Below are 51892 nucleotides of genomic sequence, written 5' to 3' on the forward strand. Positions count from 1 at the left end.
GTGAAGTCGATATCCTCGACGAGCTCGTGGCCGCGGAGCTCTTCCAGGAGTTCGCGACGAGCGTCGACGGCGGTGCTCATCGGCTACCACCACCAACAGACTCGATACCGTCCTGAATCGCCTGCTCGAGAAGGCCATCCAACGTTTCGGGCTCGTTTCCGAACGAATCGAGCGTCGCTTGGTCGGGCTCTTTCAGGTCATGCCGCTCGCGGAAAGACTCCGGATGGTTGACCCGACCCGGCTTCGCGCCGAGGTGCAGCTGAGGGTTGCCTTCTTCGGGAACACCCATGACGTCGACGCGCTTCCCTGTGATAATGACGCGCTCGCGATGCTGTGGGACGCCGTAATCAGCGGCGTCGACGACTTCCCAAGTTACGTTGTAGCCGGCGTCCGCAAAGGTCTCACAGACCTCCATAATCGCCTGACCGTCCTTCATCGTCGCCAGGCCAGGCACGTTCTCCATCACGAAGGAGACGGGCTTCGCTTGGTGAACGATGCGGGCCATCTCGAGGTAGAGCTCGTTCCGCGGATCGTCCTCGTCGCGAGTCCCGATATGCGAAAAGCCCTGGCAGGGCGGGCCGCCGGAAATGGCGGTGATTTCACCGACGCCGACGCCAGCCGCCTCGAGGATCTCCCACGTCGACACCTTCCGGATATCGCGTTCCATGAGGACCGGCGGTTCATCCTGGTCGAGATGGTCTCCCTCGATGAGGTTCCGCCGATACGTAGCAGCGGCGTGTTCGTTCTGCTCGACCGCGACGAGATTCTTGAATCCCGCCTGGCCGAAACCGAGGTCGAACCCACCGATTCCGCTAAACAGCGAGACGTGAGTGGGCGGCGACGAGTAGCCGATGCGTTCCTGAAGACTCTCTGGTTCCTCGTACTGGTGCGTCCCGAGGAAGGCGCTGCTCTTTAACATCCGTCGATCACCCCGGCGCCGTCGCAGCGCTGTTCCCAGCGGTCGATAACCTCGTCAGGGTCGCCGTCGGGCTCGTCGTAGGTGTCGACGAGGCTGTACAGCGGGCGGTTGGCTGTCGGGACCTCGTCGAGGTCGGCGGTCCGCGGCGCGGCCTTCGCGACGAATGACTCGGGCGTGACGTGGTTGCCGTCGCGGTCGGCGTCGAAGGACCGTTCGTGGGCGAGGGCGCCGTCGTCCGTGACGTACAGCACGCGAATGACGGAGCGTTCGCGATGCGGGCCGTCGACGAGGTCACCATCGTCCGCGCGGACGCCGGCGAGTTCGACGCCGGCGCGCACCAGAATCGGGTAGGTGCGGGTGCAGCCCTCGGTGACGGGTTCTTCGTCGCCGGCCCCGAGCCATTGCTGCGGGATGGAGCGCGGCGGGCTCGCGAGCCCGTCGACGAAGCGCCACTCCTGGTCCTGGGCGAACGCTGACATCAGGCGTCACCTCCCTGAATCTGCTTGAGGAGGATTCGCGGGCCGAACACGGCGAGGAGTCCGCCAAGAACCATGAGAAGGCCCGCTGCCACGTATCCGCCGGCTGGGGTGAAGATGCTGACCTGGCTTAGCTTCAGGCCGACACCCAGCCCCAACCCGAAAGAGGCGATGGAGAGGCCGATGGTTTCCGTGTGGTGGATGAGGCTGTGGAATTCCAGCATGGCGAGGGCGTCCTCCTGCGTGAGGTCGTCGCTCATCGGACGGCCCTCCCGTCGATGAAGGCGCTTTCGTCGGCCTGGAGCCATCGCTCGCCGGTGATGTCCTCCGGGTCGAACAGGACGGCCGTGCCCTCCTCGGGGTCGCGAACGTAGTCCAGCGGCGCCGGCGGCTCGAAATCCTCACCGTGCGGGCAGACGCTGTCGACCTCGGCGTCGACGGTGACCTGCTCGCTCTCGCCGGCGCTCATCGGTTGAACACCTCCTTCAGCGCGGCGACGACGCGGTCCGAGAACGTCGTCTCAGCCGGTTCGTCCTCGGACTCGGGTTTGGGCTCGAGGATGTCTTCGGCGACGCCGATTTCTCGGTAGTACTTCCGAATCGATGACGGATTCGATCCGGAGGCCTTGGCGACGTCCTCCTGCGTCCGCTTCTCGTTCTCCATGAGTGCCGCGAAGTAGACGGCGCCGGCGGCGATGTGGTGAGCGGGCCCGTTGATGGGGTGTTCCATCCAGGCGCGGCACGCGTAGGCGGTCGCGCGCTCGGTCGCGTCTTGGCTAAGCTCGAGGACCTCGCAGATATCGTGAACGAGCTCGATATTGACCGAGGACAGCGCGTCGAGTTCCTCAGCGCTCGCGACGGATGGCTCGGCTCCCGGCGTACAGGTGTCGACACCGCCGTCGGTCAGGACCTCGACGTCGTCAGGGTCGAGGTCTTCCAGCTTCCCGGCGAGTTCCGGGCCGCCGGGGTTGTTCTCGACTTCGACGCTGGGGTCGCACCACTTGCACAGCGTCTTGTTCTGGAGGCGCGGGCTGTCGGCGTCGACTTGCGTCCAGGACTCGGCGTCGATCGCGCGGCCACTGCGGGTGCCGTGGTGGCACCGCGGCTTCGAGGGGTCGTCCTCAGCCGGCAGGTGGTACTTCTTCGTGCGCGACGCGAGCTTCGCGAGAACGACGTGGTCCCAGGCGGTCGGTCCGCAGGTGTTATTTGCCTCTCGCTCCGACCCACTCGGTAGGCGGGCTCCCTGGCCTGTCTGATCCTTACTCTTCGAACTGGCCGCCGCGTCGCTGGTATCCGCTCGGGCGGACGCCCGAGACTGTTCCTCAGTCGTGGTAGGGCCGTCATAATTACGGGCCCTGGATTCTTGATTTCGCATGGTTTCTGAAATTTCCCTCTGCAGGGGGTTTTGGAAACCAGGCCCGGCGTGGTGCAACACGCCGGGCGTCTTCTGGCCGCGCCCGATGGGCCTGGCTCCCTACCGAATACGTTTATGCGGTTCCTAATAATCCTACTGGTGGTAGTACCCCAATTGGAGTCCACCAACAGTATCATATATCATGTTACCAATAGTATCATGTATGCCCCTTTCGACGGATACGGTGATGCTGCTGCAGCACCCGACGGACCAAATGATTCTCAGGGAGCTGCAGGAAGGCCGAAACCTCGGTGCGAATATCGCCGACGAAATCGACCGACATCAGAAGACGGTCACGAAACGTCTGAATCAACTCGAGGACTACGGCCTCGTCGAAAACATCGGCCGAGGCGTCTACGAACTCACCGCTCGCGGCGCTGCGACCTACGAGCTCATCGACGAGCGCGACCGAGAGGACTTCGAGGACCTCGTCGACGAACGGGCTGAGGACCTCACCGTCGAGGGGCAACGAATCGTCGATGCGGCTGAGAACTGACATTCTGTTTTAGTTCCGCGGCTCGATTTCGTAGGTGTCGCCGTCGACGTGCTCGACGCCGGTGCCGGCCTCACCGGCCATCTGCTCGAGGATGGCTCGGACGGCTGGCTCTCGCGGCAAGGTGTTCTTCGCGACCTCGTCGACGGTGACCTCGGTGACTATCTGGACGTCGTCGTCCTCAAGGTCGGCGTCGTCGTCCAGGTCCTCGATCTCGAGGTTGAGGAGCATCGAAATGTAGCCGCGGACGGATTCCAGCTGCTTCGCGCTTACGTCGACGTCCGGTTCAGGGGTTGCTGCTGCCATACACGAGGAGCGACGGCCTATAGAACGGTAAAAGGGGGATGCATTTCCGGTATAAAAGAGGAGGGGTGACTTCCGGCAATCGCGGTTGTTTCAGTATCAGAAATAGTGAATAAGACCTATTAACTGTGAGTGGTACGAATGGGACACTATGAGCGATGACAAATCAGAGCGTGAGGAAGACCTTGAGGAGATGCTTGAGGCAGCTGAAGACGAAACGTCACCCGTCGCGCTCGCCGAACGCGCGTATAACCGGAACGAGGACGCGGAACCCAAAGCACGACTTTCTAACTCGTCTGCTCCGGCGCGGGCGAAGCACGACTAACTTCTAACATATGCCTACTTGGGGGGAGATTCTCGACCAGATAGAAGAGGGCCGTGAACGGATCGGTCTCGAGGCATACGACGTCGTTCGTAAGAAGTACATTGACGACTTGGCGGACTACACCGGAAACGACGTCATCCTGTATTCCTCATCCTGGACGGCGCCGTCGGACAACACGGCGAACCAATCCATCGATGATAGTGACATCCAAGGGTTCATGGAGGCGCTCAGCGGCCTCGATGGCGATACGCTGGACCTTGTGATTCACAGCCCGGGCGGAAAACCGGAGGCAGCAGAACAAATCGTCGAATACCTTCGAGACAACTTCGATGAGATACGAGCGTTCGTTCCGCAATCAGCCCGATCGGCGGCCACGCTCGTCTGCTGTGCAGCCGATGTCGTCTATATGGGTTCGCACTCCAGTCTCGGCCCGATCGACCCGCAGCTGAGACTCCGAACAGACCTCGGCCCTCGAATGGTGCCCGCTCACTCTATCCTCGAGCAATTCGACATGGCCCGAAACGAATTCAAAGAGACAGGAGAAGTCGGGCATTGGGCACCGATTCTGCGCCAGTACGGGCCGAGCCTTATCAGGGAGTGCGAGGACGCCATCGACTACTCCGAGCAACTTGCAAAGCGGTGGGCAGAGGAGTTCCAGGTTGACACCGAGGATGCCGCGAGCGAACTTGCCGAAAACCTCTCGGAACGGAAAGAACACAAAAGCCACAACCGGCCCATAATGCGGGATGAAGCCGAAGAGATCGGTTTCAACGTCGAGCCGCTGGAACAGGACGATGATCTACAAGACCACGTCCTTTCCGTCTTCCACGCCGCCGGCCACACTCACTCGGGGACAGGGGCTGCTAAAATCATAGAGAACCACGCCGGGAATAGTTTCGTCCGAATAGCAGGTCAACCGGAATCCGAAGACGACGAATAACGTCAGCACTCCTAATTCTCGCGATTTCTGGGTTCGCTAATTTAGAGCGTTTTCTTCGAGAGGCGAATCTCGACCGAGGGCTCGATCGACGAGTCGCACGCTTCGTGGACGTTGTTCTGGGTCTCGATGAGGTCGTACTCCCGGAGCTTCGCTAACTGGTTTCGGCGCGTTCGGTTCGTCGACGGCGGCCGCGACGGCCGCTCGTTCCAGACGTCGTCCTGGTGGGCGTCGGCGAGGTCGTAGAGCCGCGACGAGGACACGGGGCCGTACACGCGGATGAGTTCGTAAAGGAACTGGTAGGCGAAAGGGAGACTCCGGATATTCGCCTTCCGGATGTCGCGCTTCGCGAGCTCGTAGCCGCGCTCGATGTCGGCGTCGTGAATCTCGTCGTGGCCGCGCTCGTCGGCGACCTCGGCGGCGGCCCGCAGCGACTGGATGGCATCGCGAGCGACGCCGGCCTGGTGGTCGGCAATCGCCTCCAGTTGGGCGCGACTCCAGGCGTCGCGACGCAGCCCGGCTTCGGCGCGGCGCTGGAGGATATCGGCGAGTTCTGAGACGCTGAAGCGGTCCAGCGGGATGTGCGTCCCGGCGGTAAAGCGGTCGCGAACCCCGGGGTCGAGCCGGCTAAACCACCGTTCCGGCTCGTGACAAATCACGACCACGGAGAGCCCGGCCATGCTGCTGAGGGTGTCGACCGCGTCGCGGGCGATGTCGTCGGCTTCGTCGAGGATCACGACGCCAGCAGGGTCGGCGTCGGCGACGATCTCCTCGAGCATCGCGAGGACGTCGGCGACTGGTTCGGTGCGTGGGACGTCGTCGGGCCCGCGCTGGAAGCTCTCGATGGTGCGGCGATAGATGGACCCGGGGGCGACATCGAGACACCGGACGTGGGCGTCGATCGTGCCGCGGCGCTCTCGGAGTCGCTCGACGCATTGCTTCGAGAGGACGGTTTTGCCGACGCCGCTGGAGCCGGAGAGGACGGCGTGGCCGCGATGGGACCCGTCTGTGCCGGGGTCGAGTGCCTCCAGGAGGAGGTCCGTTTCGCTCTCGCGGTGGAGGAGTCTCGTCGGCCGATGGTCCTCGTCGAAGACGTCCCGACGAACGATCATGTCTGAGACCGACGCAAGATGGGTATAAAAATCAGGGTCTCATTTCCGGCAGGAAAGAAATCGTGGAGTGAAAATAAAGTCAGCCGCAGAAAACCTGCGTCACCCAGAGCTCATCGCCACGGATCTCGACGCCAATACCTTCCGAATTCCAAGCGTCGCTGAGAAGGTTTCGTCGGTGGCCAGAAGAAGCCAACCAGGACTCGACAACGCGTTCAGCGGTCGTATTCGGGCTGGTGCCGTACCCCTCGCTGTAATAGAGATTTTCACCGACAGCGTTGCAGGTGATGCCTACAGACGTGACTCGATCGTACGAGTCCTCACCGTCAGGGTTTTCATGAGCGTAGAAGTCCCGTGCGACCATGTCTTGACTATGATTCTTCGCGACGCCGTGGAGCGCCGGGTTGTTCTCGAGCGTCGCGAGGCCGCGCTCGGAGCGAATCTCATTCACTTCGCTATGAATCGCCGTTTCGATGGCTTCTTCCTCGCTTTCGGTGTCCGTATCGAGCATTCCAGCGACGGCGCCGGCGCCCGCTTCGGCGTTCTCATCGATAGCCGGTACGCCAGTCCCTAAGAACCCGGCGAGAAACAGCGCACCGACCGCGAGAAGTAGAATCGGCGTCACCGTTTTGACCAGGCTGAATATCGAGCCGAGGAGTCGGCTCAACCAACGATTGAACCGTCGAAGATACGAGGGTAATCGCTTCACGACTTGAAACGGAGCGAGGATCGCTATGATCGCCAAGCCAGCGATCGTCGCGGCAACGCGACGCCCCTGCGTTGTGATCGAGCGCTGACTATCGTTCTCGGCGTCCTCGTCGTCCGGCCTGGCAATGGAGCCGTCGGGGTTGACATCCGGGCTTGAAGAGGTCGTGTAGTCCTTCGCGGCGCCCGGGAGCTCCGCGCCAGGGTCCGCCGTGTCGGTGTCGGAATCAGCAGTTTCCTCGTTTTGCTTTGGCGGGTCTGTCTCTGACCCAAATGCTTCTCCGAGCAATCCGCCGCTACCGCTGCTTCTGAATTCAGGCCCGTGCGTGTCGGCCTGCTTCAGGCCGGGGCAGTTGTGGTTTTCTGGGAGTCGATGGCTCTTACAGTATTTTCCCGTACAGTAATTACAATCGTACAGGAGCGAACTGCTGTCCCCGCATATCGAACACCCCGACACATCTACTCACAACAACGCGGATTTTATAAAACGCTAGGACGGGTTTTATTTCAGAAGTACGCTGGTGGACCAGCGTTGCTGTGCATTCTCAAGATTGCTCGGCGTGCAAGCCCCGGTACTCCGAAATAATCGTGTTAAGATGATTTTCCCATGTAAATTTGTTAGCTTGCTTTTCTCCCTTCTTAACCAATTCCGACCGAACCATTTCATCTGAGACAATTTTATCAAGCGCATCTGCAAATTTCGGGACATCGGTCGGATCGTTTATTAAAAGCGCGGCGCCGTTTGAAATCTCTGGAATCGCACACAAGTCTGATGCGACGACTGGCGTTTTCCTTGTCATGGCTTCGACAATCGGTCGACCAAAGGTTTCGTGAAACGAGGGATGGATGAGGCACGCTGCATTATCGTACCAAGTCACGAGTTCGCTGGGTTTGAGGAACCCAAGCGTATGGACATTACCGCTGGTTGATGCTGGAAGGTCCTCTCGCGTCACGCCAGCGATATAGAGTGGGAGGTCTGCTGCACACGATTGGGCCGCTTTGATAGCAGTTTCCGTATTTTTGATTCCTGGATCAGTTGCGACGTGGAGCATATACTGCTCTGGGGCTCCCTCCGGTCGGTTTTGCTTTGGGAGGGTGTAATACACATCATCAATAGCTTCGTACGTTGCCCTCAACCGTGAGTTGCCAAATGGAATCTGAGACCGAAGCGTCTCTGCAACGTACTCACTAACACAAAAGACCCGGTCCAAGGTGAGTGCTCGCAATACGTCCTGTATGCGTAGCCGCCATTTTAACCGCCCAGAAACGTTCACTTCATCTGGCAGTTCAGTATTCCAATGCTCCACACCGTGGCTGGTGGCGACAACGGGCACGTCGGTCCGATAAGCAGGATATTCACCAAACAACTCGTTACACCCGAGATGAAGAAGATCCAACTCATCGGCGTTGATTTTGGTATGCCAGCGAGGTGGAATCGATTTGTCCGGTAGTTGTCGGCCATCGGTATCAGGACCGAACACGTCTTTAGGATCGCCTCGACAGTAGACAATGGCTTCTATACGGTCGTCGTTTTGCAAATGTCGTACTAAATTATGGAAATATCGGGTTGGCGCCCCACCAACGTTCCCAGACCCAACCATCAGCCCTACACGGAGTGCTTCCATTTTCGGTATCGTTCAATCGCCTCTATAAAAAGCATGTAGTTTACTTTTATTTGGTAGGTGGTGCTAGTCATAATATGCACAATAAGTTAATCTGTAGCCGATGTGGAGAATCGTATAAAACCGATGACCGGGAGACGGTTATGTACCACAAGTACGGCCATTGCACAGCGAATGAATAAATAATACTCTGCATTAGACTGCTTCGTCGACGTGCCAATCCGCCCGACCGGACCGTGTAAAATCAAAATCCACCGGAGAACTCGTGTATCACTTCCCACGACCCACCGGGGCCGTAGGCGACGAGTGCCGCGTTCCCGGTCCCGGCAGGGTCCCAGTTCGCCCCGTCTGCGACCGCAAAGTTGGCGTCGTATGTGCTTGCTGCGGCCGACTGAGGGAACAGTTGTTGGCTCTTTTCTTTAACCACCTCATTTTCATTGTGGTTAACCCGGGTTTCGATACTGACCTCATTTTGATTGACCAACAGGTCATCGCCACCTGAGCCAGCAATCGTTAGCAGAAGCTCTTTGATTTTTCCAGCCGGGTCTGCTGCCAGTTGGAGCTGGTTATTCGACTCGTCGACTCTCATTCGGGCGATGTCAGACATGTCGTCGAAATATATCGATTTACCCAGCGGAAGCTGGAGATCGTGGGGGACACGCCCGCCGAACATCTGTGTCTGACCGCCCAAATTCCACTCGGTCGGGAACGTGCTGCTATCATAGGCGGCCTGAATCCGGCCAGTAACGCGGCTGTAACTCCCTGTCAACTCGATTTTCATCCAGGGATGTTTCGAGGTATCATAGTCGAGATGGTGTGGATGCGGGACGTGCCACCAGCCCGGATGTTCTTTTCCAGGTCCGATCGACTGTTTTATCGAGTCCCACGACCCGAGCCCGCTCGAGGAATCGGTCGCGTGATGGACGTGTCCGTAAATCACGGCATGGACGGATGGGTCCTCGTTGAGAAGGTCTCGAACCTCGTCCATATTGACCGTCTCGTCGTAGGCCAGCCCAGTGGTGTACGTTAGGGGCTGATGCGTAAACACAATCTTCGGGCGGCGGGAGGAGTTGAGATGCGATCGGAGGAAGTCGATACAGCCCTGCGGTATCTCGTGATCGTTGGCGTCATCGGTGGTTGAATACGCGGTATTGAGAACGATGAGGTCGACGTTTTTGTACTCCTCGACGTACCACGTATCAGAATCGCCAGAATAGCCGTATGGCTCGTACGACCAGTCAGCGCCATAACTACCTGCCTGCTTGTATTCGTGGTTTCCTTGGGAGTAGTGGACTGGGGCGTTTAACCCCGCCCCGTCGCTGCCGCCGCTATTTTCGATGTAGTCGATCGCCGTCGAGACGTAATATTGGAGGGTGGATTTTGATTCCTTATTGCCTTTGATGAGGTCGCCATTATGGATTACAACATCGGGATTCCAGGCATTGATCTCGTCGATGACGATGTCGAGATTAGACTTCCAGCCACTCGATCCGGGAATGTCGTCGTTGGCTGTGCCGCCTTCCTCGTTGTAGTGCGTGTCACTAAGGACAGCGATCTTCACCGATCCGATAGATTGTTTGTCTGTATAGTGCGATTCGACGTGCTGCTCTGGAATCTTGCTCTCGGGGGAGCCGTGGCCCAGCTTCGTCCAGGTGTCACCGTCGGCATACCACTCGGTCTGGGTGTCGACAGCGACATAGTACCGTTCAACATTCGGCTCGACATCGTACGGCGTGCTGTTTACCGCGCCTTCCGGCCCTTTGAACAAGCCGTCGGTGATCTGGTGCGGTTCCTCGAGCATGCTACCAGCCTCCAGCGAGCCGCTGGCGTCGCTGTTGGCGGCGATCACCATTCCGATGACGCTGCCGCCCGCGAGCCCCGCGAGGACGCCGCGCCGCGTGTGCTTGCTTCCGAGTACGCTTCGTCCGTCGTCGTCTGATGTGTCGGTCATTGGTGGTCATCGTGGTGTTAATCCAGTTGCGAGAACACAGCCCCGGCCAGCACGCCGAAGATGAACAGCGCAAACCCAAGCCGGACGAACCATGCCGAGCCCGACTCGACGTCGTAGGTCACGAAGATCACGTCACCGTGGCCGGTCAGCACACCGCCGTCCAGGGCGACGATTTCGTGGTCCGTCATGAACTGCGTGATGGGGCCGGCGAGCTCGTAGTCCTCGCCTTCCTCAAGCGGCGGCCCGCTGCTGCCGTTCACGAAACTCGCGTTCTGCAGCGACGCCTCGCCACCGCCGAAGTAGACGGGGACGCTCGCCGCTGAGCGGTCGCGCGTATCGTACATGATGCGTGCGTCGGGCGCGGTGCCTTCGACGCTCAGCACGGGCTCGGCGACCCACTCGCTTCGCTGGCTGTTGGTCAGCACCGCCGGGTACAGCCGCGTCTCCTCGAGGGTGCCGTGCCAGTTCTGCGCGCTGGGCCGATCGGCGACGGTCTGACTGCTGGTGTTGGTCGCCGTGCCGACGGTCGTGTTCCGACTGACGGTGAACGTCTCGCTGGTGGCGTTCCGGTTCGCACAGACGAGCGTCCGGTTCGTCGGGTCTGGCGCCGCGACCGCGGCGGTGTGCGAGGCGCGACTGGCGGCGTCGTAGTAGTAGCCCTCGTACGTGCTCGCCGAGTCGTTGTACGTGAGCACGATCTCGTAGCGGTCGGTCTCGACGGCCAGCAGTGCGCGCGTCGAGCCGTTGTCGACGACGGTGCTGTCGGCAGTACTGTAGGTGCAGGCGCTCCAGTTGTCGCCGAGGGTGACGTCGAGGTCGGCGCTGACTTGCGAGTCGCTCGCGCCGGTCAGGTAGACGGCGTCGCCGAGCGTGCTGTTCGCCGAGATGTTCGTGATATCGCCCGTCCGCGTGTTTTCTAGGGTGCCGCCGCCGTCGAGCATCTCGACGTCCTGCTGTTGGTCTTCGAGCGCGGCGCTGGCGAAGAGTCCGCCGCCAAGGACGGCCCCAAGGACGGACATGATGATGACGGCGACGATAAGCGTCGTGAGTAGGTCCTCGGACACGCGGACTCGCCTCTACCCGTTGAAGCGCGCTCGATGAGCATATGGCTCAACTGAAGTAGCAACTCATGTTGTAAGGATAGTTCCTACCCGAGGTGTGTGAGCCCGCTTACGCCGTGCCAGCGCTGTCCGTCCCCTGCTCGGTCTCGGCGTTGGCGTCGAGGCCAAAGGCAGATCTGAGGGCGGGTTTCACCAGGCCGAGGCTGACAGCAGCGCCGACGATGAAGCCGAGTCCGACGTCGACGACGTAGGGTTGGGTGAGGAAAACGGTGCTGAGGCGCGTCGCAACGCCGATGCAGGCGACAATGCTGGCGTTGGTGGCCATCTCGACGACGATCTCTTTGTCCATGCCGACGTGGACGGCGAGCCCGGATAACAGCAAGCCCATCGCGAGCGTCGCGACAGTGCAGGCGACGTATAGCCATCGCGGCGGGTCATAAAGCACGTTGGCGAGCCACGGCGGCCCTTGGACGGTCTCGACCAGCCCGCTGGAGAGGGCGACTTCGAGCATCATCGTAACACCCCGATGATGACGGATGTGAGGACGAGCCCGAGCCCGAACAGTGAGACGCCCATCAGCCAGACGGGTGCGAGCCCGACGGCGGTGACGCCGGCGAGGGCGACCAGCCCAATCACGGCGCCACCCACGGGGCCAGGGCCGGCACGGATGAACGTCGAGCCGATGGTGCCGGCAACGATGAGGCCGACGATAATGGCGCCGCCGGGACCGTTATCGTCCGGCGGCTCGCCGATAACGAACGTCCCGAGGCGAGAGAGCATCGTCACGAAGCTCTCGAGCGTCGCGTTCTCGTTGCCGGCCATCCACGACTCGTTGTCCACCTGGGTGGTGTTGTCGGCGTAGTACGGCGCTTTTTCGTCGAGGCTCTCGGTCGCCGTCTCGTTGGTCTGCGCGCTCGCGACGCCTGCGAATGCGATGCTGCCGATGCCCCCGACGACCAGCAGCATGGCGATCACAAGTGCGTGAACGCGGCGGTCGGTAGCCAGCGCAGCCGTCGTCGGTGTCGTGGTCGTGGTCGTGGACATGGGTTATGCGGACCCCCTGATGACGCGGATGAGCGAGACGTAGAACGCGCAGGTCAGACTCCCACCGAACAGGAGCGAGATTTCCAGTGGCGCGCCGAGCCCGATCAGCGTGGTGAGCGGCCAGAAGAGATAGCCGAAGAGGCTGGTCAACAGTCCCAGGACGGCCAGCAGGCCGGCGCCGCCGATCGTCGAGGCGGCTTGCTTGATCGGCCCGGAGATCTCCTCGAGGGCTTGTGCGGTTTCGCTGTTAGCCGATGCCTCGTCTCCGTCAGGATTGTCGACGAACAGTTCGGCGACGCCGGCGTCGGTCCAGGCGATGGCGCCACCGCCCCACATGACCGCGCCGATGACGAAGTATGCCATGATGACGTTGCTGAAGCGCATAGTTAGAGTCCCCTCCGTGTGGCCGCGATTGCGACGAACGCGATGACTGTGATGAACATGAGGCTTTCAGACACCCAGCCGATGACGTAGAACCCGCCGATGAAGCCGACCGCCGTGAGGCCGACGACTTCGGTTGAAGCGGTCGTCGAAGCGACAGCGGCGCTCCCAAAGACGGTGACGAGCATCGCGAGGAACGTCAGTGCGCCACCGCCACCGCTCGGAAGGTGGGCTGGGACGTCCGCGAGGACGGGCAAGAGCGCGTACTCGTTGTCGTAGGTCGTCCGCACGGCGAACGTGATCGATTCCTCGATCGTCTCGCCGTTCGACAGCGACGCGGTCGCCTCGACGGTGACGTTCCCGCCGCCCCAGCCGGTGAGGTTCAACTCCGGCTGCACCGTTGCCGACCCCGTGCCGCTCGTCTGGTAGAGCGTCGACGAGTTCGTCTCGTTCTGGGCGCGAATGGTGAGGTCCCACGACTCAATCTCGACGGTTTCGCTGTCGAAGTCGACAGTGACGCCGGCGGTGTCGCTCTCCAGGAGCGTTCTGGTGCTCGGCGCGACCGTGATCAGCGCGGCTTGCTCGTCGAGTGTGATCGTGCCGTCCGGCCGAACGGTGACTTCCTGGGCGCTGTCATCGGTCGGCGTGTACTGGCCTTTCACCGTCCGGGCGCCGGTTTCCGTGTTGATGAGGACGAGGCGATGCCGGACGTTGTACCGTAGTTGCGCTGGGAATTCGCCGTTCGCGCCGAAGTAGTCGCCCTGGACGGTTCGCCAGTCGATATCGCCGGACTCGTTCGCGAGACCGCGCTGAATCAGCATGACGGTGTCCTCATCGGCGAACCGACCAGAGTAGTCGATGAGTTCGAACGTTGGCGAGACGGCTTGCTCGGTGTCGTTCAGCAGGTAGACGATATCGCTCTCGACGAGGCTTTGCTTGTAGATACGGCGTGGATAGTAGCCGTCGGCCTCGGCGACCACGACGAAGGGGCGATCTGCCGGGAGCCCGGTCATATTGACGGTGCCGTCCGTCGCAGTTCGGGAGACGATCAGGCTCTCGCCATCTGAGAAATAGAACCGGAGCTCGACGTCGATCCCGTCGATGAGCGTCGTCGGGTCAGACTCTTCGCGGATATAGAGCGTGCCTGGCGTGGCGAACGTGTGGGGGTTCGAATCGCTTCCTGATTGTGCGGTGTCGCCGGTCGAGTCGGTCGCGACGACGTACCACTCGTGTTCGCCACCCTCGCTGACGGTCGCGGTGTAGGTTGCTGTTCCGTTGCTCGTGACGGTGGTCGTGCCGTTCAGTTCCCCGTCGACGTACCATTCGAGCGTGACCTCCTCGTTCGTGGTGTCGAAGTCCGGGTCGGTGACGTTGACGCTGAGGTTCACCTCGACGTCGGAGAACTCTTCGCCGTTGGTCGGTGAGGGATCGGATAGCGTCGGGCCGCCCTTCGGCTCGACGAGCGTGAGTTGCGCGCCCGACGAGATGGAGATCGTCGCGACGCCCGACCCACCGGCCTGAACGAGTTCGTCATCGCCGTTCGCTCGGTTGACGCGAATCCACTGGCCCGCGCTGAACCCGTGGACATAGAGCGTGCCCGTGCCGCCGACGTCGAACTCGGTGGTCGTCGTGTCCTGCAGGTCGACGTCCCGATAGGTGATCGAGGAGACGCCTGACACCCCGACGGTCTGGATGCCGGTGGTGTTCGCCTCCATCGTGCCGCCGTTCGAATCGATCGCTGACAGCGTCGGGGCGTCGCTACTTGGCCCGGCCAGTCTCGTCGATGATCCAGCAGGGCCATCGACGGTCGTGTTCTGGATGGTGACGGAGCCGTCAGTGCCGAAGGGGTTGTCGCCGGCGATGCCGGTGTCTTCGTCGAGCGTGACGCTGATGCCATCCGGGTGGTCGAACATCACGCCGGTGCCAGCCGTCAGGAGCGTGGCGGCGCCGGCAGTACCGACCACGACAAGCACGGCTACCAGGAGCGCGAGCTGTACCTGGCTGAGCCGAGTGGTTACGTCCATAGCTGTTGGGTGTAGTCGTCGTCGATCTCGGTGGTTGTCGCCGCAGCATCGTTGAGCACGACGTTATCGACGATGGCGTTGATGTAGCCGCCGTAGTCGGAGTGTTCGGCGAACAGATACAGCGCTCGGGCGAAGTCGTTCATCGTCCCGAGCGTCCCGCTTTCCTGGACGTTCGTGCTCGTAGTCGTGTTCACGTAGAACGTCCAGTCGGCGGTGCTGTCACTGCTCTTCGTGAAGACGATGCGATACCGACTCCCGTCGTCGACGGCTGTGTCCGTCTCAGCGATGTATCGGTTTCCGGATGCATCGATGAAGATCACGCCAAGGTGGCCTGACCGGAGCAACAGCCCGTCGCCGATTCGAATCGTGAATCGCTCGCCACTCGAGGGGTTTTCCCGAACCCCGAGGATGTGGTCTCCCCATTCGTTGCTCGACACGTTCTCGATTGTGAATGCGAACGAGGCTTCGCCGTTCAGCGTGGAGCCGTACGTCGAGAGGTTCCCCTGGAAGGTGACGTAGTCGCCGCTCCCATCGCCCTCAAGCGCGTAGTCAGCTTGATACGTGCCGAACGTCCACGCCGGCCCCTGGATGTCGCCGTCAGCGCTCCCGATATAGTCCGGTAACACCGTGCCGTCGCCGTCATGCATCGGGTAATGGTGGATTGCGTTCGCGAACGCCGGGCTCTGGACCGGACGTCGTCCGAGCGCCTTCACGCCGTTGTGCTGGATTCGCACGCCCGGCGCCTGGGCGTTCTCGGTGGGGAGGACCGGGACGACGCCGATTTCGCCGCCGACGAACACTCGATAGACGGCGGCTTCGTCGGGACGGACGCCACTCGTCGCGAACACTCGGAGGGACGTGATGCCGCTGGATGTCTGGAATCGGAGGGTGGCGATCTGGTCGTCGCCACTGGCGCCGTTGAGGTCGGTTCGAAGCCATGCCTCGCCCGGCTGCGTGTCGGTCGGGTCGCTCGTTAACGCGGCGAGGCCAAGGCGCTCGGTGCGAAATCGCTCGGCTTCGATGATGCCGCGCCCCATCGTCAGGCCTCCGAGTTATACCAGAGTTCACCCGCGTCCGGGCTGGATGGATCAGTGGTTCGGGGGACGAGTCGGATGCGGTCGGCGCGAAGCTTTTCGAGCGGGTCGTCACTCTCGACTGGGAACACGCCCTGCGGGGCGGCCTCGACGGTTTCCGCGCCGGCGTAGAATCCGGCGGCGCCGGCGGCGGCGATGCCGGCGGCGCCGGCGAGCACGCGGCGTCGCGAGAGTTCGTCGGGATCGTCGTTGGTTGGTGAGTCGTCGGTCATGGATGGGTGGGTGCCGGCGTGTCCCGGCCGGCGCGGGTGATCGGTGGCGATTCATCGCGCGAGAACGGGTTGGGCGGCGGCATCGTCAGCCACCTCCTGCGGTTGCTTTCACGAAGATCACGCCCAGCAGGACGAGCACCGCCAGCGGCAGGATCAACTGAAAGAGATACGCGGTGCCGGTTGACATGACACCTACGTTCGCCTGGAGGCGCTCCCAGAAGACGGGATAGAGCGCGGCGACGATCGCGATCGAGAAGGTGAGGAACGCGATATCCGGCACGGTGAGGCGGCCGCGGGTGTCACTCGGCATCGTTAGGTCCCCCTCCGTGCAGACACGCCGACGCTGAGGATGAGCCCGATGAACAGCGCCGGGACGACCAGCTGGAGCAGCAGGCTGCTGAAGGGGTCGGCCTCGGCGCTGACCATCCCGATGAAGTGATAGATCGTCGGTGCCAGCGAGATCGTTGCGACGAGCACGAACAGCGTGAGGACGACGTCGGTGAGTTGGACGGCGCCGCGAGTATCGTCTCTTGGGTTTGTTGTCATGTCTGTTAGCCTCCTTGCAGCCAGCTGACGACGAAGAGCGCGACCGTCGCCGGCAGGACCAGCTGGGCGAGGAACTGCGCCTCGGTCGGCAGATTCTCCATCGGTGCGTAGCTCGTGATGAAGAACATCCACGCTGGCATGACTGCGACGAGGCCGAAGAACCCCAACAGGGCGAACGGGAAATCGAACGGGTTCATAGCAACCCCCCGTCGTCGAACTCGAGGCCGAAGCCGTCGCCGAACCCGAAGTCGGCATCGAACCCAGCGAAGACGCCATCCCAAGCCCCGTCGGCACGACGCTGACGGTCTTGCTGCCGGGCGTCACCCGTGTCAGAGCGGTCTCCGGCGACACCGGCGCCGGGGTCGAAAAACGACTGGACGTCCGCGAACGCACCGGCAAAGCCGTCATCGAGCGCTTGGGCGACGGGTAACTCGCCCGTCCGACGCAGGCTCACCGGCTGGGCTTCGAGCGTCTCCTGGGACGGCGCCCGGGGCGTCTGCGTGCCGGTCGTCGCCACGGTAAAGACGGTTTCCTGCAGCCAGCCCGGCGCCAGCACCGACTCAGTCGCCGGCATCGGCGCCGTCTCCGTCGTCGGCGATCCGAACGCCAGCGCCCACGGCGACGCCTCCGGGACCGTCGTGCTTTCAGCCCGCGACTCCCAGCGAGTCTCGAAGAACGGCTCGGCGCGACGCTCCTGTCGAAGCTCCTGGCGCGTCTCCTGCCGCGTTTCCTGCCGGGTCTCCTGTCGGGTTTCTTGCCGAGTGTCGAGACGCGGCTCCTGACGCGTTTCGGAGCGCTGCTCTTGGCGCGTCTCCGGCCGTGCGTCCTGCCGGGTGTCGCCACGCGGCTCCGTCTCGACGAACGGCTCGGTCTCCGTCCCGACCTCCTGGTCAGTCGCGACGCCCGTCTCCGTCTGGACGACGTTGCCCTCGAAGTCGCTGATGCTCTCCGAAGCGGTATCGAGCAGTCCCAGCGTGCCGGCGCCCGTCACGGTGATCGCGCCGAGCCCGACGCGTTCGGGACGCCCGCGAAGCACGTCCGTCTCGGTAACCGTCGGGGTCTGTGCCGCGAAGAGGCGTTCGCGAGCGCCGTACGTGACGGCGGCGGCCAACCCACCGCTGGCGGCGGCCGTCTGCTGGGTTGTCAGCAGGCGGCCGCTCGCTGCGGCTTCGGCCGCCGCGCTTCGCCGCGGCCGAACGGGGTCGAGCCCGATGACGTCGCCGTCCTCGGTGAAGAGCGGGCCGCGACTGGCGCGGCTACCGGTCGGGGCCAGCGGGTCGGTCGCGCCCTCGTAGTCGCCCGTGGCTTGTGCGCGCTGTTGTTGGGCGCGGCGAGTGATGTCGCCGCTCATCTGGTCGCGCGGGCTACCCTCGAGGACTTCCGAGCGACTCGGGTCGTAGTCGGTGAACGGCGCGTCACCGGCGTTAGTCTCCGTGTCGGCTCGCCCCTCGGTTTCGACGCGCGGCGGGACGAGGCCGGCGCCGGCGCGCCACTCGACGCTCGTCCCGCCGACGCGTTCCCGAGCACCCTCGAAGAGATCTCGGGCTCGCCGTCGAGCGCGCGCCCGCCGGGAGGGGCCAGTGACGCCCTGTGCCTCGTCGACCATTTCGCTGGTCAGTGTTTCCGGCCGTTCGTCGGGTAAGTCGGTTCGAGGAGCTTCGGATTCCGACGGCAACCGCTGGGGTTGCGGGTCGATATGTCCCTCGCGAACGCCTGGAACAGCGCGGGCGAGTCGGGACGGGATAGCGCCCGACCGTGCAGCGGTGATGGCGATTTCCTCGCCAGGCTGGATTCCGAACGCGGCGGCCCGACCAGCTCGAGCGCCGCCGATGCGTCGAGCGCCACCGATGACGCCGCCGCTTGCGACGACGCTCCCTCCGACCTGCCCGAGCGTTCGCCGCGGCTCTTCCATCGCCTGTTGTGTGAAGCCGGCGCCGGCGAGCGCAGCAGCGCCAGCGGCTTCGGTAGCGAACTCCCTGCCATCGCCGCGAGCCGTCTCGGCGGCCGCCGCCCCACCGAACTCGGCGGCTTCCTTCACGGTAAGGGTGAGGCCGGCCGGATCGGCAATCGTTCCAACGCCCTGGACGGCGCCCTCGACGAGAGCTTCCCGCTCGCCAGGTGTCGATGCGGTCATCCCAACCGGGTCGGTCACGCGGTACGCCGCGGCACCACCCGGCGTCCGAGCGAGGTCGCCGGCAGTCTCTGCGATCGGCTCCCAGAACTGCTGTTGGGTGGTCTGGGACGCCGAAACGAGGACGTCCTCGACGCGCGGCCCGCGACCGGGCTGGGTCGTTGCTGCCGGCGACGTCGGGAGCAACTCGCCGACGTAAATCGTCGAGTCACCGAACTGCTCTTCGTCGTTCGCTTGCGCGAACTCGCGGCGAACGCGCGCCCGGTTGACAACGCTGCCCTCGACCGGGCTCTCGAGGCCGGTTGCGTCTTCGACGGTTTCGACGGCGCCGCTGAAAATGTCCTCCTGCTGTGATGCCTGCTGGAGGCGCTGTTCGCGACTGCCGTAGCCGGGGAGCAATCGGGCTTGCCAGCGGCCATCGTCGGTCTGCTCGACAACGAAGTCCTCGCCGGGCTCCAGGTCGACTCCGGTCTCGGCTTCCAGTTGCGCTTCGAGTTGCGCGGTTGCGCGGTCGCGAGCGCTTGCCCGCTCCTGTGAGAACCGTTCCTCCCACGCCTGCTGGCGCTGCTCTCGAATCTGGCTCTCGATCTGCTGGGTCGCGGCGCCGATCCGTGCCGATCGGGACGGAACGGCGACGAGGTCGTCCCCGCGGCGCCTAATCGCTATATCGCTTGGATCGTCGGCCCAGGCGAACTCATCGATCGCTCGCTGCTCCAGCTGGGCCGCCTGTTCCTGGTAGGGTGAACTGTCGACGCCCTCGAGGCCTTCTTGGAGCGTTTCGTCGACCTCTTCACGCGCAAGCCGCTGGGCTTCGGCCTCGGTTCGCGTTGTCTGCTCGGCCTGTTCCTGTCGAGCGGCTTCGGCGACGCGTTCGGTACGCGTTTCCTCCGTCTCCCCTGAGTTATCGCGAAGCCGCGGATCGACATCCGATTGGAAGTCGCCGCGACCGGTCTCGGGCGGCGTCCCACCGGGGTCGGTGTCCTCGACGGGTTGCGTCGTCGAGTCCTGCTGGCGCTCGCGGGCCTCGCGAGCACCTTGCTCAGTGCGCGTGTCACCCTCACCGCCGGCGTCACCGTCCGTTTCTTCGTTGCCGTCGTCGAGACGCGGGTCGACGGCGTCCTGGTAGTCACCGCGTGAGGTGTCAGTCTCGCCACCGGTGTCGGCGTTTGACGTGTCAGTCTCCTGTTGGCGGTCGCGGGCTTCGCCGGCGCCGAACTCCGTTCGGGTCTGCTCGTCGGTTGCATCGGTGCTGGTGCCGGTGCTCTCACTCGAGGAGTCGTCTGTGTCGTCGGTGCCGCTACCACCGGACGGATCTGCGATTACCATCGAGCCTCACCTCCGGTGTGTTTGATGCAACTCATGGTCAGAACCTCAGGAGATCATCGTCGTCGTTGTTCCCTGTGACGAGGTCGTCCACGTGTGGCCCGTCCCGATTGCCTTCCTCACCGCCGAAGAATCCGCCGTCGGCGAAGTCGAAGAATCCAGACTCCTCCGTATCGTCGGTGGAGTCCGTTCCCGTAGACCCGACGCCGAGCCACCCCTCATCCATCCAAGCCGCCGACCCTGCGCCAGCGGCGATTTCGAGACCGTGCGGGTTCTGCTGCATCCAGGCTTGCATCGCGTCCTTCGCGGCGCTTTTGCTCTCGAAGACGCCAATACGGACCTGTCCGTTCCCCCTCTCCGAGGCGAGGGCTCGCCAGTCACCGTTCGGGAGCCTGTTCGCGACGACAACAGTCTCGACACCGCCGTTGTGTTCTTGCCGATACTGTAGCTGATCTGAGTCGTTGACTACCTCTGTGTACTCATGCATAGTCGAGCCTCCATGAGGACCGCCACCGCCAAGGACGAAGGCCTCCATTCCAGCCGAGTTCCGATTCGGAAGGACCAACTGATCGACTGCTGGCCCCGGCTGGCGGCCAGGCGCGCGAGCCGATCGCCCCGTCACGAAGGCGGCGAGGTCCTGCGGCGACGTCACGGGATCGAGCGTCGCATCGACCGGCGCCGCCGCCTGCGCGGATCGCTCAGCGTTCCGAAGCACCTGCTCGCGCTCGTCATCGCCGCCAGCAGTCGAGGCTGGCGCATCGATACTCGATACGGCCGACCGGCCAGCGCTGGCCGCCGCACTGCCAGCGACGGCCGCGACGTCCCGCGGGCTCTGCGCGGCGAGTTGCTTCGCCTCCTGGACGGCGCCGCGCGCCTCGATGCGAGCCGGTTTCGCCGCCTCCTGAGCAGCGGATTTCAGGCGGGTGAGACGGCCGCCGTCGGCTTCGCGTTGGGCGCGCTCGAGCTCGGTTTCGAATCGCTCCCGTTCGCGCTGCTTCGCGCGTCGTTCGGCGCGTTGTCGAAGGGTCTGCAACTGGTCAGCTATCGCCATCGTCAACACCTCCATCCGTCGCGAAACGACCCCCGCCGCCTTTCTCGGCGATGAACTTCGCGATCTCTTCGAGTGAGTCGGCTTGGTAGAGTTCCTTGCTCCGGCCGCCGTAGCGTTCGTCTTCTTCCCGGAGGACGAACCGACGCTGACCGCTCATAGGCCACCTCCAATGACGGATTGGAAGATAGCGAACCCAATCAGTCCGATAACGATCCATCGGAGCGCGCTTTTGGCGTCGATATCGAACTTGTCGAGAAGCCCCGGCTTGCTGGAGGTCACCATCAGCGTGGCGACCTCTTCGAGCGTATCGGCCGGAATCGCGTTCTTCGACGGGTCGCGAAGGTTGATCGGGTCGGCCTCGTTCGCCTTGTGCGCGATGGTCCAGATACCCTGTTCTTCCGAGGCGACCATCGCCTCTTTCGGGAAGAGATAGCGCTTGCCCTTGTGAACGACGTAGGGGATGCCGGACCCGTCGGTCTGGGGCTTCACGAACTTCGGCTTCGGGAACGTGTCATCAATCAGGAACCACTGGACATAGCCCTTGTTCGCGAAGCGGCGACGCTTCTTCATCTTCCGTCGCATCCGCCAGAGCTTCTGGAACAGCCCCCAGCGAGCCGTCTTTATATCCGGCTCGTCGAACGAGACGAGTTGGGCTTCGCCATCCTCGGTCGACACCCGCTGTTCGACGTCAGCGCCATCCGGAAGCGTGTCGACGTCCGCGCCATCGCTGCTGGTTCCCCGAACATGGGCTACAGCGGCGATCCCGACCACCACGATAGTGACCGCCGCCAGCGACCCGAGAAGCGTCGTCGACGAAACCCCCGCGAGCTGGGCGATCATCGCTGCCCACCTCCAGTGAGGCCGCGAAGCCGCTCGCGAGCGCCGCCGCCATCACCGTTGTCGTCATTGCTGATGAGTTTCTTGACGCGGCCGAAGAGGTTGTCCTGCGTGCGCGCCTCCTTCGATTTCGAGGCTTCGTTCCGCATCAACAGCATCCGATAGTGCGGCGCCATCCAGTCCGGCCGGCCAGTGAATTCGACGATCGCCTCGAACTGCTGTTCCTCAGGCAGACTGTCCCAGATCTCCTCGCCGCGCCGTTCCAGATACCGCCGTCGGTCCTCGCTTTCCTTCCAGGAGTCGCCTTTACCGTTCCAGCCGCTGACGTCCTTCTTCTTGCCGTTGTCGTTGATATACGTCCAGCCTTCTTCGGCGAGGGCACGCTTCGTCTCCTCGAGGCGACGATTGTCGATGCGGTCGGAAAGCGCCGCATCGGCGAACATCCCCGCCCGATAGGACTCGATTTGCTGGTAAACCTCGGCTTCTGTCAAGTTCCCGAGGCCGAGATTGTTGTTGTTCAGGAACTCCTCGGTCAGACTCGGGTTTACCGCCTCCTGATAGAGATCGAGGTCTTTGTGCGGGCGCTGCGGCTGGTCGGTCTGCTGTTGGGTCTGTTGGATCTGGTTGCTCATGACTCACTCACTCCTGAAAGACTGCGGAGGGTTAGGATGCCGCCAAAAATGAGCCACAGCTCACCGACGGGCCAGCGATCCATCGGTTGGAAATCGCTGTATGTGTACTCGATTTCGGTCTCGTCAGCCGAGACGTTGCGCTCGATCTGGCCGTCACGCACCTGGAGGCCGTCGGACATCACCATGCCGCCGACGCCGACGACGAGGATGGCGCCGAGCATGGCGACGCCCGGCATCTCCAGTAGCATGCCGACGAGCCAGCCGATAAATCCGAGAGCTGTGAACGTTGCGGCAAGTATCAAAATCATCGTTGGTCTGAAAGTATGGGTGAATGGGGGATGGGGTGGGGTGACTACGCTACCTCACATCTCGTCGATAACGCGTGCGGCGAGCGTTCCGAGGATCAACAGCCCGACGAACATCGGGACCATCGTGATGACGGTCGTTGTCGTGCCGTCGGTCGCCTGGTAGTCGTACGAGACGCGGATTTCCTCGCCGTCATCGATACTGCCGCTCGACAGCGTCTGTATCGATCCGGGTGGATAATCCATCTCGTAGTCGGTACCGGGCGTCGCTTCTTCCCACTCGCCTGAGGTATCGTTGGTGTAATAGACGGTTTCGCTATCCGTCTGGATGTCGTAGCCACGAAGGTCGACGTACTCGCCGTGGGAGGCGGTCACCGTCTCGTTGTCAACGGCTTGCGTCCCGGTGTTGTCACCGATAGTCGTCGCGATCGGCGAGAAGAGTACGGCTGCGATGGTCACTGCGACCATCACTCCAGCCAGTTTCTTTGCGTCTGCCATCGTTCACCCCTCAGATCCGCCGCATGAGCGGCGATGCGAGTGCGATCAACAGGAGCAGTCCGGCGAACATCGGGAGCAGCTCGAGGATCGTCAGCGTGGTGCCGCTGGCGTTCGAGCTGTTGACGGACTCGAGGACAACCGGGATGAAGACCTCGACGGCGATGATCGCCGCAATCAGGAGCCCGATGAAGAGTCCTGCGAGGTTCGTCCCCTGCCCACGCGTGCCCGCGGAGAAGGCACGCGCCTCCTCTTTGAGTCGCTTAATTGGATTCATCTGAGTTCACCACCTACTCGGTTGCAAGAGAGATTCCATTATCAAATTCTGAAGATGTTCCTACTCGAATTGCAACCCTGTTGCATGTTTAATTGCAACTAGAAACTAGACAGGAGTATGGGAACACGGGGTAGTGAACTGACACAGACCGAACGGCGGGCCCGGGAGGCGATGGACGCAATGCAAGAAGACCAGCTCTGGAAACTCGGCGAATACAAGATGAACTACGCCGGCAGCAGCACCCGAGTCACCGCAGCCAGCGAGTTCTGCGATCGGAACGGCCTCGAGGTCGGCGACGACGTCGACCAGTATCTGCACGCCGAATCGGGCGCGCTCGTGATTGTACCCTCTCAGAGTGAGGAATAACCATGTCGACAGACGAGAGTCCCGAAGCCCGACGGTCTCGCGAGCGTACCGCTGAACCCGTCGACCCCGAGAACTTCAATCTCCGACGTCGCCTCCGGCAGATTCACAACGCGAAAGAGCAGGTCCCAGAGACGATCAGTGAAGAAGCAAAGCGAGTCGTTGACGACCCTCGCGACCCCGGTATCTCGGAAGAACGATATTACGAACTGGTTGCCGATGCCGTGTTGAACTTCATTATCGAAGTTGAGCCGCTAATGCAGAACGACGATCTCGACGGGACCGACGCTTGGGACGAGGACCCCGTGTTCCAGGTGAACGATATCGAATACACGCTCAAGGATATCGTCGAGAATGACGGCGTCATTGAAACCGAGGACGGCAGGCAGCCGATTCCGATTTCAGCGAGCCGAAAGGCGTACCGCGCGACGAACCGCTTTCTTTCCACGGCCGGCTTCGGCGTCGAGTTCGACCAGAAGATGCCGGCCGAGGAAGGATTTGACTCCACCTCTCTCTAACGATGGCTAAAGCAGAATCGCCCGGTATCCCTGAATCGTCCTGGACGAACCCTTTCCAGGAAGGAACGTTCCTTCACCAGCTGTATGGCACAGTTGTTCGGCAGGAACGCGACCTCATCATAATTATCGACGATATGAATGCCCGGCGTGGGACCGGGAAGACCGTCGCCTCGATGCAGTTAGCGAACGCGATGGACCAGACGCCTGAGGGGCTTACGTGGGACAAGGTGTCCCTCGAGCCGGAGGAGATCCGGAACGCCTACGCCGAGCAGCCGAAGCGCTCGGGCCTGGTGTTCGACGAGGCTGAAGTCGGCGCCTCGAATCGGCAAGCGATGTCGAAGGCGAATCAGGCGCTGCGGGAAATCATGTCGATGGGGCGAGTCGAGCAGAAGTACGTCGTCATCAACGCCCCGCTGAAGGACTTTATCGACCAGGACCTGCAGAAGCTCGCCGACGTCTGGATCAGCCTCACCAGGAAGGGCGCCGGCGTCGTCCATCACTTCAAATGGGAACGGTACTCGAAGACGCTGATGACGCCGAAAAAGCAGTTCATCGAGTTTGACGATATCCCCGGCGACCACGATCTCAGGAACGTCTACAACAAACTCACCCAGGCAAAGCGGGCGAAAATTGGCGGTGAGGACGGCGATGGGTTCGTACCCATGGACGAGCACGAGGAGAAGTTGAAGCAGGCGCGGAAGCAAGCGCGCCAAGAAGCGCGGGACGAGATTGTCCAGGGGATATTCGCCCATCCAGAAATAGAGGAAACAGCGGTGAGTCAGCGTATGGTCGGTGAGGCGATCGGCGTCTCACAGACCACCATTAGCAATATTTTACAGGAGAATTGAAATGCCGATTTACCCATTCATTACCACCACAAGCATACCAACATACCATTACGCGCATAGCGGATTTTCCGGGTGTACTTGTGGAAATAGCGGGGGGGGGGGCTCGGGCGGCGTCCCGCCTCCTGGTCGGCTGAGTCGAGTCCGAACCCTGGCTGCGTACCTAAGATAGCCCGCTAACCAGTCCTGAACCTGAGAACCATGACCGAACAACTGCACATCCTCGAAGGCGATCTCGAGACCGACACCGATTCCACGACCACCGCGGACACCGATCCCTCGCAGGAGCTTGGCGATCTCGAGGAGCGAACGGCCAGCTTCTACGAGGGCGCAACCGACCCGCCCTGGGAAGACATCGAGCGGCAGACAGCAGCGTTCATCAAGGCGCTCCTGCCTGCGGTTGGGAAAGACGAGTTCCTCGATGACCGACGTCGGATTCATCACTACCAACAACTGGACAATCTCCGGCTCGTCGACGACCTCGATTCGGAGGCTACCGACGACGTCGACCTCGGTTTGCTGTTCGCGCTCCCGGACGAGTCGCTGCTCTTCGTCGGTAGCGACCCGACCGCGAAGGACACCCGGCCGCTCTTCGGGTTTGTCGTCGAACCGTTTGCTCCCTTCCCGGCACCGACGTCCGCTCGGGACGCTCTGGACCTGCTTCGGCCCGGCGCCGTTCGCGAAGCCTTCGCGCGCGATGGTGATGAACCCGACCGGCAGGGCGAGTGGTGGCTCCTCCCGACGGACAAGGTCCCGACGAGCCAGGTGTACAAACCCGGTGTCGACAGTCGCCCGTACGGGCCGTCGCCGCTGGGGAACCATGTCCCTCGCGAGTACGGCTTCACGACGCGCGAACCTGACTTTCTGGACGCCGTCCGAGAGCGGGTTCCGGCGCTTCCGGACTCCGTTCAGTCGGCCCCGGAAGTGATGGAGTGGGTGCATCGACAGCACCAGAAACGGCCGATGCCGGAGTACGCTCCGGAGTGGGACACGATTCAGGACGCTGCTGGAGAGATTCTGGTTCGCGGCACGCTTCGCCACCGCGAGAACGACCATTTCGTCGAGAACGTCGGCGACGACTGGCACAGCGCCCAGACTCACGACATGAACGTCTACACAGCTGACGAGTTCGACCGGGTGGTGCTCGACTGATGTCCGCGCTATCCATCATTCGCGACTTGGGGCTCCGGTCGCTCGCAGCTGCCTGGGTCGAGATGGGGTTCAACGCCGTGCTGCTGTTCGGCATCCCGTACGTAGTGTATCGCTTCGTGACCGACGCGCCGATCATCCATCGTCGAACGGCGGTCGTCGTCTTCGGCATCGCGACGATCGCGGCGACAGTGATGACGATCGTGACGATCTACGGCGCGGCGACGGATGCTGGCTGGTACACGCAGGCCGACTCGATGCGAGCCAGCATCGAGGCCGATCCGGAGGATACCGAGCAAGGATGAGTAGTGATTTGTCAACACCCACGCTGGCCACCCCATCGTTAGATGGCATCGAACCACGCGTCGCCATCGTCAGCCCTGGCGACCGCACCGACCGTCTCACCGTACCGCTAGCTGCTGCCGGCATTGACTACTCGGTTAACCCCGTCGACCCCACAACGTTCGACGTTGTCATCTGCGATACGCCAGATCGGGAGATGCTTCGGACGGTCGTCGAGTGCCGGCTCGACGGCACGCCCGTCCTGTTCCGGCAGCGTGGCGATCCATTCTGGGGCATCGGCGAATGGATTGATTCGCGTGTGAAGAAGGCCGTCCTGTTTCGGATGCTGCGGGCCGTCGACGGGTGTCTCGCGATCGCCCCCCACCAGGCGAGCAAGTATTCGCGGAAGACGGGTGTGCAGTCCGACATCGTGACGCTGCCGAAGGACGTCGCCGAGTGGCCGGATAGCGATCACACCGACGAGGAGTTACGCATCATCTCGCTGACGAACGCGACGTATCCCGACAAGTACCGGCCGCTACTGGAACTCGCGCCCGCCGTCGACGAGGTTCTGGAGTCGGGGACGTGGCGCATCGGGTCGTGGTGTGACAAGCACGGCGAGGAAATCCGGGGGGTGCTCGGCTCGTACGACAACATCGAGTACGGCATCCAGTTGGACGCCGAAGCTGAGTTAGAATGGGCGAACGTGATGATTCACCATTCCGGCCTCGACGTCCTCCCGAACGCGATATTGGAAGGGATGGCCGCTCGCCTGCCCGTGTTGACGAATCCACACGTCGCGTTTAGTCAGTCGCCAGCCCCGACCGTGATCTCCAGTGGCGACCGCGTCCCCGAGTTGCTTGCCCAGCTGCGCGACCCCGAGGGTCGACAGGTCGTCGGCGACCGCGGCCACGACTACGTCGCTCGCGCGCACGACCCCGAAGCCGTCGGCCACGAGCTGGTGCGCGCGGTGACACGGCTCACTGACATCGGAGGTGACGGGAAACGATGAGCGCAGACTCGCCGACGGTCTCGGTGGTCATCCAACCCGGCAAAAAGGATAACGGGCCGATGACCCACCAGACCGAATCGCTCTGTGACATCCTCTCGGCCGTCGCGACGGTTCAGATCGTCGCGTTGAACGCCGCAGTCGTCGCCCCGCTGGCCGACGACTACGACATCCTCGAGGTCGGCGACGGGCAGTTTCCCGACGGGATCGCCGCGGCGGCCGTCCAGTTCCTCGTTAATCAGATCCGGCTGGGCGTCGCGCTGGCCCGCGCCGACACTGACGTCGTGTTATTCTACGGCGCGACGACCTACGCCATCCCGATGGCGATCGCGCGCCTCGGCGGCGCCGACGTAATTGCCCAACCGAAGGGCGATGTCGCGGCGGCCTGCTATGCCGACTGGCGCCGCTCAACACCGACGGCCGTCGCGCGGGTGCTCGCAACAGGCGTGAAACTCCTGGAACGAACCGGCTTTGCGGTTGCTCACGGCACCGCCGTCTACACCCCGACGATGGCCCGGTCGTTGGGACTCGACCCCGAGTCGGCGAGCGTGTATGCCGATGCCGCCCGGTTCGTCGACACGGAGGCCTTTTCCGTTGACACGCCCCCGGCCGAACGTCCCGACCACGTCGTGTTTGTCGGTCGGCTGGATGCCGACAAACGCATCGACATCATCCTCGAGGCCGCGCGACAGCTTGGCCCCGAGATCGACGTGACGCTCGTCGGTAACGGCCCGCAGGCCGACCGGCTGGCCGACGCCCCGCCGAACGTTACCCACGAAGGCTGGGTGCCCCACGACGAGGTACCGGCGTATCTCGCCGACGCGCAGGCCGTGATACTCGCCTCGGAACAGGAGGGGCTGCCGACGGTGCTGCTGGAAGCCTACGCCTGCGGGACGCCCGTCGTCGCCCCGCGGGTCGGCGGCATCGAAGACGCCATTACGGACGCCCTGACGGGTGAAGTGTATTCGACGCCCGATGCCGACCAACTCGCGGCGAGCGCCCGCCGTGTTGTGGAAGAATACGACAGCGACGTGCTGGCACAGAATTGCCGCGCCATCGCCGAAGGCCGGTTTTCACGAGCGGCAGCGGTCGACCGCTATCGAACGATGCTCGAACAACTCTCCACGCAGTACGCTGCATCGACAACAACCACACCCGAGATTGCGGAGGTACCGACATGACGGCGAATCGCTGGTGGGTCAAGATGGCCGCCCGCTGGCAAGCGCGTATCGACGCCATTCAGGGTCAGATTCAGGCGATAAGTCTTCTTGCCACCGGGTTTTCGACGTTCTCGATTATGCTGCAGGGCTTTGGAAAAGGTGAGTGGGTACCGTATCTCGGCGCGCTCGTCGCTATCTCGCTGCCCATCTATGCCTTCCTTTACTTTGAAGGAGGTGTCTGGAATCAGGTCGGGCGCGATCGGGCCGATAAGAGTTCGAACTTCTCGGCGCCCGCGGGCCGCATCATCGTCGAGATGTATGCGCGCTCGCGCGAAGCTGCCCGCCGAGGGCGGCCACTTTCCGAGGAGGAACGAGACGCCATTAAGGCCGAAGCCGATGCAGCGTTCCTCGAGTTTCGCGACGGCTACGATATAGATCAACACGACACTGACCAGCAGGAGGCCACCCGATGACGCTACGTGAACGGGTATCGCCGGAATGGGTCGACTGGACAGGGTGGGTGAGCTTCGACATCGAGACATCGAGAGGGTGTGGCCGCTTGGACACCATCGCCGAAGCTATCCCGGATGCCGTGTTTGACCACTGGACAGCCGGTGCCGATACTGTCGTCGGGTTACTCGTTATCTCGTGGGTAACGGTGTTGTTCGTGCTGTTCGGCTACGGATTTGCTAATACTGTTGACACGCTTCTCACGTCCGACTGGGCGACGTTTTTTGGCCAGCCGCCCGAGCGAGAGCCGGCGCCGCTACCCAGCTTATCGCAAGCTGCGATCGGGCTCGCTCAGCTTTACCTCGGCGTCATCGGTGCGATTGGATTGCTGGTTCCGGGGATGATTCTCCACGAAGGGAGCCACGCGATCGTCCTCGAGAAGTACGGCAACGGCATCGACACCTACGGCCTGTCGTTTACTGCGGGCATCCCAAAAGGCGCATTCGTAAAACCGACCGAGGGAATCCTCTCGAATCAGGAGTTTCGAGCTGTGTTCGCTGTCGGCCCGATGGCCAACGTGACGTGGGCGGTCGCCCTCGCCTCGATCGCCAGCCTCGTGTCTGGCTCGGTTGGCTTCGGACTCAAGGTGCTCGCCGGCGCCGAGGTGTTGATTGTCCTAACGAATACGGCGCCGTTCCCCGGGAGCGACGGTCAATTGTTCCTGAAGATGTGGTACGATGAATGGCTCGGCATCGAGGCGGCGATGGAAGCCGCCTTCGAGGGGTTCCATCCTGGAGGTGCGTCGACGTGAGCGACGGCCCCAGTCTATTCGACCATCTGTACAACGAGTGTCACCCGTTGCGGTCGCCAATACTCGGTCGGTTCCTCAGCGCCACGGTGTGCGCATTAGGTCACGAGGTCGTGGTGATGAAACTGGACACCTGGGACGAACCGTGGCTGGCGTGCAGCGTCTGCGGCGCCCGCTTCGCTCCAGAGAGCATCATGGCAGACGATTACGATGTGGTCAAGATATGAATCCGATTCAAACCCACCTCGAAAGCGAAGGCGCCGACCTGTCGGTCGATGATGCGCTTGAGGTCAGAATCCGCCAGCACGTCCCCGGCGATTCGGTGATTAGGGAATTCGAGCGGCGGTACTATAAGGCAGTTCTCGATGCGTGTTTCGAGACAGCACAGAAAACGACGGACATCCCTGAGCCCGAAGGTGATTCATGATGCGACGATTCACCACCACTTCCAACGAATCGGATTCCAAATTCGGCATCGGCCTGCTCACCGGCGTCTTTGTGACACTTTCCTGTCTCGCCGTAATTCGTGTGGCCCGATGGGCGATGCAGAACCCTGTTTTCGATACGGTTCATACTTGGGCGACCACGCCGAGCATCGCGCCAATCGACTTGTTGAATGTCGTGCCAATCGCGATGCTCGTGCTGATGATAGCAATGGTGAACCGGCTCTGACTATCATGATCACGAACACTGCCCGGACCGACGACGAATCGATGCCCGTACGCCGAAGTATCGCATTCATCATCTTTTGCATCGTCTTCGGGTGGATGGTCCTCGCCCGCCCTTGCGACCGGGGAGGGTGTATCGATCGGCGGACTGCGGCGACCGGGCTAACGTCGGCGTTGCTCTGGGTGTGGATGTTCTACATCACCTACCTCTTCCTCCTTTAACCGCTTCCGAGAATAGCCGTGTTTCGGAAGTCCGTCTATAGGGTCGCCTTCGACATCTGGTCGATGATGTTGTCCTCGGTCGGCGCCGCGAGGTACGGCTCGATCGCGTCGTAGGACGACCACCCGCCGAGCGCCATCACGATCCGCGGCGAGACTCCTTCCTCGACGAGCAGATGGTTCGCCCAACAGCGCCGAAGGTCGTGACTCGAGACTCGTCGATAGTCGTCGTCGCCGGTCTCGTCGGCAGCCGCCTCCGCTGCTCGTGATACCCAGTTCTGGACGCTTCGCTTCTTCCGGTCGATGAGAAGATCCCCCTCGCCAAGGTCGTTCTCCTGGACGTAGCGATTGATGAGGACCTCGACGTCGCGAGGGAGCCAGGTCTCTCGGTACTTCCCGCCCTCGTATTCGCCGGTGGTGTCCTTCCCGGAGGTGACGGCGAGCTCGTAGTGGCGACCGTCCTTTGTTCGCGAGATGTGTCGCGGCTGGACGTCGAGGGTTTCGGCGACCCGGAGGCCGCAGTCGCCCATAAGACGGATGGCGACCTCGGCCTGGAGGCTGTGGGCGGCTCGCGGGAGTTCCTGGTATTCGTCGCGACTCATCCAGACGTTCCACGAGCCGTCTTTGTTCCGTTCGGTTCGCATTACACGCTTCTCTTGGGATTCGTGCAACTAGAAACTATGCACGGGGTGGGTTCGCAGCTGTGAACTGGCGATATAGCGGGGATTAGACCGGCATCCGGGGTTCGCGTTGCACGTTTCTATACAAACACGAAAAATATCCGAATCTGTTGAGAGGGTCGAGCGTCTGAAAGGCCGATTACTGAGTTTGATACCACTGAAGCATTCCAAACCCAACGCCAATTACCCAGGTGTAGAGAATCGGCCATCCCACCAGCCAAACAAGGGCCTTGGCGTATCTCACAACCAGATTATCGTCTCCCGCTTTTCGTGCATCGAAGGGTCGCTTGATCCCCCAGACAATTCCCCATTTTACAGCCTGCCAGAGTGTGTCAACCCCTTTCGCATTAACTGGCATACAAACGAGTATGTTCTGGAAATTAAAAAGTATGGTCTGCTTAACAAGATGGTTGAGATAGCCTCCGCTGGCCGGTGGGGCGAACACCACGTCTCCAGACTGGTATCAGTCGCTTCTCGGTGGATCGTCTCCGTCCGCGATAGCGTCATCGCCACCCGTAGCGACATCGTCGGGGGCGTAATCAATGGTGCTGTCGTGGTCGGGGTCAGTAATCGCAAGCGCCCACGTATAGGTAGGGTCCTGTACGGCAGCGCTTACGATATCGTCACCGAGGTCGACAACACCGGCGTTCGGCGTGCCGTCGTCGCTGTAAAGCGTCGCGCCGTGACTACCGACGCCCTGGATGGCGTCGATGACGTCGAACTCGGCGGCTCGCTCCAGCGTCTCGTAGGCATGCTGTTTCGACACGCCGGCTTCGCGGGCGAGGTCGCGAGCGGACTGGGGTTCGTCGGCGTTCCGCAGCGCCTCAAGGACGTCGGACTGCATCGAGGTCCACGTCTGGATTGTGCCGGGGACCTGGACGTCGGCAAATCCGGTCGGGAGAGCGTCGGTCTCGACAAACACGGTTGCCGTCGACGACGGATCGTCGGGGTTCCGGGCGTAGCGACCGGCCGACTGGGCGACGTGGTTCTCGCGGACGCTCGCGAGGATCTCTTGGGCGGTGTCGGCATCCTGGCCTTTGAACTCGCGACCACGAGCCCGTTTAAGTCCGGTGCCGTGGCAGTCGTGGCAGCCGGCGCCGTCGCAGGACTCGCAATGCGCATTCGTCTCGTCGTCCAGGTCGTCGGGGTCCGAGCGTTCCGGCTCGGCGTCCAGATCGAGCGCGGCGACGACGTCCATAACCATGCCGTCGCCGGGGTCGAGAGCGCCGAGGACGTACCCGACGGATTCGTCGCCGAAGTCGTTCCGGCTCTTCTCCTCGCCGTAGTGCATCGTCTCGGGGTCGGGGACACCGTAGTCGCGCATGATCCCCTCGAGGTCGTCCTCGACGGCGCTGGTGGTGATGGCGGTGCGGAAGTCGTCGCCGTACTCTTCGCGAAGATGCTCGACGATAACCTCGGTCTGCTCGACGTTGAAGTACTTCCCCGAGGCGAGGGGGCGCGTGGCGTCGCCAACCTGGACGACTCGGAGCCCGCGTTCAAAGCGGCGCCAGAGGCGGCGTTCGTCGACGTCCAGGACCTTCCGGCGCTGGATCTCTGGGTGGACCTGCAGTTGCCAGATCGGGAGCGCCGGGTGGGCGTCCAGCCCGATCACGCTGCGGGTGAGGCCCATATCCGGTGTGGTCCAGGTCTGTTGGAGTTCGTTCCGGGAGTCGAAGACGACGGTGAGCCATTCGCGGTTCCAGCCGTCGTCGTCGCGAGCGCCAGAGTCCAGCCGCACAGGTTCGTAGCTGACGCGGCCGACGCGACGGCCGCCGGCGCGCTGCTCGCTGGTAAGGATGGCACGGGCGAGCGGCCCGGCGAGCGTGTGGGCCCGCGGCGTCGAGTAGTACCACTCGCGGTCGGGCTGTCGCTGCAGCTGGTCGTAGAGTTCCTCGAGGAGCGCGTCTCGGTATTCGGAGACGACGAGGCCGCGTTTCTGGGCAGCCATCTCGACGTCGTCGGCGACGAGGTCGGCGAGGCGTTCCTTCGGGTGGTCGGCGGTCGCGACGCTCCAGAACTCTTCCCACGTGTCGAGGTGCGCACCGACTTCCTCGAGGAAGGCGGCAACCGCGCCCTTAACGCGCTCGGTGGTGAGGTCGTGGCTGAAGTCCGGCTGCTCGTCGATAACCAGGTTCGTCTGGTTCCGGAGGCCGGGGACGTGCGCGAAGTTGTGGGTCGCGATGACGAGCGGGTACTCGTTGTCTCGCCAGTCGTCCCATTGGGCGATCGCGTCGCAGTCGTGCTCGTACTTGCCTTCCTCTTTACAGGGCAGGTCGACGCCCTGGTCGTTGTGGGCTTCGAGCCAGCGGTGGGCGTCGCTGAAGGTGACGCCGCGGCCCTGGCAGACCTCCTGGATCCATTCGCTGGCTGGCTGGCCGTCGATAGTCAACACGAGGTCGTCGTCTTCGTCGTCCGGGTCGGGGTCGAAGTTACCCGCTGCGACCGGGCAGGCTTCGTGCCGGGCGCGGAAGACGAAGTGTTCGCCGCCCTCTTCGCGAGCGACCTCGGCAGCTTCGTTCCGCGCGTCACGTGTGGGGAGGAGGTGAACGACGGGGCGGTCGTCGGTGAGGTGGTCGTAGGCGCCCCAGCGCGTGGAGTCGATGGTGTAGCTCTTTCCGGCGCTGGTCGGGGCGTCGACGACGCGCTTGTCCTCGTGGCGGATGACCTCGTGGATCTTCTCCTCGAGGCGGTCGCGAAGCTCATCGGTGGTCGGCCACTCGAGGCCGCGCTTCTTGGCGGCCCGGCGCCGCTCTTTCGGTGAGAGCGATTCGAGTTGCGCGAGCGGGAGGACACTCGTCGGGGTGGCGACCTGACCAGCCGACATGGTGGGCGCCGACTCGCTGCTGGTGTCGTCGCTCGCGACCGGCGAGTCCGACCCACCCATGAAGTCAGCGGCAGTCAGGCTATCCGCGTCGACGTCGTCGTTATCGCCGGCTGACGCGGGTTCTGGAGACGTAGTTTCTTGTGTCGAACCCGGGGGTTGTGTCTTCGATTCGGGTTCGTAGCCAGCGATAGCCTCGGCTTCGGCGCTGATATCCCGATCGACGCCGTCGGGGACGTCTTCGTCGACGGTGACCGACTCGGCATCGCTGAGGTCCTGGTCCAGAACTTGCTGGCCGGCCGTGGTGCCGTTCGGGTCTCCCGGGTGATGCTTCTCACAGAGGCTATCCGGGTGCGGGTTGACGCGAGGCTCGTCGCAATAGGGGTTCGCACACGTACGGTTGTAGTTCTGGGCGGGAATCGTATCGACGATGACCGGCTCGTCGTCACTTTCCTGGGTCGCCTCGTCGAGGACGTCATCGACGAGGTCCTGCATTCCGGGTTCGAGTTCGAGTTTGCCGAGGACCTCCCAGCGGTCGGCGTCGGGATGGTTAGCGACGTAGCGCTCGATGCGTTCGCGAACGTCGTCGGCGTCGCTCAAGCCGACCACCCCCAGTCCTCGAGCGTGGTCTGGCCGTCAACGTCCGGCTTCTCCCCGCCGTCAGGTACCGGGACGTTCTCGGTGCGTTCTTCGCCGGCGCCGTCGACGCGATCGTCGACGACGTCGACGGTCTCGCCGTCACCCTGCCAGTAGGGTGCCTCGGAGAGATGCTGAACGGTCCCGTCGAGCGCGGGCCCGTCGTAGGAGGCAGGGCTCACCGCCCACCACCTCCGTTGCTCTGTGCGAGTTGAGCGAGGACCTCTTGGTAGGTCTCTTCGATGGTTGCCTCGTCGACGTTGTAGTCAGCGAGTTCGTCCTCGACGAGGCCGCGAACGTTCGGGGCGACGCTGCCGTCGTTGTTCTTTCGGACGAACCCAGCGTCGATGAGGTCCGCCATCTCGTCGTAGTGCGTCGAGTTCGGGTTACCGTCCAGCCCGAGAGCGGCCTGTGCCCACGCCTTCTGGCTGCCGAGCGTCTTGCCGCGGGCTTCTATGAACTTCAGGAGCTTCTTCTCCTGTGGGGAGAGCGAGGCGGTCTTCTCGACGAGTCGGTCGACGGCGTCCTGGGCGAAGTCCGCGAGGATGTCTTCCTGGACGCCTACAGAACGAGTACTCTGCTGCGACGACACATCGGTCGAGGCTTCCGGCTCGGGCGGCTGCTCGAAGTCGACTTCGACATCGAACGTATCGACGAGACTCTCGACGTCTTCAGCTGCAGCGTCGAAGGCGGCGCGGAGTTCCTGCAGTTCCGCTTCGACGTCGGCCAGCTGATCTTCCAGTTCGTTGCGTTCTTCGCGAGCGGCGTCGGCTTCGGCTCTGGCTTCCTCGAGGTCGGCTTCGAGCGCATCACGTTGTGCTTTCAGTTCGTCGACGCGCTCCTGCAGGTCCGCGACCCCTTCGCCGACGTCCTCGACAGCTCCGCCGCCGTTCGACCCGAGGTTTTCAAGCGCTGAGGCGAGGCGGTCAGTATCCTCGAGTTCCTGTCGGAGCTCCTCGTTCTCTTCGCGAAGATCTTCATTTTCTTCGCGAAGCCGCTCCAGTTCGTCTTCTCGCTCGGAACGCCGCTGGGCTTCCTCTTCGACTTCCTCCTGGAGGTCTTCAAGGACGTCCGCGATTTCGTCCGGGGTCTCGGGGATTTCGAAGGTTTCCTCGCGAGGGTCGGGAGAAGTCCGTTTGCGGACCGTGATCGGGCCGATGAGGTCGCCATCGGTGATGGACTGACCGCGGGCGAGTATCTCGCCAGTCTCCAGGGAAGCGAGTTCTTCCTCTGAGCATCGAAGCGCGTCAGCGGTCCGGCTGAGGTCCTCGTCGCCTGGCTTGTGCGAGATGAAGTCCTGACACAGCTGGATGACGCCGTTGTGTAGGAAGGCGCGGCGCTGGTACCCGACGATGACTGAGATGCCTTTGTTGCCGCCCTCGGTTGCGGCCTTGATGATTTGGCCGCGGCAGCGCTTTACGTAGTCGTCGAGTTCGGAGTTCCGCGGGCGCCGAGTCCTTCGGCGCGAGCATGTGCGCCTCGTCGAGAACCAGTAGCGACTTTGTCCGGTCACCGGAGCGGTACTTCTCGTGTGCGCGCTCGTTGAAGGACTGCAGGACTTTCGCCGCGGCGAGGTGGACACGGCTCTTCTCGTCTTCGTAGTCGGCGTAGGTGGAGATATCGACTAGGATCTTCATCCCGCGGTCGAGGACCCATTCGCCGATCTTGTCGAGGTCCTTGAGGGCGACAGCGAGGTCTATGCCCTCTTCGTCACGAGCGCCGACCACCGTGATCTGTTCGTCGACGAGCCGGACTGGCGTGAGGGCGCCGAGTCGTTCGACGATAAGCGTCGGGATGGGGACGTCGGCGAGGTCCTCGAGGATGACGGCGAGGGTGTTTGACTTCCCGGTCCCCGAGGTGCCTTCGACGCTGAGGCGGAAGTCCTGGATGTCGACAGGGTCGAACTGGACGGCGCCGAGCTCGACGCTGCTGGAGGACTGCTGGGCGGCCTCAGACATCGCCGATCACCTCCAGCCAGAGGCTCATGCGTGGCACCTCCCGTCGTCGAGGGCAGGGCAGTCCTGCTCGTCGGCGACGATGAAGCACCCGCACGTGTCACAGACCGGGAAGGAGCCCTGCTGCTGAGTATCGGTGTCAGCAGACTCCTCTGGCCGGCTCATGACGAACACCTCCGGCTGGAGGTTGAGATAAAGAACCGTCTTGTGACGGTTGTTTCCGTATAAGTGGATGGGACCGCCGTGACACGAACATCTCGGTTTCCGCCGCCGTTGCCGTACTTCGAACTGATTGTTTTCTTATGAGTCATGATTTGGTGTCCTCCGTTGGGATGTCGAGTTTCTCCAGGTGCGGCTGCCGCCGCTGCCGGAGTTCCTCGAGCGGGTCCGACTTGTCGTAGTGTCGTCGCAGAATCTCGGGCGAAACGTTCGCGCGCTTCGCGACGACCTCCATCGGGATGCCCTGGTTGAGCTGCCAGGTGATCGAGCCCGTTCGGATTTGGTGAGGCGAACGCGTCGACGGGCACTTCGCGATTCCGTTGTTGTGCCACCACTCGCAGTTCCGATCCTCGCGGTCGTGGGGACACGTCGTCCGCCAGCACGGCGCTGTCCCGAAGTACGCGGCCATCCGGACGCTGTTCTTCGAGATGCGGCCGTACTGCGTGGTGAGCAGCGGGTCGCGCCCGAAGTCGTCGCGCCGCTCCTTCCGGTTCTCGTCGATGTAGGTCTCGACGACGTCCGCGACGGTCGGCCGGAGCCCGACGGGGCGCTCGCCATCGGACCCGTTTTTCAGCGGCGTGCCGGACTCCGGCCGGTGCCGAAAATCGAGGTAGTACTCCTCCGACTCGGCGTCGGCGACGTAGTCGCGGAGATCGAGGCCGCGAACGGCGCCGAGGCGACACCCGATATGCCACATCAACTCCAGGACGACGTGCTTCCGGGAGCCGTACTCGCTACTCTGCCGATACCAGCGAATCTGCGGAATCGCGTCCTCTGCATCGAGCTTGATGTCGCTGGACTGCTCTTCCTTCGTGACGGTCGGCGGGTCGACCGCCTCGGCGACGTTTTCGTCGACGAGGCCACGGCTCGCGCACCACTCCAGCCAGTCCTGGACCGTACCGAGTTGGTTGTTCATCGAGATGGTGCTGATTTCGGCGCGACGGTCGGCTTCGAAATCGTCGATGTCCCACGGCGTCAACTCGGCCATCGACTCGATGTCGTTCTCGGCGCACCATTCGACGAACTCTTTGGTCCGGTAGTGCAGCGTCGACAGCGAGGCTTCGCGAAGGTCGTCCCGGCGCTTGTCGATCCAGCGCTGGGCTGCCTCCTCTGGCGACATGTCCCTCATCGGTCTCCCTCCAGGACATCGCTCATCAAGCGATCCGTTTCTTCTCGGAGCCTCTCGAGGTCTTTAATAGGGTAGAAGCCAAGCCCGGATTCGCCCTCCAGGAGGTCTCGACAGACATCGCGCTTCAGCTTCTGGATATCATACTCGGTTAAATAGCGCCCTTCCTCAATCGGTTCTTTATCAGCGTATTCCAGCTTTTCATCGTGAAGCGTGTACGCGCCGGTAACGGCTGCATGGACTCGGAGGAGAGTCCAGCGAAGTTCCCGGATGGTGTCGAACATCACGTCGGGCGTCATACCCGACCGGACGCCGATTTCGTGGTAGAATTCGGCGTCCCAGGTCCGCTCGATTGTTTTGTGGCAGTCTGAGCAGACGGTAATGAGGTTCTGGTCCTCATCGGTTCCGCCGTATCGACGAGGCACGACGTGGTGTTCTTCGAGGTGGTCGGTCGCGTCACAGAATCGGCAGTTATCGTTCATGCTGGAATGGAAACGGAGGGGGTTCGGTTCGCGGGCTGTGCGTCGGTCGGCTTCGGCAGCGACGTGCCGTCGGGCTGGTAGCGGACGTCTTCGTCGGTGGGTCGGTGCTTCGTGACGGCGCCGCAGTCCTCACACCCAACCCGGATGACGTCGCCGACGCTCCGGTACTCGAGTGGAAGGAAGCGTTCGGCGCCGCACTCGATGCAGATGCGTCGGAAGCGGACGCGGACGAGGCCGTTTTCGCGTTCGCCGAAGTCCGAGGGGTACTCGAAGGGCGCGACTGGCTCGTCGACGAGATCGCGCCCGCACTCGATGGGTTCGCCATCAGTTTCGTCGACGACGTTGTCGCAGCGGTAGACGGTGGTCGACCGGCCGCCGCACGCTGGGCAGAAGACGATCCAGCGGGTCATGCGGGACCAGCCTCCTCGGCGTCGGTATCTGGCGTCAGCAGGTCGCAGGCCGTCGTCGGGTCGTCTGGGAGGCCGTCGCCGGCGACGGCGCCGTCGAAGCCGTAGATGCCGAGCGCTCGCAGGACGCGCTCGGTCGACCAGCCGAGGTTCTCAGCGAGCTCGCTGACTGTCGAGGCGTCGTCGACCTTCTCCTGGAACTCGCCGGGCTCGAGATAGTCCAGCCGAGCCTGCGGAACGCCGTGCGCCTCAGTCCGGTGGATTCCTTTCTCGAATGCGTTGCTGCAGACGACGCCGCAGCGACATACCCATGGATAGGACGTCGGCTCCTCCTCGGACGTGTCGTCGGGCGCGTCGGCGAATCCTTTCGTCTGGACGCTCGTCGCGGCTTCGCTGGCATCTTTTCCGTTCGAAGCAGCGTCCTCGTCGTCGACGTGCTGGCCGGACGTGTCGTCGACGCGTTGAACGGCCGGCGTCAGGTCCCCCGTTCCGAGTTCGCTGGTGTCCTCGAGGTCATCCTCGTCGTCTCTATCTTCCTCGTCATCGCTGCCGTGCTGGTGGCCGCGATGAATCGAGAGGCCATGCTCGGAGTCGAACGTTTCACCGCAGTCGGAGCACCGAATCTCAGGTTCCTCGTCGTCTGTGTGCGCACGGCCTTTGTGAATCGCGAGCCCCTGCTGGTTGCCGGTGTACTCGCAGCCGTCGACGTCGCACTCGATCTCTTCGTCGGCGTCCTCGTCGATGTCTTCCTCGACGGCTTCGTCGACGTGCTCTTCCTGGTCGGCGTCGGTCACCGATGTCTCCTGCGTCGGCTCGGCCGGCGCCGTGATCGTCACCGAGGCCTGGATGGTGTCGTCGGTGACTTCGAGGAGTTCGGCATCGTCGACGTCGACGGCGTCCACGGTCTCGAGCTTGTCGAGGACGTCCGCGAGCGCGCGGTAGTTCGTCGCGAGGTCGCTCATGCTTCGACGACCTCCTGGGCAGCGTTCGCGAGCGGTGTCTCCTGGACGTCGACGATCTCCGGGAGTTCCTCCTGGAGGAGGTCCTCAAGTTCGATCGCCTTTCGTGGTTCGCCCTCACCGCCGCCGGTGGTGAAGTCGTGGTAGCGGTAGCGAGCGGCGCCGTCGTTATCGAGGCTGGTCGTGATGGCCCATTCGCGAGGCCCGCTGTCGAAGTAGAGGGCCACGCCGTCGACGCGCCGCAGCGTCACCAGCAGGTGGTGCGGCGGCAGCGTCGCGCAGTCATCGCGATAGTACTCGAGAACGGCCTGGCCGAAGGCCTCGTCGCGGTCGGCGAACGCCTCCAGCGGGTCTCGACCGGCTCACTCGGCATCGCCGTCACCCCCTCGGCCTCTTCGAACAGCGTTGAAGCGAGTGTTCTCGCGGCTGCCACCACGAGTCCAGCAACCAGCCAGAAGACGATGGTAGCGACCAATATCCCTGCAGCAACCCCTATCAAGTGCTGCGTGGGGTAGTCGATGATATTCCCGGAGACGGCCTGATAGACGATTGTCCCGACCATCACCGGAATCATGATCGCGGTGAGGAAGGTCGAGATGACCCCCAGACCTGCAGCCATTTGATGCTGTAATCCGACACGAGATAGTCGATGTACTGTGCGATGAAGATTCGCAGTACAGAGGACTGTGAGTCGGGTTCAACCACGTATTCAGACATCGACGACACCTCCCTCGCTGGGGTCGCCGAGATGCAGGATGACGGTCTGGAAGCCGTCACGCGTGAAGTCGATATCCTCGACGAGCTCGTGGCCGCGGAGCTCTTCCAGGAGTTCGCGACGAGCGTCGACGGCGGTGCTCATCGGCTACCACCACCAACAGACTCGATACCGTCCTGAATCGCCTGCTCGAGAAGGCCATCCAACGTTTCGGGCTCGTTTCCGAACGAATCGAGCGTCGCTTGGTCGGGCTCTTTCAGGTCATGCCGCTCGCGGAAAGACTCCGGATGGTTGACCCGACCCGGCTTCGCGCCGAGGTGCAGCTGAGGGTTGCCTTCTTCGGGAACACCCATGACGTCGACGCGCTTCCCTGTGATAATGACGCGCTCGCGATGCTGTGGGACGCCGTAATCAGCGGCGTCGACGACTTCCCAAGTTACGTTGTAGCCGGCGTCCGCAAAGGTCTCACAGACCTCCATAATCGCCTGACCGTCCTTCATCGTCGCCAGGCCAGGCACGTTCTCCATCACGAAGGAGACGGGCTTCGCTTGGTGAACGATGCGGGCCATCTCGAGGTAGAGCTCGTTCCGCGGATCGTCCTCGTCGCGAGTCCCGATATGCGAAAAGCCCTGGCAGGGCGGGCCGCCGGAAATGGCGGTGATTTCACCGACGCCGACGCCAGCCGCCTCGAGGATCTCCCACGTCGACACCTTCCGGATATCGCGTTCCATGAGGACCGGCGGTTCATCCTGGTCGAGATGGTCTCCCTCGATGAGGTTCCGCCGATACGTAGCAGCGGCGTGTTCGTTCTGCTCGACCGCGACGAGATTCTTGAATCCCGCCTGGCCGAAACCGAGGTCGAACCCACCGATTCCGCTAAACAGCGAGACGTGAGTGGGCGGCGACGAGTAGCCGATGCGTTCCTGAAGACTCTCTGGTTCCTCGTACTGGTGCGTCCCGAGGAAGGCGCTGCTCTTTAACATCCGTCGATCACCCCGGCGCCGTCGCAGCGCTGTTCCCAGCGGTCGATAACCTCGTCAGGGTCGCCGTCGGGCTCGTCGTAGGTGTCGACGAGGCGGCTGTACAGCGGGCGGTTGGCTGTCGGGACCTCGTCGAGGTCGGCGGTCCGCGGCGCGGCCTTCGCGACGAATGACTCGGGCGTGACGTGGTTGCCGTCGCGGTCGGCGTCGAAGGACCGTTCGTGGGCGAGGGCGCCGTCGTCCGTGACGTACAGCACGCGAATGACGGAGCGTTCGCGATGCGGGCCGTCGACGAGGTCACCATCGTCCGCGCGGACGCCGGCGAGTTCGACGCCGGCGCGCACCAGAATCGGGTAGGTGCGGGTGCAGCCCTCGGTGACGGGTTCTTCGTCGCCGGCCCCGAGCCATTGCTGCGGGATGGAGCGCGGCGGGCTCGCGAGCCCGTCGACGAAGCGCCACTCCTGGTCCTGGGCGAACGCTGACATCAGGCGTCACCTCCCTGAATCTGCTTGAGGAGGATTCGCGGGCCGAACACGGCGAGGAGTCCGCCAAGAACCATGAGAAGGCCCGCTGCCACGTATCCGCCGGCTGGGGTGAAGATGCTGACCTGGCTTAGCTTCAGGCCGACACCCAGCCCCAACCCGAAAGAGGCGATGGAGAGGCCGATGGTTTCCGTGTGGTGGATGAGGCTGTGGAATTCCAGCATGGCGAGGGCGTCCTCCTGCGTGAGGTCGTCGCTCATCGGACGGCCCTCCCGTCGATGAAGGCGCTTTCGTCGGCCTGGAGCCATCGCTCGCCGGTGATGTCCTCCGGGTCGAACAGGACGGCCGTGCCCTCCTCGGGGTCGCGAACGTAGTCCAGCGGCGCCGGCGGCTCGAAATCCTCACCGTGCGGGCAGACGCTGTCGACCTCGGCGTCGACGGTGACCTGCTCGCTCTCGCCGGCGCTCATCGGTTGAACACCTCCTTCAGCGCGGCGACGACGCGGTCCGAGAACGTCGTCTCAGCCGGTTCGTCCTCGGACTCGGGTTTGGGCTCGAGGATGTCTTCGGCGACGCCGATTTCTCGGTAGTACTTCCGAATCGATGACGGATTCGATCCGGAGGCCTTGGCGACGTCCTCCTGCGTCCGCTTCTCGTTCTCCATGAGTGCCGCGAAGTAGACGGCGCCGGCGGCGATGTGGTGAGCGGGCCCGTTGATGGGGTGTTCCATCCAGGCGCGGCACGCGTAGGCGGTCGCGCGCTCGGTCGCGTCTTGGCTAAGCTCGAGGACCTCGCAGATATCGTGAACGAGCTCGATATTGACCGAGGACAGCGCGTCGAGTTCCTCAGCGCTCGCGACGGATGGCTCGGCTCCCGGCGTACAGGTGTCGACACCGCCGTCGGTCAGGACCTCGACGTCGTCAGGGTCGAGGTCTTCCAGCTTCCCGGCGAGTTCCGGGCCGCCGGGGTTGTTCTCGACTTCGACGCTGGGGTCGCACCACTTGCACAGCGTCTTGTTCTGGAGGCGCGGGCTGTCGGCGTCGACTTGCGTCCAGGACTCGGCGTCGATCGCGCGGCCACTGCGGGTGCCGTGGTGGCACCGCGGCTTCGAGGGGTCGTCCTCAGCCGGCAGGTGGTACTTCTTCGTGCGCGACGCGAGCTTCGCGAGAACGACGTGGTCCCAGGCGGTCGGTCCGCAGGTGTTATTTGCCTCTCGCTCCGACCCACTCGGTAGGCGGGCTCCCTGGCCTGTCTGATCCTTACTCTTCGAACTGGCCGCCGCGTCGCTGGTATCCGCTCGGGCGGACGCCCGAGACTGTTCCTCAGTCGTGGTAGGGCCGTCATAATTACGGGCCCTGGATTCTTGATTTCGCATGGTTTCTGAAATTTCCCTCTGCAGGGGGTTTTGGAAACCAGGCCCGGCGTGGTGCAACACGCCGGGCGTCTTCTGGCCGCGCCCGATGGGCCTGGCTCCCTACCGAATACGTTTATGCGGTTCCTAATAATCCTACTGGTGGTAGTACCCCAATTGGAGTCCACCAACAGTATCATATATCATGTTACCAATAGTATCATGTATGCCCCTTTCGACGGATACGGTGATGCTGCTGCAGCACCCGACGGACCAAATGATTCTCAGGGAGCTGCAGGAAGGCCGAAACCTCGGTGCGAATATCGCCGACGAAATCGACCGACATCAGAAGACGGTCACGAAACGTCTGAATCAACTCGAGGACTACGGCCTCGTCGAAAACATCGGCCGAGGCGTCTACGAACTCACCGCTCGCGGCGCTGCGACCTACGAGCTCATCGACGAGCGCGACCGAGAGGACTTCGAGGACCTCGTCGACGAACGGGCTGAGGACCTCACCGTCGAGGGGCAACGAATCGTCGATGCGGCTGAGAACTGACATTCTGTTTTAGTTCCGCGGCTCGATTTCGTAGGTGTCGCCGTCGACGTGCTCGACGCCGGTGCCGGCCTCACCGGCCATCTGCTCGAGGATGGCTCGGACGGCTGGCTCTCGCGGCAAGGTGTTCTTCGCGACCTCGTCGACGGTGACCTCGGTGACTATCTGGACGTCGTCGTCCTCAAGGTCGGCGTCGTCGTCCAGGTCCTCGATCTCGAGGTTGAGGAGCATCGAAATGTAGCCGCGGACGGATTCCAGCTGCTTCGCGCTTACGTCGACGTCCGGTTCAGGGGTTGCTGCTGCCATACACGAGGAGCGACGGCCTATAGAACGGTAAAAGGGGGATGCATTTCCGGTATAAAAGAGGAGGGGTGACTTCCGGCAATCGCGGTTGTTTCAGTATCAGAAATAGTGAATAAGACCTATTAACTGTGAGTGGTACGAATGGGACACTATGAGCGATGACAAATCAGAGCGTGAGGAAGACCTTGAGGAGATGCTTGAGGCAGCTGAAGACGAAACGTCACCCGTCGCGCTCGCCGAACGCGCGTATAACCGGAACGAGGACGCGGAACCCAAAGCACGACTTTCTAACTCGTCTGCTCCGGCGCGGGCGAAGCACGACTAACTTCTAACATATGCCTACTTGGGGGGAGATTCTCGACCAGATAGAAGAGGGCCGTGAACGGATCGGTCTCGAGGCATACGACGTCGTTCGTAAGAAGTACATTGACGACTTGGCGGACTACACCGGAAACGACGTCATCCTGTATTCCTCATCCTGGACGGCGCCGTCGGACAACACGGCGAACCAATCCATCGATGATAGTGACATCCAAGGGTTCATGGAGGCGCTCAGCGGCCTCGATGGCGATACGCTGGACCTTGTGATTCACAGCCCGGGCGGAAAACCGGAGGCAGCAGAACAAATCGTCGAATACCTTCGAGACAACTTCGATGAGATACGAGCGTTCGTTCCGCAATCAGCCCGATCGGCGGCCACGCTCGTCTGCTGTGCAGCCGATGTCGTCTATATGGGTTCGCACTCCAGTCTCGGCCCGATCGACCCGCAGCTGAGACTCCGAACAGACCTCGGCCCTCGAATGGTGCCCGCTCACTCTATCCTCGAGCAATTCGACATGGCCCGAAACGAATTCAAAGAGACAGGAGAAGTCGGGCATTGGGCACCGATTCTGCGCCAGTACGGGCCGAGCCTTATCAGGGAGTGCGAGGACGCCATCGACTACTCCGAGCAACTTGCAAAGCGGTGGGCAGAGGAGTTCCAGGTTGACACCGAGGATGCCGCGAGCGAACTTGCCGAAAACCTCTCGGAACGGAAAGAACACAAAAGCCACAACCGGCCCATAATGCGGGATGAAGCCGAAGAGATCGGTTTCAACGTCGAGCCGCTGGAACAGGACGATGATCTACAAGACCACGTCCTTTCCGTCTTCCACGCCGCCGGCCACACTCACTCGGGGACAGGGGCTGCTAAAATCATAGAGAACCACGCCGGGAATAGTTTCGTCCGAATAGCAGGTCAACCGGAATCCGAAGACGACGAATAACGTCAGCACTCCTAATTCTCGCGATTTCTGGGTTCGCTAATTTAGAGCGTTTTCTTCGAGAGGCGAATCTCGACCGAGGGCTCGATCGACGAGTCGCACGCTTCGTGGACGTTGTTCTGGGTCTCGATGAGGTCGTACTCCCGGAGCTTCGCTAACTGGTTTCGGCGCGTTCGGTTCGTCGACGGCGGCCGCGACGGCCGCTCGTTCCAGACGTCGTCCTGGTGGGCGTCGGCGAGGTCGTAGAGCCGCGACGAGGACACGGGGCCGTACACGCGGATGAGTTCGTAAAGGAACTGGTAGGCGAAAGGGAGACTCCGGATATTCGCCTTCCGGATGTCGCGCTTCGCGAGCTCGTAGCCGCGCTCGATGTCGGCGTCGTGAATCTCGTCGTGGCCGCGCTCGTCGGCGACCTCGGCGGCGGCCCGCAGCGACTGGATGGCATCGCGAGCGACGCCGGCCTGGTGGTCGGCAATCGCCTCCAGTTGGGCGCGACTCCAGGCGTCGCGACGCAGCCCGGCTTCGGCGCGGCGCTGGAGGATATCGGCGAGTTCTGAGACGCTGAAGCGGTCCAGCGGGATGTGCGTCCCGGCGGTAAAGCGGTCGCGAACCCCGGGGTCGAGCCGGCTAAACCACCGTTCCGGCTCGTGACAAATCACGACCACGGAGAGCCCGGCCATGCTGCTGAGGGTGTCGACCGCGTCGCGGGCGATGTCGTCGGCTTCGTCGAGGATCACGACGCCAGCAGGGTCGGCGTCGGCGACGATCTCCTCGAGCATCGCGAGGACGTCGGCGACTGGTTCGGTGCGTGGGACGTCGTCGGGCCCGCGCTGGAAGCTCTCGATGGTGCGGCGATAGATGGACCCGGGGGCGACATCGAGACACCGGACGTGGGCGTCGATCGTGCCGCGGCGCTCTCGGAGTCGCTCGACGCATTGCTTCGAGAGGACGGTTTTGCCGACGCCGCTGGAGCCGGAGAGGACGGCGTGGCCGCGATGGGACCCGTCTGTGCCGGGGTCGAGTGCCTCCAGGAGGAGGTCCGTTTCGCTCTCGCGGTGGAGGAGTCTCGTCGGCCGATGGTCCTCGTCGAAGACGTCCCGACGAACGATCATGTCTGAGACCGACGCAAGATGGGTATAAAAATCAGGGTCTCATTTCCGGCAGGAAAGAAATCGTGGAGTGAAAATAAAGTCAGCCGCAGAAAACCTGCGTCACCCAGAGCTCATCGCCACGGATCTCGACGCCAATACCTTCCGAATTCCAAGCGTCGCTGAGAAGGTTTCGTCGGTGGCCAGAAGAAGCCAACCAGGACTCGACAACGCGTTCAGCGGTCGTATTCGGGCTGGTGCCGTACCCCTCGCTGTAATAGAGATTTTCACCGACAGCGTTGCAGGTGATGCCTACAGACGTGACTCGATCGTACGAGTCCTCACCGTCAGGGTTTTCATGAGCGTAGAAGTCCCGTGCGACCATGTCTTGACTATGATTCTTCGCGACGCCGTGGAGCGCCGGGTTGTTCTCGAGCGTCGCGAGGCCGCGCTCGGAGCGAATCTCATTCACTTCGCTATGAATCGCCGTTTCGATGGCTTCTTCCTCGCTTTCGGTGTCCGTATCGAGCATTCCAGCGACGGCGCCGGCGCCCGCTTCGGCGTTCTCATCGATAGCCGGTACGCCAGTCCCTAAGAACCCGGCGAGAAACAGCGCACCGACCGCGAGAAGTAGAATCGGCGTCACCGTTTTGACCAGGCTGAATATCGAGCCGAGGAGTCGGCTCAACCAACGATTGAACCGTCGAAGATACGAGGGTAATCGCTTCACGACTTGAAACGGAGCGAGGATCGCTATGATCGCCAAGCCAGCGATCGTCGCGGCAACGCGACGCCCCTGCGTTGTGATCGAGCGCTGACTATCGTTCTCGGCGTCCTCGTCGTCCGGCCTGGCAATGGAGCCGTCGGGGTTGACATCCGGGCTTGAAGAGGTCGTGTAGTCCTTCGCGGCGCCCGGGAGCTCCGCGCCAGGGTCCGCCGTGTCGGTGTCGGAATCAGCAGTTTCCTCGTTTTGCTTTGGCGGGTCTGTCTCTGACCCAAATGCTTCTCCGAGCAATCCGCCGCTACCGCTGCTTCTGAATTCAGGCCCGTGCGTGTCGGCCTGCTTCAGGCCGGGGCAGTTGTGGTTTTCTGGGAGTCGATGGCTCTTACAGTATTTTCCCGTACAGTAATTACAATCGTACAGGAGCGAACTGCTGTCCCCGCATATCGAACACCCCGACACATCTACTCACAACAACGCGGATTTTATAAAACGCTAGGACGGGTTTTATTTCAGAAGTACGCTGGTGGACCAGCGTTGCTGTGCATTCTCAAGATTGCTCGGCGTGCAAGCCCCGGTACTCCGAAATAATCGTGTTAAGATGATTTTCCCATGTAAATTTGTTAGCTTGCTTTTCTCCCTTCTTAACCAATTCCGACCGAACCATTTCATCTGAGACAATTTTATCAAGCGCATCTGCAAATTTCGGGACATCGGTCGGATCGTTTATTAAAAGCGCGGCGCCGTTTGAAATCTCTGGAATCGCACACAAGTCTGATGCGACGACTGGCGTTTTCCTTGTCATGGCTTCGACAATCGGTCGACCAAAGGTTTCGTGAAACGAGGGATGGATGAGGCACGCTGCATTATCGTACCAAGTCACGAGTTCGCTGGGTTTGAGGAACCCAAGCGTATGGACATTACCGCTGGTTGATGCTGGAAGGTCCTCTCGCGTCACGCCAGCGATATAGAGTGGGAGGTCTGCTGCACACGATTGGGCCGCTTTGATAGCAGTTTCCGTATTTTTGATTCCTGGATCAGTTGCGACGTGGAGCATATACTGCTCTGGGGCTCCCTCCGGTCGGTTTTGCTTTGGGAGGGTGTAATACACATCATCAATAGCTTCGTACGTTGCCCTCAACCGTGAGTTGCCAAATGGAATCTGAGACCGAAGCGTCTCTGCAACGTACTCACTAACACAAAAGACCCGGTCCAAGGTGAGTGCTCGCAATACGTCCTGTATGCGTAGCCGCCATTTTAACCGCCCAGAAACGTTCACTTCATCTGGCAGTTCAGTATTCCAATGCTCCACACCGTGGCTGGTGGCGACAACGGGCACGTCGGTCCGATAAGCAGGATATTCACCAAACAACTCGTTACACCCGAGATGAAGAAGATCCAACTCATCGGCGTTGATTTTGGTATGCCAGCGAGGTGGAATCGATTTGTCCGGTAGTTGTCGGCCATCGGTATCAGGACCGAACACGTCTTTAGGATCGCCTCGACAGTAGACAATGGCTTCTATACGGTCGTCGTTTTGCAAATGTCGTACTAAATTATGGAAATATCGGGTTGGCGCCCCACCAACGTTCCCAGACCCAACCATCAGCCCTACACGGAGTGCTTCCATTTTCGGTATCGTTCAATCGCCTCTATAAAAAGCATGTAGTTTACTTTTATTTGGTAGGTGGTGCTAGTCATAATATGCACAATAAGTTAATCTGTAGCCGATGTGGAGAATCGTATAAAACCGATGACCGGGAGACGGTTATGTACCACAAGTACGGCCATTGCACAGCGAATGAATAAATAATACTCTGCATTAGACTGCTTCGTCGACGTGCCAATCCGCCCGACCGGACCGTGTAAAATCAAAATCCACCGGAGAACTCGTGTATCACTTCCCACGACCCACCGGGGCCGTAGGCGACGAGTGCCGCGTTCCCGGTCCCGGCAGGGTCCCAGTTCGCCCCGTCTGCGACCGCAAAGTTGGCGTCGTATGTGCTTGCTGCGGCCGACTGAGGGAACAGTTGTTGGCTCTTTTCTTTAACCACCTCATTTTCATTGTGGTTAACCCGGGTTTCGATACTGACCTCATTTTGATTGACCAACAGGTCATCGCCACCTGAGCCAGCAATCGTTAGCAGAAGCTCTTTGATTTTTCCAGCCGGGTCTGCTGCCAGTTGGAGCTGGTTATTCGACTCGTCGACTCTCATTCGGGCGATGTCAGACATGTCGTCGAAATATATCGATTTACCCAGCGGAAGCTGGAGATCGTGGGGGACACGCCCGCCGAACATCTGTGTCTGACCGCCCAAATTCCACTCGGTCGGGAACGTGCTGCTATCATAGGCGGCCTGAATCCGGCCAGTAACGCGGCTGTAACTCCCTGTCAACTCGATTTTCATCCAGGGATGTTTCGAGGTATCATAGTCGAGATGGTGTGGATGCGGGACGTGCCACCAGCCCGGATGTTCTTTTCCAGGTCCGATCGACTGTTTTATCGAGTCCCACGACCCGAGCCCGCTCGAGGAATCGGTCGCGTGATGGACGTGTCCGTAAATCACGGCATGGACGGATGGGTCCTCGTTGAGAAGGTCTCGAACCTCGTCCATATTGACCGTCTCGTCGTAGGCCAGCCCAGTGGTGTACGTTAGGGGCTGATGCGTAAACACAATCTTCGGGCGGCGGGAGGAGTTGAGATGCGATCGGAGGAAGTCGATACAGCCCTGCGGTATCTCGTGATCGTTGGCGTCATCGGTGGTTGAATACGCGGTATTGAGAACGATGAGGTCGACGTTTTTGTACTCCTCGACGTACCACGTATCAGAATCGCCAGAATAGCCGTATGGCTCGTACGACCAGTCAGCGCCATAACTACCTGCCTGCTTGTATTCGTGGTTTCCTTGGGAGTAGTGGACTGGGGCGTTTAACCCCGCCCCGTCGCTGCCGCCGCTATTTTCGATGTAGTCGATCGCCGTCGAGACGTAATATTGGAGGGTGGATTTTGATTCCTTATTGCCTTTGATGAGGTCGCCATTATGGATTACAACATCGGGATTCCAGGCATTGATCTCGTCGATGACGATGTCGAGATTAGACTTCCAGCCACTCGATCCGGGAATGTCGTCGTTGGCTGTGCCGCCTTCCTCGTTGTAGTGCGTGTCACTAAGGACAGCGATCTTCACCGATCCGATAGATTGTTTGTCTGTATAGTGCGATTCGACGTGCTGCTCTGGAATCTTGCTCTCGGGGGAGCCGTGGCCCAGCTTCGTCCAGGTGTCACCGTCGGCATACCACTCGGTCTGGGTGTCGACAGCGACATAGTACCGTTCAACATTCGGCTCGACATCGTACGGCGTGCTGTTTACCGCGCCTTCCGGCCCTTTGAACAAGCCGTCGGTGATCTGGTGCGGTTCCTCGAGCATGCTACCAGCCTCCAGCGAGCCGCTGGCGTCGCTGTTGGCGGCGATCACCATTCCGATGACGCTGCCGCCCGCGAGCCCCGCGAGGACGCCGCGCCGCGTGTGCTTGCTTCCGAGTACGCTTCGTCCGTCGTCGTCTGATGTGTCGGTCATTGGTGGTCATCGTGGTGTTAATCCAGTTGCGAGAACACAGCCCCGGCCAGCACGCCGAAGATGAACAGCGCAAACCCAAGCCGGACGAACCATGCCGAGCCCGACTCGACGTCGTAGGTCACGAAGATCACGTCACCGTGGCCGGTCAGCACACCGCCGTCCAGGGCGACGATTTCGTGGTCCGTCATGAACTGCGTGATGGGGCCGGCGAGCTCGTAGTCCTCGCCTTCCTCAAGCGGCGGCCCGCTGCTGCCGTTCACGAAACTCGCGTTCTGCAGCGACGCCTCGCCACCGCCGAAGTAGACGGGGACGCTCGCCGCTGAGCGGTCGCGCGTATCGTACATGATGCGTGCGTCGGGCGCGGTGCCTTCGACGCTCAGCACGGGCTCGGCGACCCACTCGCTTCGCTGGCTGTTGGTCAGCACCGCCGGGTAC

At 62.1% G+C, this 51892-nt stretch carries 72 protein-coding genes (2 of these 72 only partly in view); 19 read left to right on the forward strand and 53 right to left on the reverse strand.

All coding sequences use genetic code 11. From position 1 onward, the window contains the following. The 6 genes in view from HWV23_RS02320 to HWV23_RS02345 are tightly spaced (each overlapping or abutting the next) and all read right to left on the reverse strand, a layout consistent with a single transcriptional unit that may run on beyond the window. On the reverse strand, positions 1-80 hold the 5' portion of the coding sequence (locus HWV23_RS02320; protein ID WP_178288860.1) for a hypothetical protein. Its footprint begins 70 nt before the window's first position; the window shows 80 of its 150 coding nt (coding positions 1-80); its start codon is at positions 78-80; the stop codon falls past the left edge of the window. Then, positions 77-919 (reverse strand): DNA cytosine methyltransferase, encoded by an 843-nt coding sequence (locus tag HWV23_RS02325; protein ID WP_178288861.1) that lies wholly within the window; start codon positions 917-919, stop codon positions 77-79. Before HWV23_RS02325 ends, HWV23_RS02320 begins: the two co-directional genes overlap by 4 nt. Further along, the gene (locus tag HWV23_RS02330; RefSeq protein WP_178288862.1) at positions 913-1398 is read right to left on the reverse strand and encodes a hypothetical protein; all 486 of its coding nucleotides are present in this window, start codon (positions 1396-1398) and stop codon (positions 913-915) included. The genes HWV23_RS02325 and HWV23_RS02330 overlap by 7 nt, the downstream gene beginning before the upstream one ends. Then, on the reverse strand, positions 1398-1655 hold the full coding sequence (locus HWV23_RS02335; protein ID WP_178288863.1) for a hypothetical protein: 258 nt from the start codon (positions 1653-1655) through the stop codon (positions 1398-1400). Before HWV23_RS02335 ends, HWV23_RS02330 begins: the two co-directional genes overlap by 1 nt. Then, positions 1652-1864 carry a hypothetical protein gene (locus tag HWV23_RS02340; protein WP_178288864.1) on the reverse strand — a complete coding sequence of 71 codons (213 nt, stop codon included), beginning with the start codon at positions 1862-1864 and terminating at the stop codon, positions 1652-1654. Before HWV23_RS02340 ends, HWV23_RS02335 begins: the two co-directional genes overlap by 4 nt. After that, positions 1861-2769: a cyclin family protein gene (locus HWV23_RS02345; RefSeq protein WP_178288865.1), complete on the reverse strand. Its 909-nt coding sequence runs from the start codon at positions 2767-2769 to the stop codon at positions 1861-1863. The genes HWV23_RS02340 and HWV23_RS02345 overlap by 4 nt, the downstream gene beginning before the upstream one ends. A gap of 253 nt (positions 2770-3022) precedes the next feature. Between HWV23_RS02345 and HWV23_RS02350 the strand changes: the two genes are divergently transcribed. Beyond that, positions 3023-3304 (forward strand): phage repressor protein, encoded by a 282-nt coding sequence (locus HWV23_RS02350; RefSeq protein ID WP_211693306.1) that lies wholly within the window; start codon positions 3023-3025, stop codon positions 3302-3304. A 9-nt stretch (positions 3305-3313) separates the two neighbouring features. On the opposite strand, the gene HWV23_RS02355 is transcribed toward HWV23_RS02350, so the two are convergent. Further along, positions 3314-3607 carry a hypothetical protein gene (locus HWV23_RS02355; protein WP_178288866.1) on the reverse strand — a complete coding sequence of 98 codons (294 nt, stop codon included), beginning with the start codon at positions 3605-3607 and terminating at the stop codon, positions 3314-3316. A 148-nt stretch (positions 3608-3755) separates the two neighbouring features. Here HWV23_RS02355 and HWV23_RS02360 point away from each other — a divergent pair, with 148 nt between their 5' ends. Together HWV23_RS02360 and HWV23_RS02365 are read left to right on the forward strand one after the other, a co-directional pair. Beyond that, positions 3756-3929, forward strand: coding sequence for a hypothetical protein (locus HWV23_RS02360; RefSeq protein WP_178288867.1), 174 nt, complete (start codon positions 3756-3758; stop codon positions 3927-3929). A 10-nt stretch (positions 3930-3939) separates the two neighbouring features. Next, positions 3940-4869 carry an SDH family Clp fold serine proteinase gene (locus HWV23_RS02365; RefSeq protein WP_178288868.1) on the forward strand — a complete coding sequence of 310 codons (930 nt, stop codon included), beginning with the start codon at positions 3940-3942 and terminating at the stop codon, positions 4867-4869. A 41-nt stretch (positions 4870-4910) separates the two neighbouring features. Here HWV23_RS02365 and HWV23_RS02370 read toward each other — a convergent pair whose 3' ends face one another. The 22 genes from HWV23_RS02370 to HWV23_RS02475 form a co-directional block, all read right to left on the reverse strand. Next, entirely contained in the window at positions 4911-5978 is a 1068-nt protein-coding gene (locus HWV23_RS02370; RefSeq protein WP_178288869.1) for a Cdc6/Cdc18 family protein, read from the reverse strand. 79 nt (positions 5979-6057) lie between these two features. Further along, complete coding sequence (locus HWV23_RS02375) at positions 6058-7137, reverse strand: CAP domain-containing protein (protein WP_178288870.1); 1080 nt, start codon at positions 7135-7137, stop codon at positions 6058-6060. 88 nt (positions 7138-7225) lie between these two features. Next, positions 7226-8305, reverse strand: a complete 1080-nt coding sequence (locus tag HWV23_RS02380; protein WP_178288871.1) for a glycosyltransferase family 4 protein — start codon at positions 8303-8305, stop codon at positions 7226-7228. Between the two features lie 241 nt (positions 8306-8546). Continuing rightward, entirely contained in the window at positions 8547-10253 is a 1707-nt protein-coding gene (locus HWV23_RS02385; RefSeq protein WP_178288872.1) for a metallophosphoesterase family protein, read from the reverse strand. A 17-nt stretch (positions 10254-10270) separates the two neighbouring features. Further along, positions 10271-11317: a hypothetical protein gene (locus HWV23_RS02390; RefSeq protein WP_178288873.1), complete on the reverse strand. Its 1047-nt coding sequence runs from the start codon at positions 11315-11317 to the stop codon at positions 10271-10273. Between the two features lie 106 nt (positions 11318-11423). Then, positions 11424-11828, reverse strand: a complete 405-nt coding sequence (locus HWV23_RS02395) for a hypothetical protein (RefSeq protein WP_178288874.1) — start codon at positions 11826-11828, stop codon at positions 11424-11426. Next, on the reverse strand, positions 11825-12358 hold the full coding sequence (locus tag HWV23_RS02400) for a hypothetical protein (RefSeq protein ID WP_178288875.1): 534 nt from the start codon (positions 12356-12358) through the stop codon (positions 11825-11827). Before HWV23_RS02400 ends, HWV23_RS02395 begins: the two co-directional genes overlap by 4 nt. 3 nt (positions 12359-12361) lie before the next feature. Continuing rightward, positions 12362-12742 carry a hypothetical protein gene (locus tag HWV23_RS02405; protein ID WP_178288876.1) on the reverse strand — a complete coding sequence of 127 codons (381 nt, stop codon included), beginning with the start codon at positions 12740-12742 and terminating at the stop codon, positions 12362-12364. Between the two features lie 2 nt (positions 12743-12744). After that, on the reverse strand, positions 12745-14763 hold the full coding sequence (locus HWV23_RS02410) for a hypothetical protein (RefSeq protein WP_178288877.1): 2019 nt from the start codon (positions 14761-14763) through the stop codon (positions 12745-12747). Beyond that, a complete protein-coding gene (locus HWV23_RS02415) occupies positions 14754-15800 on the reverse strand; it encodes a hypothetical protein (protein WP_178288878.1) in 1047 nt (348 codons plus the stop codon). The genes HWV23_RS02410 and HWV23_RS02415 overlap by 10 nt, the downstream gene beginning before the upstream one ends. A 2-nt stretch (positions 15801-15802) precedes the next feature. Then, positions 15803-16069: a hypothetical protein gene (locus HWV23_RS02420; RefSeq protein WP_178288879.1), complete on the reverse strand. Its 267-nt coding sequence runs from the start codon at positions 16067-16069 to the stop codon at positions 15803-15805. A gap of 85 nt (positions 16070-16154) precedes the next feature. After that, positions 16155-16379, reverse strand: a complete 225-nt coding sequence (locus HWV23_RS02425; protein ID WP_178288880.1) for a hypothetical protein — start codon at positions 16377-16379, stop codon at positions 16155-16157. Positions 16380-16381: 2 nt separating this feature from the next. Then, the gene (locus tag HWV23_RS02430) at positions 16382-16615 is read right to left on the reverse strand and encodes a hypothetical protein (RefSeq protein ID WP_178288881.1); all 234 of its coding nucleotides are present in this window, start codon (positions 16613-16615) and stop codon (positions 16382-16384) included. A gap of 5 nt (positions 16616-16620) precedes the next feature. Next, complete coding sequence (locus HWV23_RS02435) at positions 16621-16812, reverse strand: hypothetical protein (protein ID WP_178288882.1); 192 nt, start codon at positions 16810-16812, stop codon at positions 16621-16623. Next, positions 16809-20072, reverse strand: coding sequence for a midas domain-containing protein (locus HWV23_RS02440; protein ID WP_178288883.1), 3264 nt, complete (start codon positions 20070-20072; stop codon positions 16809-16811). The genes HWV23_RS02435 and HWV23_RS02440 overlap by 4 nt, the downstream gene beginning before the upstream one ends. A 37-nt stretch (positions 20073-20109) precedes the next feature. Continuing rightward, positions 20110-21120, reverse strand: a complete 1011-nt coding sequence (locus HWV23_RS02445; protein ID WP_178288884.1) for a hypothetical protein — start codon at positions 21118-21120, stop codon at positions 20110-20112. Further along, complete coding sequence (locus HWV23_RS02450; RefSeq protein WP_178288885.1) at positions 21107-21277, reverse strand: hypothetical protein; 171 nt, start codon at positions 21275-21277, stop codon at positions 21107-21109. Before HWV23_RS02450 ends, HWV23_RS02445 begins: the two co-directional genes overlap by 14 nt. Continuing rightward, entirely contained in the window at positions 21274-21960 is a 687-nt protein-coding gene (locus HWV23_RS02455) for a hypothetical protein (RefSeq protein WP_178288886.1), read from the reverse strand. The genes HWV23_RS02450 and HWV23_RS02455 overlap by 4 nt, the downstream gene beginning before the upstream one ends. Next, positions 21957-22589, reverse strand: a complete 633-nt coding sequence (locus tag HWV23_RS02460) for a hypothetical protein (protein ID WP_178288887.1) — start codon at positions 22587-22589, stop codon at positions 21957-21959. The genes HWV23_RS02455 and HWV23_RS02460 overlap by 4 nt, the downstream gene beginning before the upstream one ends. Continuing rightward, positions 22586-22891 carry a hypothetical protein gene (locus HWV23_RS02465; RefSeq protein WP_211693308.1) on the reverse strand — a complete coding sequence of 102 codons (306 nt, stop codon included), beginning with the start codon at positions 22889-22891 and terminating at the stop codon, positions 22586-22588. The genes HWV23_RS02460 and HWV23_RS02465 overlap by 4 nt, the downstream gene beginning before the upstream one ends. 60 nt (positions 22892-22951) lie before the next feature. Next, entirely contained in the window at positions 22952-23392 is a 441-nt protein-coding gene (locus HWV23_RS02470; protein ID WP_178288889.1) for a hypothetical protein, read from the reverse strand. 10 nt (positions 23393-23402) lie between these two features. Continuing rightward, entirely contained in the window at positions 23403-23666 is a 264-nt protein-coding gene (locus tag HWV23_RS02475; RefSeq protein ID WP_178288890.1) for a hypothetical protein, read from the reverse strand. Positions 23667-23783: 117 nt separating this feature from the next. Between HWV23_RS02475 and HWV23_RS02480 the strand changes: the two genes are divergently transcribed. The 13 genes from HWV23_RS02480 (at position 23784) to HWV23_RS02540 (ending at position 31140) form a co-directional block, all read left to right on the forward strand. Further along, positions 23784-24032 (forward strand): hypothetical protein, encoded by a 249-nt coding sequence (locus HWV23_RS02480; protein WP_178288891.1) that lies wholly within the window; start codon positions 23784-23786, stop codon positions 24030-24032. Between the two features lie 2 nt (positions 24033-24034). Next, positions 24035-24547: a hypothetical protein gene (locus tag HWV23_RS02485; protein ID WP_178288892.1), complete on the forward strand. Its 513-nt coding sequence runs from the start codon at positions 24035-24037 to the stop codon at positions 24545-24547. A gap of 2 nt (positions 24548-24549) precedes the next feature. Further along, entirely contained in the window at positions 24550-25395 is an 846-nt protein-coding gene (locus tag HWV23_RS02490; RefSeq protein ID WP_178288893.1) for a hypothetical protein, read from the forward strand. Positions 25396-25593: 198 nt separating this feature from the next. Beyond that, positions 25594-26544, forward strand: a complete 951-nt coding sequence (locus HWV23_RS02495) for a hypothetical protein (RefSeq protein WP_178288894.1) — start codon at positions 25594-25596, stop codon at positions 26542-26544. Next, on the forward strand, positions 26544-26846 hold the full coding sequence (locus HWV23_RS02500; protein WP_178288895.1) for a hypothetical protein: 303 nt from the start codon (positions 26544-26546) through the stop codon (positions 26844-26846). Before HWV23_RS02495 ends, HWV23_RS02500 begins: the two co-directional genes overlap by 1 nt. Then, on the forward strand, positions 26843-27835 hold the full coding sequence (locus tag HWV23_RS02505) for a glycosyltransferase (RefSeq protein ID WP_178288896.1): 993 nt from the start codon (positions 26843-26845) through the stop codon (positions 27833-27835). Before HWV23_RS02500 ends, HWV23_RS02505 begins: the two co-directional genes overlap by 4 nt. Then, a complete protein-coding gene (locus HWV23_RS02510) occupies positions 27832-29013 on the forward strand; it encodes a glycosyltransferase family 4 protein (RefSeq protein ID WP_178288897.1) in 1182 nt (393 codons plus the stop codon). The genes HWV23_RS02505 and HWV23_RS02510 overlap by 4 nt, the downstream gene beginning before the upstream one ends. Further along, positions 29010-29465 carry a hypothetical protein gene (locus HWV23_RS02515; protein WP_178288898.1) on the forward strand — a complete coding sequence of 152 codons (456 nt, stop codon included), beginning with the start codon at positions 29010-29012 and terminating at the stop codon, positions 29463-29465. Before HWV23_RS02510 ends, HWV23_RS02515 begins: the two co-directional genes overlap by 4 nt. Further along, the gene (locus HWV23_RS02520; RefSeq protein ID WP_178288899.1) at positions 29462-30253 is read left to right on the forward strand and encodes a zinc metalloprotease; all 792 of its coding nucleotides are present in this window, start codon (positions 29462-29464) and stop codon (positions 30251-30253) included. Before HWV23_RS02515 ends, HWV23_RS02520 begins: the two co-directional genes overlap by 4 nt. Further along, complete coding sequence (locus HWV23_RS02525; protein WP_178288900.1) at positions 30250-30477, forward strand: hypothetical protein; 228 nt, start codon at positions 30250-30252, stop codon at positions 30475-30477. The genes HWV23_RS02520 and HWV23_RS02525 overlap by 4 nt, the downstream gene beginning before the upstream one ends. Further along, positions 30474-30677, forward strand: a complete 204-nt coding sequence (locus HWV23_RS02530) for a hypothetical protein (protein WP_178288901.1) — start codon at positions 30474-30476, stop codon at positions 30675-30677. The genes HWV23_RS02525 and HWV23_RS02530 overlap by 4 nt, the downstream gene beginning before the upstream one ends. Beyond that, positions 30674-30922 (forward strand): hypothetical protein, encoded by a 249-nt coding sequence (locus tag HWV23_RS02535; RefSeq protein WP_178288902.1) that lies wholly within the window; start codon positions 30674-30676, stop codon positions 30920-30922. The genes HWV23_RS02530 and HWV23_RS02535 overlap by 4 nt, the downstream gene beginning before the upstream one ends. A 41-nt stretch (positions 30923-30963) precedes the next feature. After that, a complete protein-coding gene (locus HWV23_RS02540; RefSeq protein WP_178288903.1) occupies positions 30964-31140 on the forward strand; it encodes a hypothetical protein in 177 nt (58 codons plus the stop codon). Between the two features lie 35 nt (positions 31141-31175). Here the strand turns inward: HWV23_RS02540 and HWV23_RS02545 are convergent, their stop codons facing one another. The 18 genes from HWV23_RS02545 to HWV23_RS02630 all read right to left on the reverse strand — a co-directional run bounded on the left by HWV23_RS02545 (position 31176) and on the right by HWV23_RS02630 (position 43973). Continuing rightward, entirely contained in the window at positions 31176-31781 is a 606-nt protein-coding gene (locus HWV23_RS02545; RefSeq protein WP_178288904.1) for a site-specific integrase, read from the reverse strand. A gap of 175 nt (positions 31782-31956) precedes the next feature. Continuing rightward, the gene (locus HWV23_RS02550) at positions 31957-32175 is read right to left on the reverse strand and encodes a hypothetical protein (RefSeq protein WP_178288905.1); all 219 of its coding nucleotides are present in this window, start codon (positions 32173-32175) and stop codon (positions 31957-31959) included. Positions 32176-32280: 105 nt separating this feature from the next. Then, positions 32281-35238 (reverse strand): hypothetical protein, encoded by a 2958-nt coding sequence (locus HWV23_RS02555; protein ID WP_178288906.1) that lies wholly within the window; start codon positions 35236-35238, stop codon positions 32281-32283. Then, positions 35235-35456 carry a hypothetical protein gene (locus HWV23_RS02560; protein ID WP_178288907.1) on the reverse strand — a complete coding sequence of 74 codons (222 nt, stop codon included), beginning with the start codon at positions 35454-35456 and terminating at the stop codon, positions 35235-35237. The genes HWV23_RS02555 and HWV23_RS02560 overlap by 4 nt, the downstream gene beginning before the upstream one ends. Continuing rightward, positions 35453-36787 (reverse strand): hypothetical protein, encoded by a 1335-nt coding sequence (locus HWV23_RS02565; RefSeq protein ID WP_178288908.1) that lies wholly within the window; start codon positions 36785-36787, stop codon positions 35453-35455. Before HWV23_RS02565 ends, HWV23_RS02560 begins: the two co-directional genes overlap by 4 nt. Positions 36788-37256: 469 nt before the next feature. Then, the gene (locus HWV23_RS02570; RefSeq protein WP_178288909.1) at positions 37257-37394 is read right to left on the reverse strand and encodes a hypothetical protein; all 138 of its coding nucleotides are present in this window, start codon (positions 37392-37394) and stop codon (positions 37257-37259) included. A 142-nt stretch (positions 37395-37536) separates the two neighbouring features. Then, complete coding sequence (locus HWV23_RS02575) at positions 37537-38577, reverse strand: tyrosine-type recombinase/integrase (RefSeq protein ID WP_178288854.1); 1041 nt, start codon at positions 38575-38577, stop codon at positions 37537-37539. Then, positions 38574-39056: an HNH endonuclease gene (locus HWV23_RS02580; RefSeq protein WP_178288855.1), complete on the reverse strand. Its 483-nt coding sequence runs from the start codon at positions 39054-39056 to the stop codon at positions 38574-38576. Before HWV23_RS02580 ends, HWV23_RS02575 begins: the two co-directional genes overlap by 4 nt. Further along, positions 39053-39466 (reverse strand): hypothetical protein, encoded by a 414-nt coding sequence (locus tag HWV23_RS02585; RefSeq protein ID WP_178288856.1) that lies wholly within the window; start codon positions 39464-39466, stop codon positions 39053-39055. Before HWV23_RS02585 ends, HWV23_RS02580 begins: the two co-directional genes overlap by 4 nt. Beyond that, the gene (locus HWV23_RS02590; protein WP_178288910.1) at positions 39463-40425 is read right to left on the reverse strand and encodes a C2H2-type zinc finger family protein; all 963 of its coding nucleotides are present in this window, start codon (positions 40423-40425) and stop codon (positions 39463-39465) included. The genes HWV23_RS02585 and HWV23_RS02590 overlap by 4 nt, the downstream gene beginning before the upstream one ends. Beyond that, entirely contained in the window at positions 40422-40673 is a 252-nt protein-coding gene (locus HWV23_RS02595) for a hypothetical protein (protein WP_178288911.1), read from the reverse strand. The genes HWV23_RS02590 and HWV23_RS02595 overlap by 4 nt, the downstream gene beginning before the upstream one ends. Continuing rightward, positions 40670-41041 (reverse strand): hypothetical protein, encoded by a 372-nt coding sequence (locus HWV23_RS02600; protein WP_178288912.1) that lies wholly within the window; start codon positions 41039-41041, stop codon positions 40670-40672. Before HWV23_RS02600 ends, HWV23_RS02595 begins: the two co-directional genes overlap by 4 nt. 90 nt (positions 41042-41131) lie before the next feature. Then, positions 41132-41281 carry a hypothetical protein gene (locus HWV23_RS02605; protein ID WP_178288860.1) on the reverse strand — a complete coding sequence of 50 codons (150 nt, stop codon included), beginning with the start codon at positions 41279-41281 and terminating at the stop codon, positions 41132-41134. Further along, positions 41278-42120 (reverse strand): DNA cytosine methyltransferase, encoded by an 843-nt coding sequence (locus tag HWV23_RS02610; protein ID WP_178288861.1) that lies wholly within the window; start codon positions 42118-42120, stop codon positions 41278-41280. The genes HWV23_RS02605 and HWV23_RS02610 overlap by 4 nt, the downstream gene beginning before the upstream one ends. After that, on the reverse strand, positions 42114-42602 hold the full coding sequence (locus tag HWV23_RS02615; RefSeq protein ID WP_178288913.1) for a hypothetical protein: 489 nt from the start codon (positions 42600-42602) through the stop codon (positions 42114-42116). Before HWV23_RS02615 ends, HWV23_RS02610 begins: the two co-directional genes overlap by 7 nt. Next, positions 42602-42859, reverse strand: coding sequence for a hypothetical protein (locus HWV23_RS02620; RefSeq protein ID WP_178288863.1), 258 nt, complete (start codon positions 42857-42859; stop codon positions 42602-42604). Before HWV23_RS02620 ends, HWV23_RS02615 begins: the two co-directional genes overlap by 1 nt. Continuing rightward, positions 42856-43068, reverse strand: a complete 213-nt coding sequence (locus tag HWV23_RS02625) for a hypothetical protein (RefSeq protein ID WP_178288864.1) — start codon at positions 43066-43068, stop codon at positions 42856-42858. Before HWV23_RS02625 ends, HWV23_RS02620 begins: the two co-directional genes overlap by 4 nt. Further along, on the reverse strand, positions 43065-43973 hold the full coding sequence (locus HWV23_RS02630) for a cyclin family protein (RefSeq protein ID WP_178288865.1): 909 nt from the start codon (positions 43971-43973) through the stop codon (positions 43065-43067). The genes HWV23_RS02625 and HWV23_RS02630 overlap by 4 nt, the downstream gene beginning before the upstream one ends. Before the next feature lie 253 nt (positions 43974-44226). On the opposite strand from HWV23_RS02630, the gene HWV23_RS02635 reads away from it, so the two are divergent. Further along, positions 44227-44508: a phage repressor protein gene (locus tag HWV23_RS02635; RefSeq protein WP_211693306.1), complete on the forward strand. Its 282-nt coding sequence runs from the start codon at positions 44227-44229 to the stop codon at positions 44506-44508. Positions 44509-44517: 9 nt separating this feature from the next. Here HWV23_RS02635 and HWV23_RS02640 read toward each other — a convergent pair whose 3' ends face one another. Next, a complete protein-coding gene (locus HWV23_RS02640; protein ID WP_178288866.1) occupies positions 44518-44811 on the reverse strand; it encodes a hypothetical protein in 294 nt (97 codons plus the stop codon). 148 nt (positions 44812-44959) lie between these two features. Here HWV23_RS02640 and HWV23_RS02645 point away from each other — a divergent pair, with 148 nt between their 5' ends. Both HWV23_RS02645 and HWV23_RS02650 read left to right on the forward strand, forming a co-directional pair. After that, the gene (locus tag HWV23_RS02645) at positions 44960-45133 is read left to right on the forward strand and encodes a hypothetical protein (protein ID WP_178288867.1); all 174 of its coding nucleotides are present in this window, start codon (positions 44960-44962) and stop codon (positions 45131-45133) included. 10 nt (positions 45134-45143) lie between these two features. Continuing rightward, positions 45144-46073: an SDH family Clp fold serine proteinase gene (locus HWV23_RS02650; RefSeq protein ID WP_178288868.1), complete on the forward strand. Its 930-nt coding sequence runs from the start codon at positions 45144-45146 to the stop codon at positions 46071-46073. A gap of 41 nt (positions 46074-46114) precedes the next feature. Here HWV23_RS02650 and HWV23_RS02655 read toward each other — a convergent pair whose 3' ends face one another. The 5 genes from HWV23_RS02655 to HWV23_RS02675 all read right to left on the reverse strand — a co-directional run. Continuing rightward, on the reverse strand, positions 46115-47182 hold the full coding sequence (locus HWV23_RS02655) for a Cdc6/Cdc18 family protein (protein WP_178288869.1): 1068 nt from the start codon (positions 47180-47182) through the stop codon (positions 46115-46117). Positions 47183-47261: 79 nt separating this feature from the next. Further along, positions 47262-48341: a CAP domain-containing protein gene (locus tag HWV23_RS02660; protein WP_178288870.1), complete on the reverse strand. Its 1080-nt coding sequence runs from the start codon at positions 48339-48341 to the stop codon at positions 47262-47264. Between the two features lie 88 nt (positions 48342-48429). Continuing rightward, a complete protein-coding gene (locus HWV23_RS02665; protein WP_178288871.1) occupies positions 48430-49509 on the reverse strand; it encodes a glycosyltransferase family 4 protein in 1080 nt (359 codons plus the stop codon). A 241-nt stretch (positions 49510-49750) separates the two neighbouring features. Next, on the reverse strand, positions 49751-51457 hold the full coding sequence (locus tag HWV23_RS02670) for a metallophosphoesterase family protein (RefSeq protein WP_178288872.1): 1707 nt from the start codon (positions 51455-51457) through the stop codon (positions 49751-49753). Positions 51458-51474: 17 nt separating this feature from the next. Further along, positions 51475-51892 carry the end of a hypothetical protein gene (locus tag HWV23_RS02675; protein WP_178288873.1) on the reverse strand. 629 nt of this gene lie beyond the right edge of the window, so 418 of the gene's 1047 nt are visible here — the last part of the coding sequence; its start codon lies beyond the right edge, outside the window; its stop codon occupies positions 51475-51477.

Source organism: Natronomonas halophila, assembly GCF_013391085.1.
Classification (GTDB): domain Archaea; phylum Halobacteriota; class Halobacteria; order Halobacteriales; family Haloarculaceae; genus Natronomonas; species Natronomonas halophila.

What these genes read in the sequence shown, in the direction of transcription:
- HWV23_RS02545 (WP_178288904.1), bottom strand. Translation starts at nt 31,781, where the DNA reads ATGCGAACCGAACGGAACAAAGACGGCTCGTGGAACGTCTGGATGAGT.
- HWV23_RS02355 (WP_178288866.1), bottom strand. Translation starts at nt 3,607, where the DNA reads ATGGCAGCAGCAACCCCTGAACCGGACGTCGACGTAAGCGCGAAGCAG.
- HWV23_RS02340 (WP_178288864.1), bottom strand. Translation starts at nt 1,864, where the DNA reads ATGAGCGCCGGCGAGAGCGAGCAGGTCACCGTCGACGCCGAGGTCGAC.
- HWV23_RS02455 (WP_178288886.1), bottom strand. Translation starts at nt 21,960, where the DNA reads ATGATCGCCCAGCTCGCGGGGGTTTCGTCGACGACGCTTCTCGGGTCG.
- HWV23_RS02570 (WP_178288909.1), bottom strand. Translation starts at nt 37,394, where the DNA reads ATGAGCCGGCCAGAGGAGTCTGCTGACACCGATACTCAGCAGCAGGGC.
- HWV23_RS02655 (WP_178288869.1), bottom strand. Translation starts at nt 47,182, where the DNA reads ATGATCGTTCGTCGGGACGTCTTCGACGAGGACCATCGGCCGACGAGA.
- HWV23_RS02470 (WP_178288889.1), bottom strand. Translation starts at nt 23,392, where the DNA reads ATGGCAGACGCAAAGAAACTGGCTGGAGTGATGGTCGCAGTGACCATC.
- HWV23_RS02475 (WP_178288890.1), bottom strand. Translation starts at nt 23,666, where the DNA reads ATGAATCCAATTAAGCGACTCAAAGAGGAGGCGCGTGCCTTCTCCGCG.
- HWV23_RS02405 (WP_178288876.1), bottom strand. Translation starts at nt 12,742, where the DNA reads ATGCGCTTCAGCAACGTCATCATGGCATACTTCGTCATCGGCGCGGTC.
- HWV23_RS02535 (WP_178288902.1), top strand. Translation starts at nt 30,674, where the DNA reads ATGATGCGACGATTCACCACCACTTCCAACGAATCGGATTCCAAATTC.
- HWV23_RS02500 (WP_178288895.1), top strand. Translation starts at nt 26,544, where the DNA reads ATGTCCGCGCTATCCATCATTCGCGACTTGGGGCTCCGGTCGCTCGCA.
- HWV23_RS02590 (WP_178288910.1), bottom strand. Translation starts at nt 40,425, where the DNA reads ATGAGCGACCTCGCGACGAACTACCGCGCGCTCGCGGACGTCCTCGAC.
- HWV23_RS02425 (WP_178288880.1), bottom strand. Translation starts at nt 16,379, where the DNA reads ATGCCGAGTGACACCCGCGGCCGCCTCACCGTGCCGGATATCGCGTTC.
- HWV23_RS02605 (WP_178288860.1), bottom strand. Translation starts at nt 41,281, where the DNA reads ATGAGCACCGCCGTCGACGCTCGTCGCGAACTCCTGGAAGAGCTCCGC.
- HWV23_RS02410 (WP_178288877.1), bottom strand. Translation starts at nt 14,763, where the DNA reads ATGGACGTAACCACTCGGCTCAGCCAGGTACAGCTCGCGCTCCTGGTA.
- HWV23_RS02615 (WP_178288913.1), bottom strand. Translation starts at nt 42,602, where the DNA reads ATGTCAGCGTTCGCCCAGGACCAGGAGTGGCGCTTCGTCGACGGGCTC.
- HWV23_RS02625 (WP_178288864.1), bottom strand. Translation starts at nt 43,068, where the DNA reads ATGAGCGCCGGCGAGAGCGAGCAGGTCACCGTCGACGCCGAGGTCGAC.
- HWV23_RS02430 (WP_178288881.1), bottom strand. Translation starts at nt 16,615, where the DNA reads ATGACAACAAACCCAAGAGACGATACTCGCGGCGCCGTCCAACTCACC.
- HWV23_RS02620 (WP_178288863.1), bottom strand. Translation starts at nt 42,859, where the DNA reads ATGAGCGACGACCTCACGCAGGAGGACGCCCTCGCCATGCTGGAATTC.
- HWV23_RS02480 (WP_178288891.1), top strand. Translation starts at nt 23,784, where the DNA reads ATGGGAACACGGGGTAGTGAACTGACACAGACCGAACGGCGGGCCCGG.
- HWV23_RS02450 (WP_178288885.1), bottom strand. Translation starts at nt 21,277, where the DNA reads ATGAGCGGTCAGCGTCGGTTCGTCCTCCGGGAAGAAGACGAACGCTAC.
- HWV23_RS02330 (WP_178288862.1), bottom strand. Translation starts at nt 1,398, where the DNA reads ATGTCAGCGTTCGCCCAGGACCAGGAGTGGCGCTTCGTCGACGGGCTC.
- HWV23_RS02325 (WP_178288861.1), bottom strand. Translation starts at nt 919, where the DNA reads ATGTTAAAGAGCAGCGCCTTCCTCGGGACGCACCAGTACGAGGAACCA.
- HWV23_RS02370 (WP_178288869.1), bottom strand. Translation starts at nt 5,978, where the DNA reads ATGATCGTTCGTCGGGACGTCTTCGACGAGGACCATCGGCCGACGAGA.
- HWV23_RS02645 (WP_178288867.1), top strand. Translation starts at nt 44,960, where the DNA reads ATGAGCGATGACAAATCAGAGCGTGAGGAAGACCTTGAGGAGATGCTT.
- HWV23_RS02650 (WP_178288868.1), top strand. Translation starts at nt 45,144, where the DNA reads ATGCCTACTTGGGGGGAGATTCTCGACCAGATAGAAGAGGGCCGTGAA.
- HWV23_RS02550 (WP_178288905.1), bottom strand. Translation starts at nt 32,175, where the DNA reads ATGCCAGTTAATGCGAAAGGGGTTGACACACTCTGGCAGGCTGTAAAA.
- HWV23_RS02510 (WP_178288897.1), top strand. Translation starts at nt 27,832, where the DNA reads ATGAGCGCAGACTCGCCGACGGTCTCGGTGGTCATCCAACCCGGCAAA.
- HWV23_RS02580 (WP_178288855.1), bottom strand. Translation starts at nt 39,056, where the DNA reads ATGAACGATAACTGCCGATTCTGTGACGCGACCGACCACCTCGAAGAA.
- HWV23_RS02445 (WP_178288884.1), bottom strand. Translation starts at nt 21,120, where the DNA reads ATGGCGATAGCTGACCAGTTGCAGACCCTTCGACAACGCGCCGAACGA.
- HWV23_RS02345 (WP_178288865.1), bottom strand. Translation starts at nt 2,769, where the DNA reads ATGCGAAATCAAGAATCCAGGGCCCGTAATTATGACGGCCCTACCACG.
- HWV23_RS02460 (WP_178288887.1), bottom strand. Translation starts at nt 22,589, where the DNA reads ATGAGCAACCAGATCCAACAGACCCAACAGCAGACCGACCAGCCGCAG.
- HWV23_RS02530 (WP_178288901.1), top strand. Translation starts at nt 30,474, where the DNA reads ATGAATCCGATTCAAACCCACCTCGAAAGCGAAGGCGCCGACCTGTCG.
- HWV23_RS02440 (WP_178288883.1), bottom strand. Translation starts at nt 20,072, where the DNA reads ATGGTAATCGCAGATCCGTCCGGTGGTAGCGGCACCGACGACACAGAC.
- HWV23_RS02670 (WP_178288872.1), bottom strand. Translation starts at nt 51,457, where the DNA reads ATGACCGACACATCAGACGACGACGGACGAAGCGTACTCGGAAGCAAG.
- HWV23_RS02365 (WP_178288868.1), top strand. Translation starts at nt 3,940, where the DNA reads ATGCCTACTTGGGGGGAGATTCTCGACCAGATAGAAGAGGGCCGTGAA.
- HWV23_RS02380 (WP_178288871.1), bottom strand. Translation starts at nt 8,305, where the DNA reads ATGGAAGCACTCCGTGTAGGGCTGATGGTTGGGTCTGGGAACGTTGGT.
- HWV23_RS02505 (WP_178288896.1), top strand. Translation starts at nt 26,843, where the DNA reads ATGAGTAGTGATTTGTCAACACCCACGCTGGCCACCCCATCGTTAGAT.
- HWV23_RS02600 (WP_178288912.1), bottom strand. Translation starts at nt 41,041, where the DNA reads ATGGCTGCAGGTCTGGGGGTCATCTCGACCTTCCTCACCGCGATCATG.
- HWV23_RS02485 (WP_178288892.1), top strand. Translation starts at nt 24,035, where the DNA reads ATGTCGACAGACGAGAGTCCCGAAGCCCGACGGTCTCGCGAGCGTACC.
- HWV23_RS02520 (WP_178288899.1), top strand. Translation starts at nt 29,462, where the DNA reads ATGACGCTACGTGAACGGGTATCGCCGGAATGGGTCGACTGGACAGGG.
- HWV23_RS02640 (WP_178288866.1), bottom strand. Translation starts at nt 44,811, where the DNA reads ATGGCAGCAGCAACCCCTGAACCGGACGTCGACGTAAGCGCGAAGCAG.
- HWV23_RS02385 (WP_178288872.1), bottom strand. Translation starts at nt 10,253, where the DNA reads ATGACCGACACATCAGACGACGACGGACGAAGCGTACTCGGAAGCAAG.
- HWV23_RS02415 (WP_178288878.1), bottom strand. Translation starts at nt 15,800, where the DNA reads ATGGGGCGCGGCATCATCGAAGCCGAGCGATTTCGCACCGAGCGCCTT.
- HWV23_RS02400 (WP_178288875.1), bottom strand. Translation starts at nt 12,358, where the DNA reads ATGTCCACGACCACGACCACGACACCGACGACGGCTGCGCTGGCTACC.
- HWV23_RS02435 (WP_178288882.1), bottom strand. Translation starts at nt 16,812, where the DNA reads ATGAACCCGTTCGATTTCCCGTTCGCCCTGTTGGGGTTCTTCGGCCTC.
- HWV23_RS02350 (WP_211693306.1), top strand. Translation starts at nt 3,023, where the DNA reads ATGATTCTCAGGGAGCTGCAGGAAGGCCGAAACCTCGGTGCGAATATC.
- HWV23_RS02585 (WP_178288856.1), bottom strand. Translation starts at nt 39,466, where the DNA reads ATGACCCGCTGGATCGTCTTCTGCCCAGCGTGCGGCGGCCGGTCGACC.
- HWV23_RS02610 (WP_178288861.1), bottom strand. Translation starts at nt 42,120, where the DNA reads ATGTTAAAGAGCAGCGCCTTCCTCGGGACGCACCAGTACGAGGAACCA.
- HWV23_RS02495 (WP_178288894.1), top strand. Translation starts at nt 25,594, where the DNA reads ATGACCGAACAACTGCACATCCTCGAAGGCGATCTCGAGACCGACACC.
- HWV23_RS02490 (WP_178288893.1), top strand. Translation starts at nt 24,550, where the DNA reads ATGGCTAAAGCAGAATCGCCCGGTATCCCTGAATCGTCCTGGACGAAC.
- HWV23_RS02540 (WP_178288903.1), top strand. Translation starts at nt 30,964, where the DNA reads ATGCCCGTACGCCGAAGTATCGCATTCATCATCTTTTGCATCGTCTTC.
- HWV23_RS02360 (WP_178288867.1), top strand. Translation starts at nt 3,756, where the DNA reads ATGAGCGATGACAAATCAGAGCGTGAGGAAGACCTTGAGGAGATGCTT.
- HWV23_RS02665 (WP_178288871.1), bottom strand. Translation starts at nt 49,509, where the DNA reads ATGGAAGCACTCCGTGTAGGGCTGATGGTTGGGTCTGGGAACGTTGGT.
- HWV23_RS02420 (WP_178288879.1), bottom strand. Translation starts at nt 16,069, where the DNA reads ATGACCGACGACTCACCAACCAACGACGATCCCGACGAACTCTCGCGA.
- HWV23_RS02630 (WP_178288865.1), bottom strand. Translation starts at nt 43,973, where the DNA reads ATGCGAAATCAAGAATCCAGGGCCCGTAATTATGACGGCCCTACCACG.
- HWV23_RS02635 (WP_211693306.1), top strand. Translation starts at nt 44,227, where the DNA reads ATGATTCTCAGGGAGCTGCAGGAAGGCCGAAACCTCGGTGCGAATATC.
- HWV23_RS02395 (WP_178288874.1), bottom strand. Translation starts at nt 11,828, where the DNA reads ATGATGCTCGAAGTCGCCCTCTCCAGCGGGCTGGTCGAGACCGTCCAA.
- HWV23_RS02515 (WP_178288898.1), top strand. Translation starts at nt 29,010, where the DNA reads ATGACGGCGAATCGCTGGTGGGTCAAGATGGCCGCCCGCTGGCAAGCG.
- HWV23_RS02575 (WP_178288854.1), bottom strand. Translation starts at nt 38,577, where the DNA reads ATGAGGGACATGTCGCCAGAGGAGGCAGCCCAGCGCTGGATCGACAAG.
- HWV23_RS02335 (WP_178288863.1), bottom strand. Translation starts at nt 1,655, where the DNA reads ATGAGCGACGACCTCACGCAGGAGGACGCCCTCGCCATGCTGGAATTC.